Origin of the sequence: Kitasatospora sp. NPDC087271, from assembly GCF_044744605.1 — a bacterium.
Lineage (GTDB): Bacteria > Actinomycetota > Actinomycetes > Streptomycetales > Streptomycetaceae > Kitasatospora.
In genome coordinates this window covers 14,396-72,066 of sequence record NZ_JBIUYQ010000003.1, presented here as the reverse complement: position 1 = coordinate 72,066, position 57,671 = coordinate 14,396, and the positions used below count along the sequence as shown (strand labels likewise).

Here is a 57,671-nt window from a genome sequence, read left to right as displayed (position 1 = left end):
CAGCCGGGCCGCCGGGCCGCCGGTCGGCCGGGCGGCCGGGGCCGGTCGGCCCTCCCGTGGCCGTGGCCGGGCGTGGAGGCTGGAGGAGACCGATCGGCGAGGGCCGAGGAGACGCGCCATGCCCACCGTTCATCCGCCGCGCAGCACCGCCGAGGCGCTGCTGGCCGACGGCACCACCGTCGGGATCCGCCCACTCGGCCCGCGGGACCACCAGGCGGTGCTCGACCTGCACACCACCGGGATGTCCGAGGAGAGCCGTCGGATGCGGTTCTTCGGGGTCAGCCGCAACGCGCCGGGGCAGGCCGCCGACCGGCTGTGCGGGCCGCCGCGCCCCGGCCTGCTGGCGCTGGGGGCCTGGATGGGGGAGGAACTGCTCGGCGAGGCCGACTGCGAACCGCTGGACGACCCGCCGGAGACGGCGGAACTGGCGCTCGCGGTGGCCGACCACTGGCACGGCCGAGGCGTCGCCACCCTGCTCCTGGAGCACCTCGTGCACGCCGCCCGGGCGGCCGGCATCCGTGCTTTCGAAGCCGACACCCTGTTCGGCAACCGCGCGGTGCACAAGGTCTTCGCCGACCTCGGCCTGCCCGTCCAGCGTTGCTTCGCGCACGGCGAGGTCAGGCTCCGGGTCCCGCTGGAGGAGACGGACGAGCGCTACCGCGCCGCGGTCGACGAACGCGGGCGCCGGGCCGACCTGGCGAGCCTGGCGGCGCTGCTGCGCCCGGCCTCGGTCGCGGTGGTCGGGGCGTCCCGCCGGGAGGGGTCGGTCGGGCGGACCGTCCTCGGGAAGATCCGGCAGGGCGGCTTCACCGGGCCGGTCTGGGCGGTCAACCCGCACGCGGACGAGGTCGGCGGCGAGCGCGCGTACCCGTCCGTCGGCGCGCTGCCCGCCGTGCCGGACCTCGCCGTGCTGGCCGTGCCCGCCGCCGCGGTCCCAGGGGTGGCCGAGGAGTGCGGCGCCGTCGGGGTCCGGGCGCTGGTGGTGCTCACCTCCGGGCTCGGGCCGCAGGAGGCCCGGCGGCTGATGCGCGCCTGCCGCCGCCACAGCATCCGCCTGGTCGGGCCGAACAGCCTGGGCATGGCCCAGACCGAACCCGCGATCCGGCTGGACGCCGAGTTCGGCGGCGCCTTCCCCCGGCCGGGCAGCGCCGGGGTGGCCGTCCAGAGCGGTGGGGTGGGGATCGCGCTGCTCTCGCGGCTGGCCTGGCTGGGCATCGGGGTGTCGAGCTTCGTCTCGCTCGGCGACAAGTACGACGTCAGCGGCAACGACCTGCTCCAGTGGTGGGAGGCGGACGGCCGGACCGATCTGGCGCTGCTCCACCTGGAGTCCTTCGGCAGCCCGCGCGCCTTCGCCCGTACCGCCCGCCGCGTGACCCGGACCATCCCGGTGCTCACCGTCGACGCCGGCCGCTCGACGGCCGGCCGCCGGGGCGCCGCCTCGCACACCGCGGCCGCCGCCACCCCCACCGTGACCCGGGAGGCGCTGTTCCGGCAGGCGGGCATCACGGCCACCCGGAGCATCGAGGAACTCGTCGAGGCCGCCGCCCTGTTGCACGCCCAGCCGCTGCCCGCTCCGCGCAGCGCGGTCGCCGTGGTGTCCAACGCCGGCGGCATCGGCATCCTGGCCGCCGACGCCTGCGTCGAGGCGGGCCTGGAACTGCCGGAACTCCCTGTGGAACTGGGGGATCTGCTTCCGCCCGGCGCCTCCGTCCGTAACCCGGTGGACACCACGGCGGCGGTGCGTCCGACCGAACTCGCCCTCTTCCTGCGCGCGTTGGAGCGCGAGGAGGCCGTCGACGCGATCCTGGTGTGCCTGGCCCCGACGGCGCTGTGCGCCACCCCCGCGCAGGAACCGGTGCGCGCCCTGCTGGAGGCCCCGGCCCGGCGACGCGTCCCGATCGCCGCCGTGCTGCTCGACCAGCAGGTGCCCGTGCGCTACCGCGGCTGCGCCGACGGCGGCATGCTGCCGGCCTACTCCGACACCCTCGCCGCCGCCCGTGCCCTCGCGCACGCCCGGGACCGCGCCCGGTGGCTCGCCGAAGCCCCCTCCGTGCCCGCCGAAGCCCCGGACTGCGACCGGCGCACCGCCCGCAGCCTGGTCGACGGCTACCTCACCACCCACCCCGAGGGCGGCTGGCTCGACCCGCTGACCACCGCCGATCTGCTGGAGGCCTACGGGCTGCCGCTGACCACCACGGTCTGGGCCCGCGACGAACACGCGGCCTCCGTCGCCGCCACCGGTCTGCGCCGGCTCGGGCACGAGGGGAAGGCGGTCATGAAGGCGTACTGGCCCGGCCAGGTACACAAGAGCGCGCTGGGCGCCGTCCGCACCGGCCTGGCCACCGATGCCGAAGTGCGCTGTGCCTACCGCGAGTTCACCCAGAAGTTCGGTCCTCAGCTGGCCGGGGCGGTGGTCCAGCCGATGGCGGCGCCCGGGGTGGAACTGCTCGCCGGCGTGGTCCAGGACCGGGTCTTCGGCCCGCTCGTCGTCCTCGGGGCGGGCGGCACCGCCGCCGACGTCCTGGCCGACCGGGTGGCCCGGCTCGCCCCGCTCAGCGAACGCGACCTGACCACCATGGTCACCGAACTCCACAGCGCACCGCTGCTGTCGGGCGGCGCCGGCGCGCCCCCGGTGGACCTCGCCGCCGTGCGGTCCGTGCTCGCCCGGCTGTCCCGGCTGGCCGACGACCTCCCGGAACTCGTCGAGGCCGACCTCAACCCCGTCATCGCCCGGCCCGACGGCGCGCTCTGCGTGGACGCCCGGGTCCGCCTCGAACCGAGGCCGTCCTTCGACCCCTACCTGCGGCGGCTGCGTCGGCCGGCGGCCACCGAGGGGGAGTGGGCACCGTGAAGCACAGCATCCTCGACGGCACGTCGGCCGACACCTTCCCGGCCTCAGGTTCCGCACGACCGCCCGGCAGGACCCGGGTCGGCGACTGCATGAGCCGCCCCGGCGTCGCCGTCACCCCGGGCACCGACTTCGCCACCGTCGCCGCCGTGCTGAGCGCCTCGCGGCGCGGCATCGTGCCCGTGGTGACGCCGGACGGCACCGTCACCGGCGTGGTCGCCGTGTCCGACCTCCTCGCCGCCTACGCCGAGGAGGACCGCGAGGGCGAACTGCTCGCCCGCGACCTGATGGCCTCTCCCGGCGTCACCGTCACGGACGACACCGGCATCGTCGAGGCGGTGGCCCTGCTGGCCGGGCGCTCGCTGCACCACCTGCCCGTCGTGGACGGCGACGGCCGGCTGGTCGGGCTGCTGTCCTCGCACGACCTGCTGGACGCCCTGCGTCGCGTCGACGAGGAGATCAGGGCCGAGGCCCTCGAACTCGCCCTCACCCCCGGCAGCGGCGTCGCCCCGAGTTCGCTGCACGTCCGCTGCGAACGCGGCCGGGTCGCGGTGACCGGCCGCACCCGCACCCGCAGCGACGCGGCGGCGCTCTGCCTCCAGATCGCCCGCATCGAGGGACTCACCGGCCTCGCCGACCACCTCGCCTGGGACCTCGACGACGGCGTTCCGCCGGTCGGTTGACCGCACCCCGGCTCACGACGGAAGGCTCGCAAGGGAAGGCTCACAACGGAACGACCGCCACCGGGCACTGGGCGTGCTGGATCACCGCCTGGCTGGTGGAGCCGAGCCGGCCGAGCGGACCGTTCGGCCGGCCGTGGCGGCCCACCACGACCAGCCGCTGGTCGGCCGACGCCGCGACCAGCTCCTTCGCGGCCCCCGACCGCACGACCGACGTGGTGACGGCGACGTCCGGGAACCGCTCGCGCCAGCCCGCCAGCACCTCGGCGAGCAGCCGCTCGTGCTCCGCCGCGATGTGCCCCTCCTCGTAGACCGGTGGGACCTCGTGGCCCGGGCCGAGCAGCGGGGGGTAGCTCCAGGCATGGAGCACGGCCAGGGGGAGGGACTGCCGTAGGGCGGCCTCGAAGGCGTAGGCGAGCACCGGGCCCTCCGCTTCCCTGCCCTCGACCCCGACCGCCACGCCGCCCTCGGTCACCGGCTCGTGGTGCACCACCACGACCGGGCACGGCGCGTGGGCGGCCGCGTACAGGCTGGTCGAGCCCACGAGCAGTTCGGGGAAGCCTCCCGAGCCCCGGTCGCCGACCACGAGCAGCTCCGCGCCCGCCGCGGCCCCGACCAGGGTCTCGCGCGGCGGACCGTCGACGAGCTCGGCCGCGACGGTGAGCCCCGGGTGGCGGGCGGCGACCCGGGCCCACTCCGCGTCGAGGCGCTGGGCCTCGGCCGGCCCGGTGCCGCCGTACCTGGCGTGGACCAGCCGCAGGTCCGCCCGTCGGCGGAAGGCCTCGTCGACCGCCCAGTCGACCGCGGCCCGGCTCCGGGTCGACGGGTCCACGCCCACCACGACGAATCGGTTCATCGACGGCACCTCCGCACCGTGTCGATCGGCCCCGTCCCTCAGGCTATGTCGCTCACCGGATCAGCACCCGTTCGCCCGAGCGCGGCACCACGGCGGTCCAGCCGAGCTCGCGGTCGATCCGGTCGCGCAGCGCCTCCGAGCCCTCCGGCTCGCCGTGGACGAGGTAGACCGTGCTGGGCGGCGGCGCGGGACGCAGCCACTCGATGATCTCGGCGGCGTCGGCGTGCGCGGAGAAGGCGGGGACGTTGACGACCTCCGCGCGCACCGGGACGTAGGTGCCGTACATCTTCAGCGCTCGGGCGCCGTCCACCAGGTCCCGGGCCCGGGTGCCCTCGGCGGCGTAGCCGACCACCACGACGGTGTTGCGGGCGTCGGGCAGCAGCCGGCTCAGGTGGTGCACGACCCGGCCGCCGGTGGCCATGCCGGAGGCGGAGACGATGACCGCGGGGCCGTGCGCGCGGTCCAGGGCGAGCGATTCCTGGAGCGAGCGGACCAGGGTGAAGGGCTCCGGGTCCAGGGCGGCCGGGCCCTCGGCGAGGACGTCGGGGCGCAGCTGGTCGGAGCCGGCCGCGAAGGCGTCCCGGTAGATCTGCAGGGTGGCGAGGGCCATCGGGCTGTCCACGTAGACCGGCACGGCAGTCGGCAGCCGGCGGACCCGGCGCAGTTCGGCGAGCTGGTGCAGCACGACCTCGGTGCGGTCGACCGCGAAGGACGGGATGACGACGGTGCCGCCCCGGGCCAGGGTGCGCTCCAAGGCCTGGGCGAACCACTCGCGGGCGGCCGTCTCGTCGTGCTGCCGGTGGCCGTACGTGGACTCCATCAGCAGGACGTCGGCGCCGGTGAACGGCTCGGGCGGGCGCAGCAGCGGGTGGACGGGGCGGCCGAGGTCGCCGCTGGCGGCGATGGTGTGGCCGTCCTCCAGGGTGAGGTGGGCCCAGGAGGAGCCGAGGATGTGCCCGGCTCGGTGCAGCCGCAGCACGATGCCGGCGGTGATCTCGACGTCGGTGTCCAGCGGGACGGGGTCGAACATCCGCAGCGCGTTCTCGACGTCCTCGTCGTCGTAGAGCGGCTGGGCCGGGCGGTGCTTGGACCAGCCGTGCTCGTTGGCGTGGTCGGCCTCCTCGCGCAGCAGGTGGGCGCTGTCGCGCAGGATCAGCTCGGCGATCCGGGCGGTGTCGGGGGTGGTCAGCACCGGCCCGCGGAAGCCGTCGCGGACGAGCCGGGGCAGGTAGCCGCAGTGGTCCAGGTGGGCGTGGGTGAGCACCACGGCCCGCACGTCGGCCGCGTCCAGGGGCAGCGGGCGCCGGTTGCGGCGGCGCAGTTCGGCCAGGCCCTGGAAGAGGCCGCAGTCGATCATCAGGCGGGCGTGGTCGGTCTCGACCAGGAACTTGCTGCCGGTGACGGTGCCCACGCCGCCGAGGAAGGTCAGCAGGCCCGGTCGGGGCCGCGGTCGGGGTCCGCCGCTCTCCGTCGTCATGGCCGCCTCCAGCGGGACTCGGGGTCTCCATCGTCGCGCCGTCCGGCCGTGCTGTCCCGGGCCGGATCGGCCCAGGTGACAGGGACCGTCCGGCCCTGTCCGGCGGCGTGGGGCGGGCGGACAGTGAAGGCGGGACCACCGGAGGAGGAGTGAGGATGATGCAGCACCGCAGCGTCAACGAGGTGATGACCCATGAGGTCGTCACCGCCCGGCCCGACACACCGTTCAAGGAGGTCGCGGCGCTGTTCCACCGCAACGACATCACCGCGATACCGGTGATCGACGACCAGAGGCGGCCGCTCGGCATGGTGTCCGAGGCGGACCTGATCCGCAAGGAGGCCGTGCTGCCGGATCCGGAGGGCCGCTTCCCGGGCCGCTGGCTGGACGCCAAGGACCGAGCCCGTGCCGAGGCGGAGACCGCCGGTGGGCTGATGACCAGCCCTGCGGTCACGGCCCGCCCCGGCTGGTCGGTGCCCGAGGCCGCCCGTGCCATGGACAGGCACAGGGTCAAGCGCCTGGCGGTCGTCGACGAGATCGGCCGCCTGGTCGGCATCGTCAGTCGCCGGGACCTGCTGGAGGTGTTCCTGCGCCACGACGCGGCCATCCTGGAGGAGATCCACCACGACGTGCTCGGACGGACCCTGTGGCTCGCTCCCGGTGAGGTCCAGGTGGCGGTGCACGACGGCGTGGTCACGCTGAAGGGCCGGCTGCCCCGTCGCAGCCTGGTCCCGATCACCGAGCAGCTGTGCCGCGCCGTGGACGGCGTGGTCGCCGTCCACGCCACGCTCGACTGGACCGAGGACGACACCGGTCAGCAGTTCGAACACCCTCGCGCCTACCGCGCAGCACCGTAGGAGGCTGTCGTGACCCGCACACCGAGCACCGTCGCCGACGTGATGACCCACGGGGTGGTCGCCGTCGGCCGCGACGCGGACTTCCGTGAGGTGGCCGAGACGCTGCAGCGCTGGCAGGTCAGTGCGGTTCCCGTGCTGGCCGGGGACGGCCGGGTGGTCGGGGTGGTCTCCGAGGCCGACCTGCTCACCGCCCGGGACCGTGACGGCGAGCGCGCCGACGCGCTGACGGCGGGGCGGATGATGTCCGTCCCGGCGGTCACCGTGCACCCCGGCAGCCCGCTCAACGAGGCCGGCCGGGCGATGGCCCGCGGCCACCTCAAGCGGCTGCCGGTGGTCGACGAGGAGGACTACCTGGTCGGCATCGTCAGCCGGGGCGACCTGCTGAAGGTCTACCTCGACGATGACCGCGAACTCGCCGACCGGGTCCGCTTCGAACTGGTCGCCACCCTCGGGCCGGCCGCCGCGGTGGACACCGACGTCCGCTCCGAGAACGGCCGGGTCACCCTGACCGGCGGCCTGCCCGCCCCCGTCACCGCCCCCGTCCTGGAACGGCTGGTGCGCTCCGTACCCGGCGTGGTCGGCGTCGAACTCAGGCTCGCCACGCCCGCCTGAACGGGGGTACGGCGGTGGCCCCGGTTCCCTCCGCCCCCCCACGGGCCGCCGCCGCGCGGGGTGGTGATCGGCCCCGGTGCGCGGAGTGGACCGGCGGCGCAGAATCGGTGGTGTCACCCTCCGCGCACCCAGGGAGCAGGCCATGGACACGCCCCAGCCCGTACGGGTGTTCCTGCTGGACGACCACGAGGTCGTCCGGCGCGGTGTCCGCGACCTCCTGGAAGCCGAGCCCGACATCGAGGTCGTCGGCGAGGCGGGCACCTGCGCGCAGGCTCTCGCCCGGGTGCCGGCGCTTCGCCCGGACGTCGCCGTCCTCGACGTCCGCCTGCCGGACGGCGACGGCGTCACCGTCTGCCGAGAGCTCCGCGACCGGATGCCCGACCTGGTCTGCCTGATGCTGACCTCCTTCGACGACGACGACGCCCTGCTCGACGCGATCATGGCCGGAGCGGCCGGCTACGTCCTGAAGCAGGTCAAGGGCGCCGACCTGGTCGGCGCGGTGCGTACGGTCGCCTCGGGGCAGTCCATGCTCGACCCCGCCACCACCCACAAGCTGATGGAGAGCCTGCGCCACCACGAGGAGAGCGGGACCGACGCCGCCCTCGCCGGGCTCACGCCCCGCGAACGGGAGATCCTCACCCTCGTCGGCGAGGGCAAGACCAACCGCCAGATCGGCCAGGAACTCTATCTGGCCGAGAAGACCGTGAAGAACCACGTCTCGCGCCTGCTCGCCAAACTGGGCGTCGAGCGCCGCCTCCAGGCCGCCGTCCTCGCCGCCCACGCAGAGCCCGAGCAACACCACCAGCGCCCGCACTGAGCCCCGGTGCCCGGGTGGGCCCGCGGATTGAGCCGAACGGCCCAAGCGCCGCCCCGGGGCCCGGCCGCACGGTGGAGGTGACCCGGCAGCCGTGCCCGACGAAGCACACCTGGAGGCGGCCATGCCCACCCTCGCCCTCGATGCCACGACACTGGAGAAGCTCGTCTCCGCGGCGGTCGCGGCGCCGTCGATCCACAACAGTCAGCCCTGGCGCTTCCGGCTCGAACCGGCGACGTCGACGCTGGAAGTCCGGGCCGCCCGTGAGCGGGCCGTCCCGGCCGCCGATCCGCAGGGCCGGGCGTTGCACATCTCCGTCGGCGCAGCCGTGCTCAACCTGCGCGTGGCCGCCCGCCACCTCGGCTGGGCGCCCGACGTCCGGCTGCTGCCGGATCCGGCCGAGCCGGACCTGTTCGCCGCCGTCCGGCTCGACACCCCGGCCACGGCGCCGGTCCCGGGCACGGAGCAGCTGTACGAGGCGATCTGGCACCGGCACTCCATCCGCACGCCGTTCACCGGCGAGCCGGTCCCGTCGGCCGTCCTCGACGAACTGGCCACGGCCGCCCGGGCCGAGGAGGCGACGCTCCACCTGCCCGACCACGCGGAGACCTCCCGGCTGCTGCAACTGACCGCCGAGGCAGAGCGCCGCAACACCACCGACCGGGCCCAACGCACCGAGAGCCGCGACTGGATCCGCACCGGCGACACCCCGCCCTACGGCATCCCGGTGGCCGCGCTCGGCCCGCAGGACCTGGACGGCCGCCTGCCGATGCGGGACTTCGCCGCCCTCCGGGCCGCAGAGCACCAGGCCCCCGCCGCCTTCGAGCACGAGCCGCGGATCGCCGTGCTCACCACCGAGCACGACACCCCGACGGACTGGCTGCGCGCCGGGACCGCCCTGGAACACGTGCTGCTCACCGCCACCGTGCACGGCGTCCGGGCCTCCCTGCTGCACCAGGCGATGGAATGGCCCTACCTGCGGTGGGAGACCCGCGACCCGCGCCAGCGCCCCGGATTCGTCCAGATGCTGATCCGGCTCGGCTACGGCCCCGAGGGCGCCCCCACCCCTCGCCTGGCGGCCGGCCACGTGCTGGACTAGTCCGTCGGCAGCGGGACCTGCCAGACCAGTTCGGTGCCGCCCTCGGGCCGGCTGCGGGCGGTGAAGGTGCCGCCCAGGGCGGTGGCCCGGTCGGCCAGGTTGACCAGCCCGCTGCGCCGGCCGCCGTCGGGCAGACCCACCCCGTCGTCCCGGACGACGAGCGTCAGCTCGGGCCCGGCGGTGATCGACACGTCGACCGCGCCCGCCTTCGCGTGGCGGGCGGCATTGGACAGGGCCTCCTCCAGGACGGCGACGGCCGCGTCCGAGACCTCGGCCGGCACCGCGGTGTCGAGCAGGCCGGTCGTCCGCAGGGCCGGGGAGAACCCGAGTGCCCGGGTGGCGTGCTCGACCACCTGCGCCACCCGGGAGCGCAGCCCGGCCGAAGCCGGGCCGGACTCGCGCAGCCGCAGGCCGAAGATGGTGGCGCGGATCGTCCTCGCCGTCTCGTCCAGGTCGTCGATCGCCCGCAGGACGCGTTCGGTCGCCTCGGGATGGTCGATGAAACGGGTGGCGCCCTGGAGCGTCATCCCGGTGGCGAAGAGCCGCTGGATCGCCAGGTCGTGCAGGTCGCGGGCGATCCGGTCACGATCCTGCAGCAGCGCGATCTGCTCGGAGTCGCGGCGCCGCTCGGCGAGTTCCATCGCCACCGCCGCCTGGGCCGCGAAGCCCAGCAGCGGACCGGACTCGTTCTCCTCGAACAACGGGGCGCCGGCCACCCGGGCCAGCATCAGGACCCCGCGCACGCCCTGCGCGGTGGTGCCGATCGGCACCGCGACGGCCGGGCCGAGTCCCTCCCAGCGCGGTGGGCCGGCGGTGACCCTCGGGTCCTTGCGGACGTCCGGGCTCACCACGAGGCCGCCGGTGCGGACGGCCGCGCCGACGAACGAGCCCTCCACGGGCAGCACCAGGCCGCGGTGCTGCTGCTCGCCGAGACCGACGGCGGTCCGCACCTCCAGGTCGCCGGTGCCCGGCAGCGGCAGCGCGACGACGGCGAGGTCGGCGCCGACGATCTCGGTGGCCCGGGCGAGCAGGAGGTCCAGCACCTCCTGCTCCGCGCTGCCCGACAGGAGGCTGCTGGTGATCTCGGCGCTCGCCTCCAGCCAGCGCTCCCGCCGCCGGGCCCGGGCGTACAGCCGGGCGTTGTCGATCGACACTCCGGCGGCGACGGCGAGGGTGGAGAGCACGGACTCGTCCTCGGCGTCGAAGTCGCCGCCGCCCCGCTTCTCGGTCAGGTAGAGGTTGCCGAACACCTTGCCCCGGATCCGGATCGGCACGCCCAGGAAGGTCCCCATCGGCGGATGGCCGACCGGGAAGCCGTAGGAGGCCGGATGGTCGGAGATCCGGGCCAGGCGCAGCGGTTCGGGGTGGCGGATCAGCTCGCCCAGCACCCCGTGCCCGGACGGCAGGGCGCCGATCCGCCTGACCTGTTCGCCGGTCACCCCGACCGGGATGAACTGCGACAGCCGCTGGTCCTCGCCGATCACGCCGAGCGCGCCGTACTCGGCGTCCACCAGGGTGACCGCCGCCTCCACGATGTGCCGTAGGGCCTGGGCCAGCTCCAGGTCGCGGCCGACCGCCAGCACGGCCTCCAGCAGGCTGTGCACCCGGTCGCGGGTGCCCCGGGCCGCGTCCAGCCGGGCCTGGAGTTCGTCCAGCAACTCGTCCAGGCGCAGCTTCGGCACGGGGGCGGGACTCTCCGGTGCGCTGCCCAACGAAATCCTCCACGGCTCGCCCGACGCCACTGACCAGCCTAGGCCCGCCCGGCCGGCCGTGCCGGACACGCAGGGGCCGATCGGCCCAGTCACAGGACCGACCGGGCCCCTGGCGGCGACCGCGGCCGCGCGGAAACCTGGAAGGTGCGGGCGGACCCGGCCCGGCTCCGCCGCCCGAGAGGAGTGGTCAGGGCATGAAGGCACTCAGCTACCACGGAACCGGCCGCCGTACCTGGGGCGACGTCCCCGACCCCGTCGTCCGTGATCCCGAGGACGCCGTCGTCCGGGTGGACGCGGTCACCATCTGCGGTACGGACCTGCACATCCTCAAGGGCGACGTCCCCGAGGTCACCGGGGGCCGCGTCCTGGGCCACGAGGCCGTCGGCACCGTCACCGGGACCGGGCCGGGCGTCCGCACCGTCACGGCCGGAGACCGCGTCCTGATCTCCTGCATCTCCGCCTGCGGCCGCTGCGCCTACTGCCGGACCGCCGGCTACGGCCAGTGCACGGGCGGTGGCGGCTGGATCCTCGGCCACCTGATCGACGGCTGCCAGGCCGAGTACGTCCGCACCCCCTTCGCGGACACCTCCCTGCACCCGCTGCCCGACGGCGTCACCGACGAGGACGCCCTGCTGCTGGCCGACATCCTGCCCACCTCCTACGAGGTCGGCGTCCGCAACGGCCGGGTCGGCCCGGGCGACACCGTCGCGATCGTCGGAGCCGGGCCCATCGGACTCGCCGCGATCCTCACCGCCCGGCTCTACAGCCCGGCCCGCATCATCGCCGTCGACCTCTCCCGGAGCCGCCTCGACGCGGCCGGGCGCTTCGGCGCGGACACCGTCCTCACCACCGCGGAGGCCACCCCGGACGCCGTCCGGGAGCTGAGCCGGGACGGCCTCGGCGTCGACGTCGCGATCGAGGCGGTCGGCGTCCCCGAGACCTTCGAACTGTGCACCCGCCTGGTGCGCCCCGGCGGCCGGGTCGCCAACGTGGGCGTGCACGGCCGGCCGGCGGTGCTCCACCTGGAGGACCTCTGGATCCGCGACGTCACCATCACCACCGGCCTGGTCGACACGTACAGCACCCCGATGCTGCTCGGCATGCTGGCCGTCGGACGCCTGGATGTCGCGGGGCTGGTCACCCACCGTTTCGGCCTCGACGAGATGCAGGACGCCTACGACGTCTTCGCCGACGCGGCCGACACCGGGGCCCTCAAGGTCGCGCTCTTCCGGACGTGACCCCTGCCCTACGGAGGCGCCGCCACCATGACCGACCGTCCTGACACCACCGACACCACCGACATCGCCCGCCGGATCGTCGAGCGCCGCGACCAACTCGGCTTGAGCGAGCAGATGCTGGCCCACGAAGCGGCCATGGCACCGACCTATCTGCGGTACCTGCTGAAGGCCGGCCCGGAGTTCGACCCGCCCGGGTTCGTCCGGATCGCCGCCGCGCTCGGGCTGACCTGGCCGGAGCTGCTGGAGGGCCATCGCGCGGACGCCCCGCCGGGGTGGTCGAGGCCCGCCGCGCGCCCGCTGCCGCTGCACCTCACCGAACCGCAGTGCTGGGAGCTCGTCGGCACCCACGGTATCGGCCGGATCGGACTGCCCGGCCCGTCCGCACCGGCCGTTTTCCCGGTCAACTTCGCGGTGGACGCCGCAACGATCGTCTACCGTACGGCTCCCGGTGGCGCCGCCGCCCCGCCCGACGGTTCACCGGTCTCCTTCCAGGTGGACCACATCGACGACCGCCGGAGCCGGGGCTGGAGCGTCCTCGTCCTCGGCGAGGCCCGGCACGTCCACGAACCGGACGAGGAGCGACGGCTCTCGGCCCTGCCCGGCGCCACCCCGTGGGCCGGCGGTTCCCGGCCACTGTGGGTACGCGTCCGCCCGGACAAGATCACCGGCCGCCGGATCGGCAGCTGGTGAGCATTGACGCCAGATGGCCTGGAGGAGCTTCATGCGCCGGCCGTCAGCGGCCGGGGCGCTCGACCGCCCTCGCCTTCGAAATCAGGCCGTCAACGCTACCGGCATCCGGGCAGCAGCAGTGAGGTGGCCGTCGGGGTCTGCTTGACGGGCTTTCAGGTCCGTTCGTTCGGCTGTCTCCTGCTCGGCGTGGTGCTCGTCCCCGAAGTGCTGCTCGTCCCCGAACTCGACGGGGCCGAGGAGGTCGAGGCGTTCGTGGCTGCGCCGGGTGTTCCGGACCGCGCCGACGCCCTCCTCGGGGTGGCCGGGAGGATCGTGGCCAGGGTGAGGGCGGCAGCCAGCCAGGTGGTGGAGTGGAAGGCGTCGGTGAAGGCCCGGGCGGTTTCCGGGGAGGCGCCCGCGTCCAGCGGGGACGATGACGTGCCCGGGGGGAGGAGCAGTCGGTAGGCCACCGTGGTGACCGTGCCGAAGACGGCGATCCCCAGGCCTGCGCCGGCCTCGTAGGCGACGGACTCGATGCCCGCCGCCGCGCCTGCCAGGGAGGACGGCGCGGTGGTCATGATCAGGTTCGAGGCGACCATCTGGACCAGCCCGTGGCCGAACCCGATCAGGGCCAGTCCGAGCGGGGCCACCGTGCCGGAGGCGACCAGGACGTATCCGGTCGCCGCGAGCAGCAGGCCGGCGGGCACGCCCGCGCGCGGTTGTCCCAGGCGGGAGAGGAGCAGTCCGCCCACCGGCCCCGCCACCGTCGCGGCCAACGGCATCGGGATCAGGTACAGCGCGGCGGCCTCCGCCGACAGTCCCTCGGCGATCTGCAGGTACTGCACCAGTTGGAGTTCGAAGCCGACCATCACCAGCACCGGCAGTACCGAGGCCACCACTCCGGCGCGCAGCCCGGGCAGCCGGAACAGGGACAGGTCCAGCATCGGGTGCGGCATCCGCTGCTGCCGTCGCACGAACAGCACCAGCGCGGTCAGGCCCGCCGCCGCCGGCAGCACCACCTCCGGGATGCCGACGCCGTCGTGGGTGAAGGCGATGATGGCGTAGGCGCAGCCCAGGAACCCCACCATCGAGAGCAGGGGCGAGGTGGCCTCCCACGGTTGCCGCTCGGACTCGACCTCGTTGCGCAGCAGCAGTGCCACGGCGGGCACGGCCAGTGCCACGATCGGCAGGTTGACCAGGAAGATCGAGCCCCACCAGAAGTGCTGGAGCAGGAAGCCGCCGGCCACCGGTCCCAGCGCCGAGGCGCCGGCGGCGACCGCGCTCCACGCCCCGATGGCCACCGCGTGGTCGCGGCCGTCGCCGAAGGTCTGCCGGATCAGCGCCAGCGTGGCCGGGATGATCATCGACGCGCCGATCGCCAGCAGTGCCCGGGCGCCGATCAGGGCCGGCGGGTTCGGTGCCGCCGCGCACAGCGCCGAGGCCGCGCTGAAGACGGCCAGTCCGGCCAGCAGCAGCCGTTTGTGCCCGATCCGGTCGCCCAACGGCCCGCTGACCAGCACCAGTCCGACCATCAGGAGCGAGTACACGTCGACCGCCCACAGGAGTTCGGTCGGGGACGCCCGCAGTTCGTGGGCGAGGGTCGGGACGGTGATGGTGAGGATGGTGACGTCCACGGCGGCGGGCAGGAAGCACAGCAGCACCACGGTCAGCACCAGCCAGCGCCGGGCCGTCCCGACCACGGGCAGCGGGCTGCTCACCGGCCGAGGTCCAGAGCCGTCCTGGCTCGGTCGATCAGGTCGTGCAGCTCGGCGAGGCTGGGGGCGTAGAACATGCAGCTCAGTCTGCCAGTTTGAAGGTCCGTCAGCTCGGTCGGGACCACACCCCGGTCGGCGTGTCGGGGCGAGGCCACGAGCGGTCCGAGCAGGCGCAGCACTTCCGGCAGGTACAGCCCGGTCGGAAGGCCGTAGAAGTCGTAGTTGCCGACCGCGTGGGTGTCGAGGTAGCCGGGGCCGATGAGGTGCTCGCCGAATTCGTGCACGTGGCTCGACCCGGTGCGGCGGGCGTTGAGGTCGTGCAGGTAGACGACGCCGTCGCGGGCGATCGCGTCGATGCCGAAGCGCCCGCGGTAGCCGCGCCGTTGCATCTCCTCGGCCAGCCGGAGCCCGCCCTCGGTCAGCGGGCGGTACCACCATGCGCGGCGCAGCTCGCGCGCGGTGACGTTGCCGCGCAGGTGCGTGGCGCCCTCGAACAGCATGTCGGTCGTGTAGCAGAGGTGGGGCGGGGCGTCCGCGGGCACCATGTACTCCACGGACGGGAAGGTGATGTCGCCGTCGAGGAACTCCTCGACGACCACCGGGTCCTCGTCGTAGAAGGTGCTCCCGGCCAGGCGTTCGGCGATGTCGTCGTCGCCGGGCCGGAAGATCAGCAGGCCGAGGCTCGCCTCGCCGCGGTCCGCCTTGACGATGCACGGTGTGCCGGTCGCGAGCATGTCCCGGACCGCGGCCGGCACGTCCTGTTTCCCGGCGCAGTGCGTACCGGGCGGGATGCGGCAGGGTCCGTCGGTCATGCCGAGGTCGGCGGCCAGGTCGCGCAGGCCGGTCTTGGTGTCCAGCAGGTCCCGGAGGGCCTGCTGCGGCGGGCTCTCCGGCAGTTCGGTCAGCACGTCGTACCGGGTGCGCAGGGCCTCGGTGAACCGCCACAGGTCGGCGGTGGTGGTGTGCGGGATCAGCCGGAGTCTGCGGCCCGGTCCGGCGTGGGCGGCCACGGCGGCCATCAGCTCGGGATCGGCGAGCATGTCGGCGAACAGCGAGCCGGTGCGGCCCGCCGGGCTGAGGTTCACCACACCGTCGATCTCCAGGAACTTCCGCTGCCAATCCAGGTCTCCGATCGGCTCGTAGGTGATGAGCATCTTGTCCAGCGGCCCCCAGAACAGCGCCTGGTCCTGCTGGGCGTAGCACTCCGAGAGCAGCTCGTCGACGTCGTCGGCGCGGACGGCGAAGTCGCGCAGGGTGTCGACGGCGTTGCTCACGCAGAGGGTGGGTACGGTCAAGGCTTCTCCTCGTGCAGATCGTGCAGAAGTCCGTCGCCCCGGGACACCAGGTCGACCGCGGCCGCGACCACGTGCCAGAAGAGTTCCTTGCCCAGGGCGACGGTGGCGCCCGAAGTGCTGGACAGGACGCCTTGGTTGGTCGTGCGGTTCACGTCGGCGGGGTGCAGGTAGATCCCCGGGCGGGGTGGGTCGGCGTGGTCGGGCCGGGCGGCCGAGACCAGGTCCGGGCGGAGGTAGAGCATCAGGCTGGTCTCGGTGATTCCCGCGTGCTCGGCGTGCCACCCCGGAAAGAGCGGCACCCGCCCGGCCAGCCAGTCCTGGTCGACCAGGCTCCACCAGCTCAGCGCGATGAACTCCTTGCCCGCGGCCGCCGGCCGTCGGCCCACCTCGTCGAGGGCCTCGAAGAGGAACGGCTCGTTCTCGAAGTGGCCGTTGACGACCAGCAGTCGGCGCCAGGGCAGGGCGCACAACGACTCCAGCACGTCCTCCAGGAAGGCCAGCAGGGACCGACCGCGCACGTAGACGGTGCCGGGGAAGGCCAGGCCGCCGCCGCTCTGCGGCAGCGACCGCGCCGCGATGGACTGCGCCGGCAGGGTCAGGGCGTTCAGCTCGTAGGCGATCTGCCGGGCGAACGCGTCGGCGAGCACGGTGTCCACGGACAGCGGCAGGTGCGGACCGTGCTGTTCGGTGGCCCCCACCGGCCACACCACGGTCCGCCCGGCGGTGGCCGCCAGGACGTCGGCGCTGCTCAGGTCGCACAGCTGCGGCCCGGAGCTGCGGGGGGTCACGGCTGCACCTGCTCGGACCGGTCCGCTCCGGTGACGGGTGCGAGGCCGTGGCCGGTGTTCCCCGTTCCGGTGTTCCCCGTCCCGGTGGTCTCGGTCACGATCCGGGCGAGCGTGTGGTACATGTCGGTGTGCAGCGCGGTGTACACCTGGGCCGCCACCGCGCCGACCGCCAGGTAGTCGTGCACGTCCCGGCCCGACTGCACGCCGCCGGAGGCCAGCACGGGAAGGGTGAACCCGGCTCGGCGCAGCTTCCACAGGGAGGCCAGTACGAGCGGCTTGATGCCCGGTCCGGAGTAGCCGAAGACGCCGCCGAGTTGGAGGTCGCCGGTCTCCGGGTGCACGGCGGCGGCGGGCAGGGTGTCGCTGATGGTCACCGCGTCGGCGCCGGCGCGGGCGGCGGCGAACGCCCGGGCGTGCAGGCCTTCGCCGCTGGCCAGCTTGACCGAGAAGGGCACCCGCGTCGCGGCGCGGGTGGCCGCGGTGTAGGCGTGCACCCGCTCGGGAGTGTCGTCGAGGCCGTCCTCCTCGTTGAGGCAGGAGATGCCCAGTTCCAGCGCCGGGCAGCCCGTCGCCTCCACCCGGGCCGCCAACTCGGCGAGTTCCGCCGGGCTGTCGGCGTGCAGCGACGCGATGACCGGCAGCCCGTCCCGGGTCAGGTCGCGCAGGATGCGCACCCAGTGATCGACGGACCGTTTGGAGTAGGTGGTGCTGTTGATCATTCCGGTGGGCAGTCTGACGAGGCGTTCGTCCAGGCCGATCGGCGGGTTGGGGTGGATGGTCTTGGTGACCACCGCGCCCGCGCCGGCGTCCAGCAGCCTGCGGATGTTGCGCTCCTGGTCGGTGAGCAGGCCGGAGCCGACCACGACCGGGTTGGCCAGGTGCATTCCCAGCAGGTGGGTCGGGGCCGCCATGTCAGGCCGCCGCCCTGGTCCGGCCCAGCGCCGCGAGCACGCCGTCGACCAGCAGCGCCGGGTCCTTGGCGATCTCCTTGGCGGACAGGAACGTCGCGGACGCGACCTGGGCGAGCCCCTTGAGCAGGTGGCTGGCCGACTCGGCGAAGGGCTGGTCGGTGATGCCCACGATGGGGCGGCCCAGCGCGCTGGCCCACCCCAGTTCGATGTGCGTGCCGTCCGTGCGCAGCAAGGTGCCGTCGAGCACCGGCAGTACCGGCACGAACACATCGCATTCGCGCATCCACGCGTAGTCGCGCACGGACACCTCCTCGGGGGTGAACGAAGCGGTGTCGGCACCGAATCGTTCGGCCACGTGCGCGGACAGCACGGTGGCGCCGGCCTGCTGCGACTGGTCGATGGTCAGTCTCAGGAAATCGTGGATCGGCGCCGCCATCCCGCCGGGCACCAAGGCGTGCTGGATCGGGCCGCCAACGAACACGGTGACGCCGCGCAGGGCGTCCGGGGTGACACTCATGACTTTCGAAGCTCCTTCGAAGGAGTCTGCCGACGGCCGTGCAAGGGGGTGGACTTCGGTCGGCAGGAAGCAGAAGTAGTCAGCGTCATCAGATGGTGCGCTTGCAGTGAACTGGGAGGGAGCCGGGTGCGAGGCCTGACGCCGCCGCCGGGGGCCCGATGGCGTACCCGTTCCCGCGCTGTGCGTCCATCCAGACAAATGGACGACCTCAGGCTAGTTCGGGACGATTCACCAGGACAAGAAGCATATGCGCCAGGCGGAGATGTGTCTCAAATAGTGTAAAAGGTGCATAACTGTCGCCTGCCCATCGATCCCGGCCCGCCCAGGAGGCGCGCTGCGGGCTGGTTTTCGCAGGTAAAGGGACCGTGTGTTCGTGAATGGCCGAATCGCCGTCGAACTAACGTGCAAAAGAATCGTCGATTCCGGCGCTCCAAGCCGCATGGCAGGTAAATCGGGGACCATTGACAGGCGATAAAGCCTCGGCTAGCTTCGATAAAGCGTGAATGGCTGACACCGCCTTAATTTCGATCAGCGTCGGCCCACTTTCGGCCCGACCGTTTCCGCGATCTCGCTCGCCTTTCCGCACGCCGGACGTCCGGTCGCAGCCTGTTCGAATGAACCCACCCAGAGGGGAAGTTCTGGTGAATCCTTTGCAGACCATCAAGCGAATTCTGCACTCCGAGGTGTTGGTGGAGGTGCCGATCGACCGGATGCGACTCGACGACAGGCTGCGCGAGAATTACGGCATGGACTCGCTCGGTTTCGTGGAACTGCGCGTGCAGTGTGAAGAGGCGTTCGACATCAGCATCCCCGACGAGGCCATCGCGGCGGGGGAGTTGTCCACCCTCGGTGATGTGCTGACGCTGGTCGAGCGGCTGTCGGGGGCCGACCGCCCCTCGGCCACCGCGTGAGCACGGCCCCGGTCGGCGCCGACGACCACGCCGGGGACCGGACCGGTGTGCTGTCGCGCGGCACGGACCTGCACCTCAACCACTACGGGGCGGCCCGGCTCCCGTTCGCCTGCGTGGGCGGCAGCGGTCTGCACCTCGACGTGGTCGATCTGAGCCCGGAACACCGGGGCAGGCGGCTGCGGTTGCTGGACGCCAGCGGCGGCTACGCCAGCGCCACCCTGGGCGGCGACCACCCCGTCGTACGAGCGGCGCTGGCGCGCGGCACCGGAGTCGGCAACGTCACCGACGAACTGGGCTCGCTGGAACGGGCGGAGCTCCTCGACCGGCTCCTCGGCCCCGGCGGGTTGTGGACCGACCACTTCCCCACGGGGCGGTACCACGTCAGCGGACGCAACTCCGGCTCGGAGGGCAACGAGTTGGCGCTGCGACTCGTGCTGGAATCCCGCTTCGACGGCCGGCGGCTGCGCCACCGCCCGGGCAAGGAACGGCGCGACACCATCCTCGCCTTCCACGGCGCCTGGCACGGCTGGACCGGCGGCCTGGTGCAGCTGCTCAACCGCAGGTACTACCGGGCCGGGCTGCCCGGCACGGACACCGTCGGCCCGTACGGAGTCCGGGTCCACCACATCCCGTTCGGCGACCTCGACGCCCTGACGGAGTACTTCACCGAGTCCGCCGACCGGCTGCTGGCCGTCGTCGTCGAACCGATCCAGGGCGACGCGGGCATCCTCCCGCCTCCGCCCGGATACCTGCGCGAACTCGCGCGGCGGTGCGCGGCCGACGACGTGCTGCTGGTGGCCGACGAGGTGCTGACGTTCGCCAAGACCGGCGGCTGGTTCGCCATGCGCGACGCGGACGGACCGGTGCCCACCGACATCACCGTCATCGGCAAGTTCCTGGGCATGGGCGCGGTGTCCACCTCGATGGTGATCGCCCGCAAGGAGCTCGCCGTCCGCTCCTCCGGCGCCGTGACCACCTCCGACCTGCGACCACCGAACTGCGCGGTGATCCGCGACGGCATCGAGCACATCGAGACCGAAGGGCTGCTGCGAGGCTCGGCCGACGTCGGCGTGAACCTGGCCAAGCATCTCGACGACGCCCTGGTGGGCCGCCACCCGGACGTGTTCACCGAGGTCCGCGGGAGCGGGGTCATGTTCGGCGTGGAACTGACCGCGGCGGCGGCCGACCGGATCGGCGCGCTGCGCCGGGAGTTGATCGAAGCGGGCGTGTACGCGGAGTTCATGGCGGGCGCGGGCAAACGCCCCGGCGGCCGGCGCTACGTCCACCCCACCCTGCGGATCGTGCTGCCGCTGATCACCACCGGGACGCAGGCCGACGAGATCGTGGACCGGGTGGCGGCGGGCGCCCGGGCCCTGTGGTGAGCGAGGGGTTCCGCACCCGGGTCGAGCACGTCGACACCGACGCGACCGGGATCGTGCACTTCTCCCGCTACACCTCGTTGATGGAGACCGCGGGCACCGAACACCTCGAAGCGCACGACGCGGGTCTGACCGCCTTCAGCGCGGCGAACGTCGACCTGGTGGTCGCCGACCTGCGGGTGGCCTACCTCAACAGCGCCGTGTACCGCGACGTGATCATCGGGGACACCCGGGTCGACCACGTCGGCGCGGCCTGGTTCGCCCTCGCGGTACGTCTGCTGCGGGAGGAGGAGGACGGCACCCGCACCCCGCTGGTGACCGGCGACCTCGTCTTCGCCGCCGTCGCCCCCGACACCCGGCGCGCGGTGCCCCTGCCGGCACCGCTGCGACAGGCCCTGAGAGGAATCGTCCCGGATGCGACACCCGAACGAATCGGCACCCCCTCCCGTCACGGTCCGCGAGGCACGTCCGCTGGGCACCTCGGCCATCGCGGCCCTGGTGCGCGGACGCCACCCCCGCCTGTTCATCGACCGGGTTCTGGACCATGAGCCCGGCGTGTTCCTGCGCAGCATGTTCGCCGTCTCGGCGGAGATGGGCGCGCTGTCCGGGCACCTGCCCGAGCGCGGCCTGACCCCGGGGCTGATCCTGCCCGGCAGCCACACCATGCAGGCCTTCGCCCAGTCCGGCGTCCTGCTCTACCAGTTGAGCAGCGATCCGCTCGCCGACGACGAGGTCACCCTGGTCGGCACGGTCAAGTCCCGGTTCCTCGCCCCGGTCGTGCCCGGCGACCAGGTCGTGCTCGACGTCCGCGCGGACCGGCTGTCCGGCCCCACCTTCGCCTTCTCCGCCGTGGTGACCGTGGAGGGCCGGTCGGTCGCCGGGTTCCGCGGCGCGATGAGCCGGACGAAGGTCGATCCCGCGGCGGCCCGGCCGTGGTGACCCCGGTGATCACCGGACTGGCCTGGGACACTCCGCTGGGCCGGGACCAGGAGGCGGTGTGGGAACGGCTGTGCGCGGGCGATTCGGCGCTGGCGCCCGTCCACTCGCCGCACTCCTTGCGCAACACCGCCGCCGCCGTCATCGCGTCGGTGCCGTACGGGACCCCGGCGGGCGAGCGCCAGCGCGCGCTCGCCGGGCGGACGCTGTCCGCCGCGTTCGCGGACGCGCGGCTGTCCACCACCGACCCCGAGGTCGGCCTCGTCCTGGGCACCAGCTTCGGCGCCTGCCTGGACGAGGCGGAGCCGACGCTGCACGCCTGGGCCGACGACGCGGCGGCGGGCATCGGGCACCCGGGTACGCCGGTCTGCGTCATGACCGCCTGTTCCGCGGGGTCGGACGCGATCGCCGTCGCGCACGCCCTGGTGCGCTCGGGCGAGCGGCGGGTCTGCGTGGCGGGCGGGGTGGACGTGGTCACCGAGGCCAAGCGGCTCGGGCACTCCGCGCTGGGCACGATGAGCCCCACCGGACTGCGGGCCTTCGACCGGACGCGCGACGGGATGCTGCTCGGCGAGGGCGCGGCCTTCGTGGTGGTCGAACACCCCGACTCCGCCCGGGAACGCGGCGCCCGGGTGCACGCCCGGCTGCGCGGGGCCGGCGCGGCCAACGACGCCGCCGGGCTCACCGCACCGGACCCGTCCGGACGCGCCGTGCTGCGCGCCGTCGAACGCTGCCTGGCCTCCGCGGGCCTGGCACCCGCGGACATCGCGGTGGTCAACGCCCACGGCACCGGCACACCGTTCAACGACGAGGTCGAGGCGCGCAGCCTGCTGGAACTGTTCGGAGCCGACGGCCCGTTGGTGTTCGCCACCAAGGGGGCGCTCGGGCACAGCCTGGGCGCGACCGGGGCCATCGAGGCCGTGGCGACGGTCCTGGCACTGCGCCACCGACAGGCTCCACCGGTCCTCGGGCTGCGCGATCCGGCGGCCCCGCTGCGGCTGGCCGCGGAATCGGCGCAACCCGTCGGCCCCGGCGCCGGACTGAGCCTGACGCTGGGGTTCGGCGGGTTCAACACGTGCCTGCTGTTCGAAGGGGTGAGGGCGTGACACACGTGCCGACGGGCACCCGGATGCTGGGTTCGGCGACGGTCGTCGCCGACGACCCGGACGAGTACGCGGTGAACAAACCGTCCTTCTATGCCGACCCGGCGGCCTGGCTGGTCGCCGAGACCGTGGACCGGGCACTGGCGGACTGCGCCGAACCCGTGCTCGACGACGCCGCCGACACCGGGATCCTGGTCATGAGCGCGACCGGGAGCGAGCGGACGATGCGCCGCATCGCCGACTCGGTGCCGAGGTCCCGGGTGTCGCCACTGCGCTTCGCCGGAGCGAACCCGGGCGTCCTGGCCGGGCTGCCCGCCCTGCGCCACGGGTTGCGCGGGCCGTCCCTGCTGCTGGCGGCGCACCCCGACCGGGCCACCCCCGTCGCGTTCACGGTGCTCGGCGGCTGGCTCGCGGACGGCCACGCCCGGCACGTGCTCCTGGTCGGCCTGCAACCCGCCGCGGGAGAAGGGCAGTTGTGTCGCTGCCTGGTCCTGACCAGCGCCCGGGACGACCGGTGAACAGCCTCACCCGGTCCGAGGTGGCCGACTTCCTGACCCGGGTCGAGGCAACCCCGGCCAGTACGGGCGGCGGCGCCCCGGCCGGGGTGGACGACGTGCTGGCGGACCTGGCCGGGCTGGGCCTGGCACCGGGCGACGCGGTCGTGCTCTGCCTCACCAACGGAGTCGAACTGCTGCGCGTGCTGCTCTCGTCGCTGCTGCTGGGCCTGGTGCCGCTGGCCGTGCCGCCGAGCACGCCGTGGCAGCGAGTGCGCGCGCTGGCCGGGCACGTCGGGGCCGGCGTCGTGGTGACCACCCGGCTGGCCGGCGCGGGGCCGCAGCTGCCGGTGGGCGGCGCGTTGGCCGTGCCGACCGGGCACCCCACCACCCCGTACCGGCCGGGCGAGATCCTGCTGTCCACCTCCGGCACCTCCGGGATGTTCAGCGCGTGCGTGCACCGGGTGGCCTCGCTCCTGCACAACGCCCGCCTGCACGCCGGGGCCACGGGCATCACCCCGGCCGACACCCTGCTGGTGAACCTGCCGCTGTACTACTCCTACGCCCTCGTGGCGCAGGCGTTCGCCGCGTACGTGACCAAGGCGCGGCTGGTGCTCGACGGGCCGCCGTTCTCGCCGGCCGCGTACCGCGACGCGGTCACCGCGCGCGGGGTCACCCACTCGGCGGTGACCCCGACGATCGCCCGCCAACTCCTGGCCGACCCCGGGTTCGTGCCACGGGGCCTGCGGGCACTGGCGGTCGGCGGGGACCGGCTCGCACCCGCGGAGGTGGCCCGCCTGCTGGCCGCGCGGCCCTCCGCGGAGCTGTACCTGACCTACGGGCTCACCGAGGCCGGACCACGCGTGTCGACCCTGGCCGCGCACGCCGAGCCCGCGCACCGCTACGGCTCGGTCGGCCGCCCGCTGCCGGGAGTGCGCGCGTCACTGCGCGGGGTGCAGGACGACGTCGGCGAACTGCTGGTCGAATCCGGCACCGTCCTGCTGCGACGGGTCGGGCAGCACAGCGGCAGAGTCCTGCTGGGGCCGCGGACCATCGCCACCGGGGACGCCTTCTCGATCGACGACGGCTATCTGACCTTCCACGGACGGCTGTCGGACTTCGTGGTGCTGCGCGGCGAGAAGGTCTCACTGAACACCGTCCGGCAGGCCGCGCACGCCATCCCGGGGGTCGTGCACTGCGTGCCCGAGGTGGTGAACGAGGACGGCACGCAGGTCCTCCACGTCCACCTGTCGGTCACCGGCACCCTCCCCGGCGGCGAGAAAGCGCTACGCCACCTCCTCAACTCCCAGCTGCTGCCCGCCGAACGCCCGCGCGCGGTGTTCGTCTCCACCGCCGACCCGGAGGCCTTCCGCAAATGACCCTCCGCCTCGGCTGGACCGTCCCGACGACCCTCTCACCCACCGGACTCCGGGCGTTCGCGGCGACCGCGGAGAGCCTCGGGTACGACCACCTGTCCGTCCCCGAACACCTGGTGTCCGGCGTGCCCGCCTACGAGAGCCTGACGCTGGTGGCGTTCCTGGCAGCCGTCACCACCCGGATCGAGCTGGCCACCGCGATGACGATCCTGCCGCACCGCCCGGTGGTGCTCGCCGCCAAGCAGGCCGCGCAGCTGGCCCACCTCAGCGGCGACCGGCTGCGGCTGGGCGTCGCCATCGGATCCGACCCCGCCGAGTCCGCCGCCCTCGGCGTCGCCCCGGGCACCCGTGCGGCACTGTTCGAGGAACAGGTCCAGGCGCTGCGCCTGCTGTGGACGCGGCCGGACGCGGACTTCGCCGGCGAGCACGTCGCGTTCTCCGGGGTCACCCTCACCCCCCGGCCGGGTGCCGTACCCCTCTGGATGGGCGGCGGCACCCTGCGCACCGGAGGAAGACCGGGCTCACTGCGCCGGATCGCCACCCTCGCCGACGGCTTCACCATGTCCGGCCTGCTCGCCAACCGGGTCGACCGCGGTGCCGCACTCATCGCCGAACTGCGGACGGCGGTGACCGAAGCCGGCCGCGACTGGAGCGCCTTCGGCGTCGAGGCCCGCCTGCGCCCCGCCCCCGGCCGGCCGGACACCTGGCGCTCCCTCGCCGACGCCTGGCGGTCCGCCGGCGCCACCCACCTCACCGTCACCACCGACGACCTCTCCCTGCTGGGCCCCCTGCACGCGGCGCTGACCGGGTAGCACACCGGCTCAGGACACGGAACCGCCGATCAGGCCATCGCGCGACCTCCAGAGGCCCGCGTACGGCCCGGCGGCCGTTGCCGGCGGGGACATGCGCTCAGTCGCCGAGGATCCGCTCCGCCGGGCCCTCCGGGGTGAAGAACCGCTCGTGCGGTGCTTCACCCGGGTTCGGGGGATGTCCCGGCCTTCAGCCCGGGGAGGAATCCGGTTTTCCGCGTGGCGGGTCAGGGGCGGCCGTTCTGCCGCCAGGTGGACCGGTGTCCACCAACTCGATCGCGAACACTTTTCGTCAGACCGTCAGGCTATGGTGCCGGGCATGGCGATCACAGCGCAGAACACCGGCCCGGTATCCGGCCGGCGTACCGCGACCGACAGCCGCCTGCCGTACTCTGCGCAGTGATCGACAAGTACTCACACGCGAGATCTAGGGGCGAGAACATGTCACGGACCGAACTCCACCGACGACGTGTCGTCATCGGGCTCATAACCGGTGCGACGCTGATATCCCTCGCCGGATGCGGATCGTCGAGCACGGCGAAGAGCGCCACCGCACCTGGGGCCGAGGTCTCGACGTCCGCGGGTGCGGCGACGGCTGACGCGGCGGCGCCCCCGGCGGCGGGCGCCCCCACCGGCGCGCCGGGGAAGGCCGGCAAGGGCAGCGCCGACGTGACCTTCAGCGGCGTGGAGTCGGGCTCCATCAAGGCCGCCGACAGCACCTGCACCGTCATCAAGGGCGAGCTGGAGTCCTTCCAGGCCCCGTCGGACCAGAACGCCGGCGGCCCGAGCGTCGCCGGCGTCCAGTCGGGCACCGGCTGGATGATGCCGGTCAGCACCGCCGCCCACGTCGGCGGCTACGTGAAGAACAACGCGACCGGCATCAAGGCGACGAAGACCGGCGACAGTTGGACGGTCACGCTGACGAACACGGAGGTGGCCGCCACCTACGACCTCGGTCAAACGGTCACGCTCAACGGAACGATCGTCTGCGGCCAGGTCGTCAGCGCCGGCTGACCGGCCGGAGAACGGGGCCTTGTGCCGACGCCGGTGGGAGCCACCAGACCAGAGGCTCCCCCGGCCACAACTCACCGGGCGCGCGGGCGCATCCCCGGATGCGACCGCCGGACGACCCCTCGCGTACCTCTCTGGTGTCCTAAGGTGTCGATTTCGTAAGCCTGTTGAAGGATGGACGGGTCCTCATCCGGAGTGATGCTCCCTCGGTGGCGGCGCTGACAGGCTGACTCGTGGCGAACTCCTGTTCGCCCGAGTGAAGGGAAGCCCCATGTCTCGTCGTCTGACCAGTGCCCTGATCGCAGCCTTCTGTCTGGCGGTGTCCGCGTCACCCGCCTCCGCCGCTGTGGCGGGAGCCGAGGACTCCGCAGCTTCGTCGGCCCGCCTGCGTGGCGGTCCGCTGCAACTCGCCCTCAACGGGCTGACCGACGCCAAGGCGGTGTCCGCGATCGCCGAGGTGCGTGACGGTGACCAGCGGTGGCGCGGCACCACGGGGGTGACCGACCTGGTCGGTCAGGCGCCCGTCCGTGGCGACGGCCGGTTCCGGATCGGCAGCGTCACCAAGACGTTCGTCGCCACCACGGTGCTGCAACTGGTCGGCGAGCACCGGCTCGGCCTGGAGGACTCGGTGTCGAGCCACCTGCCGGGGCTGGTCCCCAACGGGCAGAACATCACCGTCCGCCAGCTGCTCAACCAGCGTACGGGCCTGTTCGACGCCACCAACGACGGCACCGACGTCTTTCCCGACCTCAACGACCCGGCCGTCTTCCGGACATGGCTGGCCCAGGGCGGTTTGAACCGTACGTTCACCGCGCGCCAGTTGGTGACCTCATCCGTCTCCCACGCGCCGTACTTCGCGCCCGGCACCCAATGGGGCTACTCCAACACCAACTTCGACGTCCTCGGCCTGATCATCGAGCAGGTCACCGGGCACCCCTACGGACAGGAGGTCGCTCAGCGCATCCTGCGCCCGCTCGGGATGACGAAGACCACGGTCCCCGGCCGCTCCACCACGATCCCCGGCCCGCACGCCCACAGTTACTGGACCACCGTGGACGGCGCCGGCACCGGAAACGTCAAGAAGACCGACATCGACGTCACCGACCAGAACCCCTCCTGGGCGGGCGCCGCCGGAGAGATCATCTCCACCACCGACGACCTGACCCGGTTCCAGCAGGCCCTGTTGAACGGGAAGTTGCTGCGTCCGGCGGAGCAGCGCGAGATGACCACGATGCTCGAGACCGTGCCGGGCTCGCACGAGATCGACTACGGGATGGGGCTGGCGCGGGCGAAGCTCTCCTGCACCACCGTGCTGGGCCACAACGGCGGCACCTTCGGCTTCTCCACTCAGCTGTGGGGCACCGCCGACCGCCAGGTCGCGGTCTCCTACACCCCGCGGGGCGATGACGCCGAGCAGACGGCGCAGAACGAGGCGGGCATCAAGTTCCTCGACGCCGTCTTCTGCGGCGCCCGCTGAACGTCCGCCGGGGGCGGGCTGGGCGTGTCGACGATCAGTGTTGCTGATTCTACGTCAATTGTCGTTACAGTAAGCATATTTGGATTCCGTGGGCGCCGGTAGCATGCGCTGACGGATGGTCGTGGTGAACGGAGGAAGAGATGGACTGGTCGGCGGACGAACGGCTGGGGCGTCGCCACCTGCTCGCTCGGGCCGGTGCGGTGGCGGTCGGCGGTGCGGTCGCCGGCCTGGCCGTCGGGCCCGCCGAGGCGGCGGGCCGCCAAGGCCCGGGGCCGGCGGGAGCGGGAGGTGGTCCGGCGGGAGGTGGGGGCGGGCCGGAGGGTCGGCCGTTCGGGCCGGTCACGGTCCGCCCCGATGACTCCCGCTACGACAGCCTGCTGCGGGGCGACAACTACCGTTTCGTCGGCCGGCCGGAGGAGATCCGCCTGGCCGGCTCCACCGAGCAGGTGGTGCGGGCCGTCGCCGACGCCGTCCGCTCCGGGCGCCGGATCGCCGTGCGCAGCGGCGGCCACTGTTTCGAGAACTTCACCGGCGACCCGGCGGTGCAGCTCCTGCTGGACCTCTCTCCCATGGACGCCGTCGGCTTCGACCCCGCGATGGGTGCCTTCGCGGTGCAGCCGGGAGCGACCCTCGGGCGCGTGTACCGGGTCTTGTTCAAGGGCTGGGGCGTGACGATCCCGGCCGGCGGCTGCCCCGAGGTGGGCGTGGGCGGGCATCTGGCCGGCGGCGGGTACGGTCCGCTGTCCCGCGCCTACGGCTCGGTCGTGGACTACCTGCACGCCGTGGAGGTGGTGGTGGCCGACCGGGACGGGACCGTCCGGGCGGTGGTCGCCACCCGGGACCCGGACGATCCGAACCATGACCTGTGGTGGGCCCACACCGGTGGCGGTGGTGGCAACTTCGGCGTCGTGACCCGCTACTGGCTCCGCTCCCACGACACCCCCGGCCCCGACGTCCCCGCCCCCGGCCCCGACGCCTCCGGCACCCGCTCCCACGGCGACCCCGCTGCACTCCTGCCGCGCGCCCCGGGCGAGCTGCGGAGGTGCCTGGTCGCCTGGACCTGGGACGAGAAGATGACGGAACGGGCGTTCACCACCCTGCTGCGCAACTACGGCGCCTGGCACGAGCGCAACAGCGAACCGGGCACCCCCGCGGCGAACCTGTACGCGGTCCTCATCGCCGGACACCGCAAGTCCGGCACCCTTGAGCTGGTCGTGCAGATCGACGCGGGCGTTCCGGGTTCCGACGCGGTGCTCACCGACTTCGTGCGCGCGGTGACCGCCGACGTCGGTGCCACCGAACCCGCCACCCTCCGGGGCGCCATGCCCTGGCTGCCCACCAGCACCTGGCCGGGGACCGGCGAGGCCGGCAACTCGATCACCCGGCGCTACAAGGACAAGGCCGGCTACCTGCGCCGCTCCCTCACCGACACCCAACTCGCCACCGCCTACCGGCACCTGACGGACGGTACGGGCGGTGCGGAGTGCGGCCTGCTCCTCGTCGGCTACGGCGGCCAGGTCAACGCGGTGCCCCCGTACGCGACCGCCGTCGCCCAGCGCGACTCGGTCATGAAGGCCGTCTACTACACCGTCTGGGCCGACGAGTCGGACGACGCCGCCCACCTGGCCTGGGTCCGCGACTTCTACCGCGATGTGTACCGCAACACCGGAGGCGTCCCCGTCCCCGGCGAGGTCAGTGACGGCTCCTACATCAACTACGCGGACACCGACCTCGCCGACCCGGAGTGGAACACCTCCGGCACCCCGTGGCACGCCCTGTACTACAAGGACAACTACCCCCGCCTGCAACAGGTCAAGGCCCGCTGGGACCCGCGCAACATCTTCCGGCACGCCCTCGCCATCGAACCGCCCGACCGGAGGCCGTAGAAAAGCCCCGGGGGAGGCGCGCCGGAGGTTCACTCGCACGAGTGATTGTTGCACTGTGTGCATTACTGGACACTCTAAGTATCGGGGGGCTCGTGGGGGCTCTCCCGGCGCGAGGGGAGCCGTCATGGCCGCAGCCGAATCTTCCTCCATCGAGGTGCCGCGGATCGCGAGCAGTTCGCAGCCCGCCGACCGGGACCAGGGCCTCGCGGCGATCGGCGGCAACGTCGGCGCCGTGTGGCGGGGGTGGTGGACGTGGACCCCGGGGAACGGGACGTTCAACCTCCAGATCGCCTGGAACGTCATCGGGATCGACTCGACGGTCGTCATCACGGCCTCCGAGATCGACGGCAACGGGAACCGGTTCGTCGGCGCGGCGCCCTTCCAGGTGTCGAGCATCGCCCCCGGCAGCGGACTGGTGACGTTCAAGATCAACATCGGCTGGGGCAGCGCGCTGCCGATGCGCACCGACGTCCTGGTCTTCAACTGAGCACGCCTCTCCTGAGCACACCTCTCCGGCCGCCCGGGTCGCCCCGGGCGCGTAGGCCGGGGACCGTGCCGGTCCGGTGACGACCGGCACGGCCCGCCCCGTGGCGGTTCCGGGTTCGCCCGGACCGCCGCGGGGCGCCCGTTTTCCCGGGAGGGGCCTGTTCCATCGCAGCCGCACCGGGTTTCGACGTCCCCGCCGGTAGCGCAGGCGCTGTGCACTGTGCGCTGTGCACTGTGAATCACCGTGAACTCATATGAACGGTGGGATAATTCGCCACCCGCCGCGTTGACGGCCCCCATGTCGCGGATAGCACACTGAGCACATAGGTGATTCCGCACATAGGGGGCTCGATGCAGTTCGAGTACGTCCTGCTCGCCCTGCTGGCCGGCCGGCCGTTCAGTGGGTACGACCTGCGCAAGTGGGTCGAGACGGAGGGCCAGTTCCTCCGTTCGCGGGCCCACCACAGCCAGATCTACCGCCTGTTGGGGCGGATGGTGGCGGACGGCTGGGTGGCGTTCGAGGTCGATCCGCGCGAGGGGCGTCCCGACGCGAAGGTGTACCGGCTCACGCCGGTGGGGCGGGAGGCGCTGATGGAGTGGGTGCGCTCCCCGTACGAGCCGCCCAGCCGGTTCCAGGACGCGGACTTCCTCTCCCGCTTCGCCTTCGCCGCGGTCCTGGACCGCGAGGCGGCGATCCGGCTGATCCGCACCGAACTGGACCACCGGCGCGAGCAGATCGCCCGCAACCGGCCCCGCGACCGCACGGTCCGCTTCGAGGACCCGCTGCCCGAGCTGGACCAGGAACTGGCACGCGAGGTCTACGAGGAACTGCACCAGTACGGCGCCGGCGCGATGGACGCGTGGGTGGCCTGGCTGGAGCGCATGCTCCGGCGTCTCGAACAGTGGCAGCCGGGGCGCAAGACGCCGCCGGCCGGAGAGGGGAGCGCCGCATGAAGGCGATCATGGTGATGTTCGACAGCCTCAACCGGCACATGCTGCCGCCCTACGGCGGGGACTGGACGCACGCGCCGAACTTCGCGCGGCTGGCCGAGCGGTCGGTCACCTTCGACAGCGCCTACGCGGGGTCGATGCCGTGCATGCCGGCCCGCCGCGAGATCCACACCGGCCGGTACAACTTCCTGCACCGCAGCTGGGGCCCGCTGGAGCCGTTCGACGACTCCATGCCCGAACTGCTCAAGCAGAACGGGGTGTACACCCACCTGGTCAGCGACCACCCGCACTACTGGGAGGACGGTGGCGCCACCTACCACGGCCGGTACAACACCTGGGAGTTCTTCCGCGGCCAGGAGGGCGACCCGTGGAAGGGCCAGGTGGCCGACCCGGAGATCCCCGAGGACCTGAAGAAGCTCCGGTTCGAGTCCTACCGGCAGGACTGGGTGAACCGCCCGCACCTGGCGACCGAGGACCGCCACCCGCAGACGCTGACCTTCGACGCGGGCCTGGAGTTCGTCCGCACCAACCGGGAGGCGGACAGGTGGTTCGTGCAGATCGAGACCTTCGACCCGCACGAGCCGTTCTTCAGCCACCAGCGGTTCAAGGACCTCTACCCGCACGACTACGAAGGCCCGCACTTCGACTGGCCCGACTACAAGCGCGTGGTGGAGACCCCCGGCCAGGTCGAGCACGCCCGCCTGGAGTACGCGGCGCTGCTGTCGATGTGCGACCACTCCCTCGGGCGGGTGCTGGACCTGATGGACGAGCAGAACCTCTGGGACGACACCCTGCTGATCGTCAACACCGACCACGGCCTGCTGCTGGGAGAGAAGGGCTGGTGGGGCAAGACCGTCCAGCCCTGGTACAACGAACTGGTCCACCTGCCGCTGTTCGTGTGGGACCCGCGGGCCGGCAAGGCCGGGGAACGGCGCCGGGCCCTGGTGCAGACGATCGACCTCGCACCGACGCTGCTGGAGTACTTCGGCATCGAGCGCCCCGCGGACGTGCAAGGCCGCCCGCTGCCGGTGGCCGAGGACACCCCGGTGCGGGAGGCGGCCCTGTTCGGAATCCACGGCGGCCACGTCAACGTCACCGACGGCCGGTACGTCTACATGCGCGCCCCCGCCACGGCGCAGAACGCGCCGCTGCTGGAACACACGCTGATGCCCACCCACATGCGCGGGCGGTTCTCCCCGGCCGAGCTGGCGAACCTCCAACTGGCGGAGCCGTTCACCTTCACCAAGGGCGTGCGCACCCTGCGCGTCCCCGGCCGCACCTTCATCAACCCCTACCAGCACGGCACCCTGCTGTTCGACCTGGAGGGCGACCCCGACCAGCGCACCCCCCTCGTCGACGACGCGGCCGAGCTGCGGATGGCGACCCTGCTGGTGGAGCTGATGCGCGCGGGCGACGCACCGCCGAGCCAGTACGAGCGCCTCGGCCTGCCGGCCGAGGGCCCGGTCGGCGCGGAGCACCTGCTGGTCCGGGCCCAGCGCGAGCAGGCCGACCGGGCCGCCGAGCCGCTGCCCCACCCGGAGGACTACCCCCCAGGACGCTTCTCGCTGCGGACCCCCGTGTTCGCCCTGATCTCCGACCCGGTCGCCGTGGAGGTGATGCGCAGGCACCTGCCCGGCATCGTCGACTCCGAATTCCTGCAGTTCCTCGGCCCGACGCCGCTGATCGACGTCGCCGCCCTGGCCGGCGGCCTCACCGACGTGTCGGCCCTGCGCCGGGTGGCCGAGGAACTCGCCGCTCTCTGACCAGCCGGCGCACGACGTACCGGTGACGGGGTTGCAGCCCCGTCACCGGCGAGCACGCCGCCTTTCCCCCGCACTGCCCCTGTGACGAACGATGCGAAGAGCGGAGTCGCGCATGTCCGACCTTATCGAGGGCACTCCCGGGCCCGCCACGAGGACCGGCCCGCCCCCGGTCAAAGGCCGATGGGCCCAGCTCTCGGTCCTCGGCGGCGCCATGCTGGTCGACGGCACCGAGGCCGGCCTGGTCACCGGCCTGTTCCCGGTCATCAGGAACGCCCTCGGACTGACCCTCGGCTCGCTCGGCGTCCTGACCGCTGCCGGCAAGCTGATCGGCGTGCTCGCGGCCCCCCTGTGGGTGTGGGCGGCACGCCGCTGGTCGCGCAAGAGCGTCCTGGTCCTGTCCACCGGCCTGTGGGGGGTGTGGGGCGTGGCCGCCGGCTTCTCCAGGGACTTCACCGAGCTGCTGGTCTTCGTCACGGTCCTCGCGGCCGGCTACGCGGCCGCCCAGCCGCTGGTCTCCGAGATCATCGGCGACCTGTTCGACCCGGCGTCGCGCGGTCGCGCCGTCGGCGCCCTCTACGGTGCGCTGTCGCTGGTCGGCTCGGTGCTCGGCCCGCTCATCGGGCAACTGGCGGGAGTCCACGACGGCTGGCGCTGGGGCTTGTGGGGCGTCGGCGTCCTGAACATCCTCTTCGGCGGGGTGCTGCTGCTCTGCTTCCGCGACCCCGGCCGCGGCGCGGCCGAGCGGCAACTCGCGGACCTCGACCGGGCCGCCCGCGAGCCCCGGACGAAGATCGACCTGTCCGCCGTCGTCTCGCTGTTCAAGATCCCCAGCTTCGCGATCCTCCTGGTGTCGCGGCTGCTCTCGGGACACCTGCTGCTCTCCTCGTTCGCCGTCGTCTACCTGGTGGACGTGTTCGGCTTCACCACCCAGCGAGCCGCCGTCGTCCTGATGCCGCTGGGCATCGGATACCTGCTGGGCACCCTGCTGGGCGGCTTCCTCGCCGACTGGGCGACCCGCCGCAGCCCCCGCCACGGGCTTCCCGGCGCGCTCCAGGGCGCCCAGGTCGCCTTCGCCGTCCTCGCCTTCCTGGGCACCCAGGTCCACTACCGCGGCATCGGCGCCTACGCCCTGCTCTTCTGCCTGATGGGTGTCGCCCAGGGCGTCAATCCCAGCCTCAACCGCCCGATGGTCATGGCGGTCACCCCGCCCGAGCTGCGGGCCACCGCCTTCACGATCTACGTCTCGGTCTTCGAAGCCCTCGCGTGGGCCGCCTTCGGCCTGGGCGCCGGCTTCCTCGGCCAGGCGGTCGGACTCCGCCCGGTGTTCCTGGCGGTCCTGGTGGTCCTCATGCTCGTCAACGGCGCCTTCCTGACGCTGCTCCACCTGCCCTACGCGAAGGACGTTCAGCGGGTGCAGCGGGAGCTCGACCTCAGGCGCCAGGCAGCCCTGGCCTGACCCGGCCCGCCTTGCACGGCCCGCCTTGCGCGGCCGGCCTCACACGGCCGGCTGAACCCACTCCCGGAGGAACCCGTGAACCTGCCCTCGGCGCCCTGCTGCACGCCCTCGCGAGGCCCCGGCGCGCTCCGCCCGCTCCACCTCGCGGCCCCGCGTCCCGCCCGCCCGACGGACGGCATGGTCCTCCTGCCCGGCGGCGGGTTCCTGATGGGCACCGACGGCTCCGAAGGCTTCCCCGACGACGGCGAAGGCCCCGTGCGGCAGGTCCGGCTGGACCCGTTCCTCATCGACGCCCGCGCGGTCACCAACGAGCAGTTCACCGCGTTCGCCGCCGACACCGGCTACCGCACCGACGCCGAGCGCCTGGGCTGGTCCTACGTCTTCGCCGGCTTCCTCCCGGCCGCCGTGCGGCGCACCGCCGTGCGGGTGGAGCGAACCCCCTGGTGGTGCGCGGTCACCGGAGCCGCCTGGGACCGTCCCGAGGGCGCGGGCAGCACGGTCGCCGACCGCGGCGACCACCCCGTCGTCCACGTCTCCTGGAACGACGCGCACGCCTACGCCTCCTGGGCCGGCAAGCGCCTGCCCACCGAAGCGGAGTGGGAGTACGCGGCCCGCGGCGGACTCGAACAGGCCCGGTACCCGTGGGGCGACGAACTCGATCCCGACGGCACCCACCGCTGCAACATCTGGCGCGGCACCTTCCCGGCGAAGAACACGGCCGCGGACGGCCACCGCGCCACCGCCCCCGCCGGCTCCTTCGCACCGAACGGCTTCGGCCTGTACAACATGTCCGGCAACGTGTGGGAGTGGTGCGCCGACTGGTGGACCACCGACCACCCCGCATCCCCCACCCCGGCCAACCCCACCGGCCCCGCCACCGGAACCGCCAAGGTCATCCGCGGCGGCTCCCACCTGTGCCACGAGTCCTACTGCAACCGCTACCGCGTCGCCGCCCGCAGCTCCAACACCCCCGACAGCTCCAGCGGCCACGCCGGCTTCCGCTGCGCCCGCAACGCCGAACAGCCCGACTGACGCGCCGACCCGTCCGCGACGGGCCACGCCGTTCAGCCGGGCTCGCAGATCACCGACCCGCTGTCCTGACCTCGTCCCGACCTCCGGGCGGGCCGTCAGCCCTCCGGTGCGGGTGGCAGGTGGAAGCCGACCTCGGCGCCGCCGGAGGGGGCGGCGGTGGCGAAGACGGTGCCGTGGTCGGCGGCGACGAGGTCGTGGACGATGGCCAGGCCCAGCCCCGAGCCCGGGGTCGACTGGGTGCCGGCGGCGCGGTAGAAGCGCTCGAAGACGGCCTGCCGGTCGCCGGGGGCGATGCCGGGCCCGTGGTCGCGCACGGCCAGCCGGGTGCCGGTGACGTGGACCTCCACCGGGGTGCCGTCCGGGCTGAACTTGACGGCGTTGCCGACCAGGTTGTCCACGCAGCGCTGCAGCGCGCGCGGGCGGGCCCGTACCGGCACGGGCCGTTCGGCGGTGACGGTGATCTCGCGGCCGGTGCGGCGCCGGAAGCGCCGGGCGCTGTCCTCGGCGGCGGCCGTCAGGTCCACCGGCTCCGGGTCCTCCACGGTCTGCTGGTCGGTGGCCAACTCGACCAGTTCGCGCACGAGTTCGTCGAGGGCGACGGTTTCGGTGACCAGGGTGGCGAGGATCTGCTCCTCGTCCGCGGGGGCGAGCCGGCCGCGGGCGCGCTGGAGGAGCTCGGCGCAGCCGCGTACCGAGGTCAGCGGGGTGCGCAGCTCGTGGCTGGCGTCCTGGACCAGGCGTTGCTGCTGGTCGCGGGAGTGGCGCAGGGCGCCGACCATCGCCTCGAAGGCGCGGGTGAGGCGGCCGACTTCGTCGCGTCCGGCGGCGGGCAGCGGGGTGGCCAGGTCGCGGGTGGTGGTGATGTGTTCGGCGGCGCGGGCCAGGCGTCGCACCGGGCGCAGGATCCGGCCGAGGACGAGCCAGCTGAGCAGCGCGGAGGCGGCCGCGGCCGCGGCGCTGGTCCAGGTGATGCGGCGCAGGAACGCGTCGTCGACGGTCTGCGCCCCGGCGTAGGTCTGGCCGACCATCACCGCGCCCTGCCCGTCGGGGCGGGCCTTGGTGAGGATGCCGTAGGGGGTGCCGTCGACGGTGGCGTCCTCCTGGTGGGCGCCCTGTGCGGTACGGGCCACCTCCCGGGCCCGGGCCGAGACGGGCAGCGCCGGGCCGCCCGGGGCCCCCAGCGGCCGGGTGGTGCCGTCGGGGAGCAGCAGCTGTTCGACGGTGTCGGGCCGTGCGGGCGGGGAGCGGTCGAGGTCCAGGGCGGCGAGCACGGTGTGGGCCCGGTCCTCCAGGCTCCGGTCGAGCTGGTCGGCGACCAGGGTGCTGACGCCGCGGTAGGCGGCGGTGACGGGCACGGCGATGGCCAGCAGGACGGAGGCGAGGACCACGAGGCCGATCCTGGTGCGCAGCATCAGGCGGTCCTGGCGGTGTAGCCGACGTTGCGCACGGTGTGGATCAGCCGGGGCTCGCCGCCGTCTTCGGTCTTGCGGCGCAGGTAGCCGACGTAGACGTCGAGCGAGCGCGAGTCGGTGTCGAAGTCGTAGCCCCAGATGCGTTCGTAGATCTGGTGGCGGGTCAGGACGGTGCCCTGGTTGCGCAGGAGCAGTTCCAGCAGGTCGAACTCGGTCTTGGTCAGGTCGAGCCGGCGCCCGCCGCGGTGGGCCTGGCGGGCGCCGGGGTCCAGGGCGAGGTCGTCGAGGCCGAGTTCGGCGCTCTCGCCGCCGAGCGGCTCGGTGCGGCGCAGCAGGGCGCGTATGCGGGCCAGGAGTTCCTCGGTGGCGAAGGGCTTGGCCAGGTAGTCGTCGGCGCCGGCGTCGAGCCCGGCGACCCGGTCGCCGAGCTGGTGGCGGGCGGTGAGGACCAGGACGGGCAGGCGGTCGCCGCGCCGGCGCAGCATCCGGCACAGCGCGAGGCCGTCGAGGCGGGGCATGACCACGTCCACCACGGCGAGGTCGGGGCGCCGGTGCTCCAGGAGCTCCAGGGCCTCCTGTCCGTCGGCGGTGGTGAGCACCCGGTAGCCCTCGAAGCGCAGCAGGTGGTCGAGGGTGTTGCGGACGCCGGGGTCGTCCTCGACGACCAGGACGGTGCGCCGGGCGGCGGTGGGATCTGTCATGGTGTCATCTTCGCTGGTGGCGGGCGTGGTCATGCCGGTCGGGGGGTGGTCGAGGGCGGCCGGTCAGAGGGTCAGCGGGGGACCGGGACGACGGGGACCGGGGGGATGTGCGCGAGGCAGGAGGTGTCGCCGACCGCGCCGGTGCGGATGAAGTGGGTGGAGATGTCCACCGCGCAGCCGGTGGACTCCATCTCCGGGACGTGCCCGCTGTTGGGCACGGAGACGAAGGCGCTGCGGCGGAACTGGGCGGCGGAGAGGCGGGAGTTGGCCTCGGGGGTGTTGGTGTCGAGGTCCCCGGAGAGCACCAGGACGGGCACGTCGGGCACGTTCTTCAGGTCGGTCGGCTGCGGGTCGGCGGTGCCGCGGCGCGGCCAGGACAGGCAGTTGTCGCCGCCGTCGGTCTGCCCCTCGGTCCAGCCCTTGACGCTGAACGCCCCGAAGTCGGCCGGGTCGGCGGCGGCCAGCGCGGCCCGGTACTGGCGGCGGCGCTCGGCGGGCGGGGCGGCCGGGTCCCAGGCGCGGGCGTAGTCGTTGCAGGTGACGGCCAGGAAGGAGGCCTGGTCCTCGGTGCCGGTGTGCTCGACCTCGGCGCGCACCAGGGCGGCCAGCGGCCCCTCGTCGCCCGCGGCGAGGGCGTGCAGGGCGGCCGGCAGCGCGCCGAGCAGGCCGGGCTCCTCGGGGTGCAGGCCGATGCCTCGGGTGGCGGGCTCGTACATCAGGTCGGCGAGCTTGTCCTCGCTGAAGACCACGGTGCGCGGCCTGCCGCCGAGGGAGGCGGTCAGCACCAGCGGGCGGGTGCGCAGCCGCTCGGTGGTGGCGGCGAGGTCGCGGACGGCGCTTTCCGGGTCGCAGGCCCCGCTGCGCTCGCAGATCCGGCGCAGCGTCAGGGAGACCTGCTGGGCGCCCGGCCGGGCCAGGGAGTCGAAGGCGAGCGGGTAGGCGCCGGACAGCACCATCGACTCGACCCGCTGGGGGTGGCGGTCGGCGTAGACCGGCATCAGGTAGGTGCCGTACGACAGGCCGTACAGGACCAGCTTCGGGGCGCCCAGGCGCGCGCGGGCGGCATCGAGGTCGTCGGCGGTGGCGGCGCTGGTGTAGCCGCGGGCGCGCGGGCCGAGTTCCTCGGCGCAGTCGGCGACGAGCTCGCGCTGGGCGGGGCGCGGGGCGAAGCGGTAGTCGGCCTCGGTGACGTCGCAGGGGAGCCGGCCGGAGCGGCCGGTGCCGCGCGGGTCCAGCAGGAGCAGGTCGTAGTCGTCCAGCACCCCCTGCAGTGCCCCGGCCACCTGGTCGGCGCGGTCGATGAGGGTCTCGCCGGGGCCGCCGGGGTTGAACGCGATGGTGCCCCGGGCCGGGCCGGGGCGGCTGTGGCGCACCACCGCGTAGCTCACGCCGATGCCGCCCAGACGCGGCTCGTCCGCCACCAGCGGGCGGCGCATGGTCGTGCAGTCGACCTGGTGCCCGGGGACGGTCGGGCACCACGCGGGCCGGCCCGCCGCCCCGGTGGGGGCGGCCTGCGCGGGCGAGGCGGTGGTGACCGGCAGCACTGCGGCCAGCACCGCCAGCGCGGCGGCGGCCAGCCCGCCCCGGCGGGCCGGCTCCTTCGCCCGGCTCGCGGTCGCGTCCGTCGCCGTGCCGGTCGTCCCTGCCGCCGTGTTCGTCGCCGTGTTCGTCGTCATCGTGGTGCCCTCCGTACGTCCTGCGGTCGGTGTGGGCACGACCCTGCCGGGTGCCGGTCAGCGGTTCGGCAGAGCGACGGCAAAGGCGTGTAAGAACTCCGGCCGGTCCCGGTGCGAGAACCACGCGCGTCCTCAAGATCCTTTCCTTGATGGAAACTTGACGAACACGAGTCGTCCCCAAGGCTTCTCTCTGTTCGAAAAATCGGTCTAACTGGTAGCACCGGACGGGGCAGGGCCAGCACGCGGCAAGCGGCTGAAGCCCACGGACGCCGGTGCCTTCCCGCCGTCGGGAAAGCCGCTCACCTTGCCCGGCCACGGCACCGCCATGCCCGCGTCGGCGAACCGTCAGGTCGCGCAAGGAAAGAACTCGTGGTGTTCACGTGGGGGAGAGGGGCAAGTCAAGGATGACGAAGTCCGCAGGAGCGCGCAGATTCGCGCAGGTGGTGGCGCTGGTCACGGTCGTGGCAACCGCCGCGGCCTGCAGTGGCGGCGGTGGGGGCGGCGGCAGCGGCAACCCGGGGCCGGCCGGAGCGGCGGTGCAGGGGGGTGTGGTGCGGGTCGCCGAGGCGCCCTCCACCTTCCCGGACGCCATCTGGCCGTTCGACTCCCCGGCCCAGGTCACCACGGTGAACACCAGCCAGTTCCAGGAGCTGTTCTACCGCCCCCTGTACTACTGGGGCCTGAACGACAAGGTCGCCCTCGACCCGGAGGTGTCCCTCGGCGAGGCGCCCACCTGGAGCGCGGACGGCAGGACCGTCACCGTCCAGGTCAAGCCGTGGAAGTGGTCCAACGGTGAGGACGTCAACGCCCAGGACGTGCTGTTCTGGATCAACATGGCCAAGGCCGAGTCCTCCAACAGCGGCTACTACACCCCGCCGAACCCGGCGATCGGCGCCAAGTACTTCCCGGACAACGTGGCTTCGGCGACCGCCTCGGGACAGACCCTGACGCTGACCCTCAACACCCCGGTCAACCAGACCTGGTTCACCGACGACGAGCTCAGCCAGATCACCCCGATGCCGCTCGCCTGGGACCTCACCGGCCAGGGGCAGAAGGGCAGTTGCGCGAGCGACGCGTTCGGTTCGGACGCCGCCGCGAAGGACTGCGCGGCCGACTACGCCTACCTCAGCGCGCAGTCGACCAAGGGCGGCGACTTCGCGGGCAGCCCGCTGTGGTCGGTGGTCGACGGCCCGTGGAAGCTCAAGAACTACAACGGCACCTCCGGTGCGTACGGGATCGTGCCGAACCCCGCCTACTCGGGCCCGCAGAAAGCGCACCTCGACGAGGTGGACTTCGTCCCGTACACCTCGGCCACCACGGAGTACGCGGACCTGAAGGCCGGCAGCGGCGGCGCCAACGCCATCGACGTCGGCTACCTGCCGGCCGAGAACTCCCCGACCTTCAACGCCAAGAACCCGGACGCGGGCAACCCGTTGAGCAGCGCGGGCTACTACATCCCGGCCCCGACCTACCTGGACGAGATCTCGTACTACCAGATCAACTTCGCCAACCCGGCCGTAGGGCCGCTGTTCAAGCAGCCCTACTTCACCAAGGCCGTCCAGGACACCGTGGACCAGCAGGGCATCATCAACGGCATCTGGAAGGGCTGGGGCTACCCGAGCACCGGCGCCGTGCCCAGCCTCCCGGCTGGCAACCCGCTCTCCCCCAAGAGCCAGTCCGAGCGCGCCACCTACGACCCGGCGGCCGCCAAACAGCTGCTGAGCAGCCACGGCTGGAACACCGACAGCGTCCCGGCCACCTGCACCGACCCGGGCACCGGCCCGAACCAGTGCGGCGCCGGTATCGCGGCGGGCACCAAGGCCGCGTTCACGCTCGACTACCCCTCCGGCCAGGCCGCGCTGGACACCATGGCGGCGGACATGCGCTCGGACGCGGCCAAGGCGGGCATCGGCATCACCATGGTCAGCCAGACCCAGAACACCATCGGCAACGAGGGTGTGGCCTGCAGCGCCGCCCAGCCGGCCGGCTGCCAGTGGCAGGGCCTGCTCTACGGCGGCTGGGTCTACGCCCCCGACTACTACCCGACCGGCGACGCGCTGTTCGCCACGGGAGCCGGGCCGAACGTCTGGAGCTTCTCCGACCCGAAGCTGGACCAGCTGATCGTCAAGACCACCACCGGCAGCGACGTCAACGACCTGTACGCCTACGAGGACTACATCGCGGGCGACCAGCCGGTCATCTACACCCCCAACACGCTCGCGATCAGCGAGGTCACCAAGAAGCTGCACCTAGACGCCGGTGACCCCTTCCAGGGCTACGAGCCGGAGTACTGGTACTACACGAAATGACGGCCATCCACAACGGCGTCGCCGCTGCCCCCCTCGGGGGGCGGCGGTGACGGCCTACCTGATCCGACGGCTGTTCCAGGCCCTCCTGACGGTGCTGATGGTCACCGTCATCTCCTTCGGCCTGATGCAGCTCATGCCGGGCGGCCCGGTCCGGGCGATCCTCGGCTCCCACGCCACCCCGGCCAACATCGCCCACCTGACCCAGCAGATGGGTCTGGACCGCCCCGTCTACGTGCAGTACTGGACCTGGCTGGACGGCCTGCTGCACGGCAACCTGGGCTTCGACTACATCCAGCAGCGCCCGATCTCCGACCTGCTGTTCAACGCCCTCGGCGCCTCCGCCTACATCGTCGGCGCCTCGCTGCTGCTCGCGCTGCTGATCGCGGTGCCGGCGGGCCTGCTCCAGGCCACCCGCCGCAACAGCGTGCTGGACCACGCCTTCACGGTGTTCTCCTTCGTCGCCTACGGCGTGCCGACGTTCTTCATCGGCTTCCTGATCCAGCAGTGGTTCGAGGACGACCTGCACTGGGTCTCGGTGCAGGACCAGGTGGCCACCTTCGGCGACGCGCTCACCCACCCCGGGGCCGTCTGCCTGCCCGTCCTGACCCTGACCGTCACCACCGTGGCCGGCTACAGCCGCTACATGCGCTCCGGGGTGCTGGACCAGATCACCCAGGACTACGTGCGGTCCGCCCAGGCCAAGGGCGCCTCCCGGCGCCGCACCCTGTACGGCCACGTGCTGCGCAACGCCTTGATCCCGATGGTCACGCTGGTCGGTCTCTCGCTGCCCGCGCTGGTCGGCGGCGCGCTGATCGTCGAGTACGTCTTCAACATCCAGGGCATCGGCCTGCTGACCACCCGTGCCGCGCTGCAGAACGACTACGGCATCACCCTGGCGGCCACCCTGCTCACCGCGGTGACCACCGTGGTCGGCTCGCTGCTGGCCGACCTCGGCTACGCCGTGCTGGACCCACGAGTGAGGCTCACCTGATGGCCCTGACACCCGGTACCACGGAAGGTCGGCCCGCCTCCGCCCCGGGCGGGGAGCCGGCCGGGCGGCCCCGCTCGATGCTCCGGCGCGGCGCGGAGGTCTTCGCCGAGAACAGGCTGGCCCTGGTCGCCGTCGCCGTCCTGGTCTCGATCATCGCCTTCTGCTTCCTCGGCCCGCTGTTCTACCACGCCGACACCTCGGTGGTGAACCTCTCCGCCGTCACCCTGCCGCCGGGCGCCGGGCACCCGCTCGGCACGGACAACGACGGCATCGACGAGCTCGGCAAGGTGATGGTCGGCGGGCAGACCAGCCTGGAGATCGGCCTCGCCGCCGGTCTGATCGCCGCCGTCCTCGGCGCGCTGTACGGCGCGGTCGCGGGCTATCTCGGCGGCTGGATCGACGCGTTGATGATGCGGGTGATCGACTCCTTCATGTCCTTCCCGCTGATCTTCCTGCTGATCTACCTCAGCAGCGTCTACGGGAAGAGCAAGGCCATGCTGATCCTGGAGGTCGGCCTGACCTCCTGGTTCGGCATCACCCGCCTGGTCCGCGGCGAGGCCCTGGCCATCAAGGTCCGCGAGTACGTGTCCGCGTCCCGGATGATGGGCGCGGGCGGCCGGCGGATCGTGCTGAAGCACATCCTGCCCAACACCATCGGGACGACGATCGTCAACACCACGTTCTCGATCGCCGACGCGGTCTTCGCCCTGTCCACGCTCAGCTACATCGGGCTGGGCCTCCAGGCCCCCAACAACGACCTGGGCGGCATGCTCGACGTCGGCACCACCTTCGCCGGCCAGGGCTGCTGGTGGATGATCTATCCGCCCGCCGCCGTGATCATCCTGATCATCCTGTGCTTCAACGTGATCGGCGACGCCCTGCGCGACGCCTTCGAAACCCGGCTGCAGAAGCGGTGAACCCGACGGAGGATCAGCAGTGGCGCTCCTCGAAGTGACCGGCCTGCGCACCGAGATCCGGCTGAAGCGCTCGGTGGTGCACGCCCTGGACGGCGTCGACCTCGCGGTGGACGTCGGCGAGACCCTCGGCATCGTCGGGGAGTCGGGCTGCGGCAAGACCATGACCGCCATGTCGATCATGCAGCTGCTGCCGAACGGCGGCAGCGTCGTCGACGGCCGGGTCCTGCTCGACGGCCGCGACCTGCTCGCGCTCGGCCCCGAGAAGATGGACCGGGTGCGCGGCAACGACATCGGGATGATCTTCCAGGACCCGACCACCTCGCTCAACCCGACGATGACCATCGGCCGGCAGATCTCCGAGTCCGTGCGCATCCACCGCCGGGCCTCCCGGAAGGAGGCGCACGAGCGCGCCGTCGAGGTGCTGTCCCTGGTGGGGATGCCCAGTCCGGCCCAGCGGGCCCTGGTCTACCCGCACGAACTGTCCGGCGGGATGCGCCAACGGGCCATGATCGCCATGGCCCTGGCCAACGAGCCCAAGCTGCTCATCGCCGACGAGCCGACCACCGCCCTCGACGTCACCGTCCAGAAGCAGATCCTCGAACTCATCGACCACCTCAAGCAGCAGCTCGGCATGGCCGTCATCCTGGTCACCCACGACCTCGGCGTCATCGCCGGACGGGCCGACCGGATCGCCGTCATGTACGCCGGGAAGGTCGTCGAGACCACCGGCACCGAGGAGCTCTACACCAACCCCCGCCACCCGTACACCGAGGCACTGTTCGAATCGCTGCCGGAACGTTTCGCCGAGTCCGGCGGCCGGCTCTACTCGATCCCCGGCCTGCCGCCGGACCTGACCACCCCGCCGCCCGGCTGCCGGTTCGCCGCACGCTGCCGCTACGCCACCGAGCGGTGCCACGCGCAGGAGCCGCCGCTGTCCGGGGAGGCCCCGGAACACCGCTACGCCTGCTACTTCCCGGTCGGCGAGGCCGAGCCGGGCGGCCGCCCCGCCGCCGTGGCACCGCCCCCGGCGACGGCCGTACGGGCCCTGGCGGTCCAGGCCCCCGCGGTGCCCGACGACGCGCCGGCCGAACCGCTGCTGCGCATCGACAACCTGGTCAAGCAGTACGCGGTGACCAGCGGCCTGATCCTGCGCCGGGCCGTCGGCGCGGTCAGCGCCGTGGCCGACATCTCCCTGACGGTCCGCCGGGGAGAGACGCTCGGCCTGGTCGGCGAGTCCGGCTGCGGCAAGACCACCGTCGGCAAGCTCATCGTCGGCCTGGAGCGGCCCACCAGCGGCAGCCTGGTGTTCGAGGGCCGGGACCTGGCCCTGGTGCCACGGGCCGAGCGGCGCCGACTGCGCCGGGACGTCCAGCTCATGTTCCAGGACTCCTACGCGGCGATGAACCCCCGGATGCCCGTCCAATCGATCATGCGCGAGCCGCTGGACATCCACCGGGTCGACGGCCAGGCCGAGCGCGACCGGCGGATCAGGCAGATCTTCGACCTGGTCGGCCTGCCGCTCACCGCCCTGGACCGCTACCCGCACGAGTTCTCCGGCGGCCAGCGCCAACGCATCGGACTGGCCCGCGCGCTGGCCCTGCGCCCCAAGCTCATCGTCGCGGACGAGCCCGTCTCGGCCCTGGACGTGTCGATCCAGTCGCAGGTGCTCAACCTGATGAGCGACCTTCAGGGCGAACTCGGACTGTCGTACCTGTTCATCTCGCACGACCTGTCCGTGGTCCGGTACCTGTCCGACCGGATCGGCGTGATGTACCTGGGCAAACTGGTGGAGATCGGCCCCGCGCCGTCGGTGTACGCCCGGCCGGTGCACCACTACACCCGCGGCCTGCTGGACACCATCCCGGTGGCCGACCCGGTGGTGGAGAAGGCCAAGAGCAGCCGGGGCGTCGCCGGGGAACTCCCGTCCGCGATCGACCCGCCGTCCGGCTGCCGCTTCCGCACCCGCTGCGCGGCGGCGCAGCAGATCTGCGCGGAGGTCGAGCCACCGCTGACCGCCTTCGGCCCCGACGACCACCTGGCCGCCTGCCACTTCCCCCTGCGGGCCGCCCCGATCCGCTGAACCGCGCCTCCGGCCACGCCCCCTCCGGGAGCGGGCCGGCGAGGCCGTCGGCGATGGGCACGCGGCGGTGGGCACGTGGTGGTGGGCACACGGCGATGGGCACACGGCGGTGGCCTCCACCCCGAGAGCGGGGTGGAGGCCACCGGGCCGGCTTCCGAGAGGCCGGCGCGTCCGGACACACCCGGCGGGTGCCGGGCGCCCGCGGGCCGCCCGCGGGAGGAAGGTCAGGTGCAGGGGATGACCCGGCCTCCTGTCACGACGCACTTGGGCGGCACCAGGCGCGGGTGTCCGGTGTTCGTCTGCCACTGCACCTTCGGGACGCCCTTGATGATCGCCTGCAGCGCGTAGATGAAGGCCTCCAGGAAGTCGCCCTTTCCTGCGGCGGCCACCGCGCGGGCCCCGTCGATGGCGGCGCCGGTGGCGTCGCCGGCCTGCAGGATCTGGACGTCGCCCAGGGGGCTGACCATCAGCCAGGCGCCATTGCGGCCATTGGTTCCCGAGGCCCAGCAGACCCGCCCGTCGGCGGCGGTGACGACGAGGTTCCCGTCGTCCTGCATGACGGCCTTGGCCCCGCAGCCCACGGTCTTCGACTCCCATACGGGCCAGGTGTGGTCGCCGATGGCGTCGCCCTGCGTGTAGTAGGCGACGAGGTTGCCGTCCTGCTGCATGACGAGCCGGGTGGATTGCTCCGCCGCCGAGGACTTCAGGCTCTGCCCTGGGCACAGGGTGTCCCCGTGCCACATCCACGAGTCGGAGGACTGCCGCCCGTTGCAGACCGGGGGGAGCTGGATGCTGTCCGGGAAGCGCGGGTCCCTTCCTCCGCCGCCGGTGTTCCCGCCGCCGCCTCCGCCGGTACCACCGCCGCCGCCGGTGTTCCCACCGCCGGGGTTCCCCCCGCCACCTCCGGTGACCGCTGAGTCGTCGAGCTTCCACCACTGGGCGGTGGAGGAGGTGCAGGCCCAGACGGCGAGGTCCTCGTTGCTGTTGACGGCGGTGAGGCAGCCGTTGTCGGCCGCGGAGATGATCCGGTACCAGCCGGGCAAGTTCTGGCTCTCCTGGAAGCGCCAGAGCTGGTTGGCGTTGCCCTCCTGGGCGCTGGTGAGGTGGGTGCGGTGGGTGCTGGGGTTGTGGTCCATCACCATCGCCCCGGCGAACTTCGTCTCGATCAGCCACTGGTTGTCGGGCTTCTGCCACAGCATCCACTGCTGTGCGGCGCTGCCGTTGCCGCCCAGGGCCTTGATCCGGGTACCGCCGGCGGTGTTGGCGCCGTCGAGGTCCGCGACCAGGCCGCTGTTGCCGGAGCGCAGGACGGTGGTGACGCCGTGGCGCACCCCGCTGCCCCCGGGCGCCTGCGGGGTTCCCCCGCTGCCGGCGTTCCCGCCGCCGGTCGAACCTCCGCCCGTCGAGCCGCCGTTGTTCCCGCCGGTGTTCCCACCGCCGCCGCCGGACGAGCCGCCGGTGTTCCCACCGCCACCGCCGCCGCCTCCGCCGGAGCCGCCGCCAGGGGTGGGCCCGTTCTGGATGTTGTCGAGCCGCCAGCGCTGGCGGTCCGAGCCGTCGCAGGCCCAGATGCCCAGCTGCTCACCGGCGTTGTTGGCGGTCAGGCAGCCGCTGTCGGTGTCGCTGGTGATCCAGAACCAGCCGCCTCCGGCGTCGTGGAAGGCCCAGTGCTGGTTGGCGTTGCCGTCCATCGTCCGGATCAGGTGGGCGCGGTGGGTGCCCGGGTCGTGGTCCATGACCATGCCCTGGCCGGCGGCGGCCTTGCCGTCGGTCAGCAGCGTCTCGATGATCCAGCGCCCGTTCGCGGTGGGCCAGAACGCCCAGCGCTGCGCGTCGTTGCCGTTCGAGCCGAGCGCCTTGATCAAGGTGCCGGAGGCGGTGTTCGCGCCGTCGAGGTCCGCGACCATGGTGTTGTTCGCCGAGCGCAGGGTGGCGACCTGCGACGAACCGACGCCGGGGCTCACCACCGGGGTGGTGCCGGGCTGCTGCGCGGGCCGCTGCGGGGCGCGCGGCGGGACGGTGCCCAGGCCCCAGCGCTGCGCGTCGCTGGCGTTGCAGTCCCAGATCTGCAGTGCGGTGCCGTTCGCGGAGTTGCCCGCCACGACGTCCAGGCACTTGCCCGAGTTCGGGTTGACCAGGGAGGAGTCCGCGCCCTGGCGCCAGTTCTGCGCCGCGCTGGCGTTGCAGTCGTACAGGCCCACCCGGGTGCCGCCGGCGGTGTTGCCGGCGGCGACGTCCAGGCACTTGCCGAACGCCTTCAGGACGAGCCCGCCGCTGGTCGCGGTCGGGGTCCACTGCTGGGAGCCGGTGTTGTTGCAGTCGTAGAGGTCGATCGGGGTGTTGTTCGCGGTGTTGCCGGCGGTGACGTCCAGGCACTTGGACGGCAGCGCCGAGTAGACCGGCACCGCGGCCGCGCCGCCGGAGTTCCCACCACCGCCACCGCCACCGCCACCGCCACCGCCGCCGCTGTTGCCGCCGGTGCCACCGCCGGTCGACGGGTTGTCGACGGCCTCGGTCAGGCGCCACTTCTGGGCGTTGGTGCCGTCACAGCCGAGGATCGCCAGCTCCGCACCGTCGGCCGCCGCCGTGAGGCAGCCGTTGCCGGCGGCGCTGACGACCGTGAACCAGCCGCCCCCGGCGTCGGCGAACCGCCACAGCTGGTTGGCGTTGCCCTCCTGCGCACCGATGAGATGGGTGCGGTGGGTGGTGGGGTTGTGGTCCATCACCATGCCGCCGCCGAGCTTCGTCTCGATCAGCCACCGGCTGTCCGGCTTCTGCCACAGCGTCCACTTCTGCGCGTCGTTGCCGTTGCGGCCCTGCGCCTTGATGCGGGTCCCGGCGGCGGTGTTGGCACCGTCGAGGTCCGCGAGCAGGCCGCCGTTGCCCGACTGCAGCACCACCGTCCGGTTGTGCGCGGGCTGCGCACCACCGGCGCCCAGCGGCGGCTGGCCGCCAGTGTTGCCACCGCCAGTGCCGCCACCGCCCGTGCTGCCGCCGCTGCCGCCGTTGCCGCCCCCGGTCGTCGGCACGGTGCCGGAGAGCTTCCACTTCTGCTGCGCGCTGCCGTCGCAGTCGCGGACGGCCAGTACCTCGTGCGCGCCGCGCTGGGTCAGGCAGCCGCCGGCCGCGCTGACGACGTTCGTCCAGCCGCCCCCGGCGTCCTTGAACCGCCACAGCTGGCCGGGCTGCCCGTCCGCGGCGGCCGGTGCGAGCACGCTCTCGTGCCGGCCGGTGTCGTGGGCCAGCAGCATGCGCTCGGCGGCGGAGGCGCGGTTGTAGGTGAGCCGGGTCTCGATCGCCCAGTTCCCGCTGCCGCGGTCCCAGAACACCCACTTCTGCGCGTCCGTGCCGTTCGGCTCGTAGGCCTGGACGGCGTTGCCCGCCACGGTGCTGGAGCCGCGGACGTCGGGCACGAGGGTGTCCCCGGTGCCCGGCTGGAGGTATGCGCCGGTCCCGGCGTCGTTGCCAGTGCCGCCGTCGGGGCCAGTGCCGCCGTCGGGGCCACTGGGAGTCGACGGGCCGCCGAAGATCGGCGGAAACATGGGCAGTACGGGGAACCCGGGCAGCGAGATCCCCGGAGGCGCGGGCACCGGCGGACGGCCGCCGGTGGAACCGTTGTCACCGCCAGGAGTGTTGCCGTCCGGCTGGTCCTTCCGCTTGCACTTGGGAGGCTCCTCCGGCGACTTGGGCGGGTTCGACCAGGCGGCGGGGTCGTTCGGGAAGCCGGTGGTCGCGGGCCACGGGACGTCCGGCAGCCCCGGCAGGGAGGGCCACGGGACGGTGGGGAACCCGGGGACGGACGGCCAGCGCCAGAGCGGGATGCTCGGGAGCGTCGGCCAGGTGACGTCCGGAAGCGAGGGCCCGTCCGTCCCCGGCGCGTCCGGCAGGTCGGGGTGTCCCGGCCACGGCACGTTCGGGGAGCCGGGCACCGAGGGCCACTTCACCTGCGGGAATCCCGGCACGGTGGGCCAGGCCAGGTCCGGGTGCCCCGGGATCGCCGGGTCGGCGGCGCTCGGCAGCCCGGGGATCAGGGCCTTGCCGTCGTCGTTGCCGTTGCCGGGCAGCGGCAGCACCGGCCACGGGACGCCGGGGTGGCCCGGCATGGCGGGCCACGGGACGGTCGGGGAGCCGGGGACGGCCGGCCAGGTCGCCTCGGGGTGGCCGGAGACGGCGGGCCACGCCGTGGTGGGCAGAGTGGGGAAGCCGGGCCAGCGCAGCTCGGGCAGGTCGGGGTGGCCGGGCATCGGGACGCCCGGGAAGCCCGGGACGGACGGCCACGGGATCGCCGGGTGCCCTGGCAGCGACGGCCAGGTCACCTCGGGGCGGTCCGCGACGGTCGGCCACGGCAGGTCGGGGAAGCCGGGGACGGTGTGGCCGGCGCCGGAGCACGGCACGGACAGGTGCCAGGCCTGCCGGTCGGAGCCGTCGCACGGCGCCACCGTCAGCGCGGTGCCGTCCAGGGTGAGGCAACGGCCGTCGGTGGCCGTGGTGATGCGGTAGCCGCCCGCGCCGTCGGCGACGAAGCGCCAGCGCTGGCCGGGGCTGCCGTCGGGCTTGCCGTTCGTCGCGTCGTTCTCGATCGGCCGCACGGCCAGCCGGTCACCGTACGCGGGGACGCTGAGCACGCTGCCCTGTCCGGCCGGGGTGGTGCCGTTGGTCCGGCCGGTCTCGATCACCCAGGTGTCGTCCGCCTTCTGCCAGGTCGCCCAGCTCTGCCCGGCGGAGCAGTCGGGGGCGGCGGCCCGTACCGGGCTGCCCGGAGCGGGCGAGGCGTCCGGCACGTCGGCGACCAGGCCGGCGGCTCCGGAGGTCAGGACGGAGACCTTCCCGTGCTGCGGCTCCCGGGCTGTGGCGGCGGAAGCGGAGGCCGTCTGCGGCGCGCTGTCGGCCGGGACGTCAGCGGGGACGCCGGCCGCCGCGAGGGAGATCATGGACGCGGCCGCTGCTCGGGGCGGGGACGGGACGTTCGGCCGACAGGTCTCGTCCTTGCGACGCAGCGGGTCCTTGCTGAACATCACCGGGAAGTGGTCCGATTCCTCCACGTAGCCGAGGCGACGTGCCGTGTACTGGTGGTCGGCCGGCAGCCCCCGGGCGATCATGTAGTCGTATTCGGAGGTCGGGCGGTTCCTGGAGTAGGTCATCATGCCGGAGCTGACGAGCCGACGGCCGTCGCCGAACACCTGCGCCATCGACAGCGACCCGGGCTCGCGGTTGAAGTCGCCCATCAGGGCCCAGTTCGCGTCGCCCGTCGCCGTGACCGCCTGGATGGCGGCCGGCACGTTGTTCCGCTCATGGAAGCCTGCTGCCCTGTTGGTGGCGTGCATGGAGTAGTACCACGTGCCGTCCGCGAGCTTGACGCCCAGGATGGGCTTGGCATCGTTAGCCACCTGGCCGTTGTTCTCCGGCTGAGGCGGGATGACCCTCACCACGGGCGCCGCAGCGTTGTCGATGCTCCGGGGCACCACGAGGGCCAGCGAGCGTTCTTCACGGGTGGCTGTCCTGACCCGGTAGATGGTGCGAGTGCCGCCTGTCCAGGCGGGAAACACCTCCCATCGGTACCTCTGGACCTCGAAACCGTTCGTGTTGATCGACGCTTCGGGCACGATGTCCGGATCGTCCGGTTCCGCGTCCCGGATTTCCTGCAGCGCGAGAATGTCAACACGTTGGGCGAGATCGAAGATCTCCCCCCGCCATCTGGTGCCGTACCGATTGTTGTAGGTCGCGGCCGAGTGTTCCTGAACGGTCGCCGGTACGGCCTGCGGCGGAGCGACGGGGCCCACCGCGTGCGCGGGTATCGGGAACGCGCCGATGAGCCCCGCCAGCAGGGCGAACAGCGGTACGACCGCCGTGTACGCCCATTGTGGTCGCCACGGTATTCGCCGTTCGGTCGGTGAGGCGGCCGTGCCCGGGTGTGCCATTGAGAAACTCCTTGAAACTTCACAGCTGTACCGGGGCACGTTGACAGTGGGTGGTAGACAAACGATGAACGGATGGCCCTGGCGCGTATATCTCGCTGCGGTACCAGCTGTGAACCCGCGACGGGTCCGATGCCCCGCCAGTGGCCGAGGTCGACCAGCAGCCCCAGATGATCCTGATCCCCGTGCGGGACCTGTAGACGGGCCGCACCGGCGGCAAGCCCCCCGGCAGGCCCCCGGCTCGATGCCCTCGCCCAGGTCCGCCGCTCACCGCTTCCTGCTGCCGCGTCAGCGTTCCGCAGCCGGCCCGGGCTGCTCATCCGTTCGGGTGAGGCGAGGTTGGAGGGGGGCCGGGGGTGGCAGAACGGCGGGCATGACGACTTCCTCCACCAGGCGCCGCCGGGGCCGCCCTGGCAAGCCGGCCTTCGCGCCCGTGCCCGTCCGCCAGGCCGTCGGTTCCGCGGTGCCGTCCGGGCCGCGTCGACCTGCCGCCGGGTGCTGCCGGACCTGGAACAGCGAGCACAGGCTGCCCGGCGGCCAGGTGGTCCGGACGACCTGGCACCAGCCCGCCTGCTCGGCCTGGGCCGTCCGGTGACCACGCACCAGATGCCGGACGGACACTGCGCGCGCCGGCTGCCGTGCCCTCCGGCGCCCGGTCCCCCGGTGGCTTCGGTGAGGACGGCGGCGCCGCTGACGACGGTGATCGTGGCGTTGGCGGTGCCGTCCGGCAGGGGGCGGGTGTCCTCCCGCGGGCCGGGTAGGGCGTTTGTCCTGGCCCCGTCCGGTTTCGGACGGGCGGATGCCCCGGGGCGGGTGCTCCCGGGGCATCCGTGGCGCGGGTGCGGGTGGGGTCAGCCCTGCCCGCCGGTGCTGATGCCGGTCTCGGTGGCGCTGCCCGCGACGCCGCCAGGGCCGACCACGACGGCGCCGGTGAGGAAGGAGGAGCCACAGGGGCCGAACTGCGCGTCGGTGACCTGAAGGGCGCTGCCGTTCGGGCCGACGGCGAACGCGCCGCTGTCGAAGTTGACGGTGGGGATGTTGTCGGTCTCGGCGGCGGAGGCGGTGGTCGCCGCGCCGATGACGAGCGGGAGGCTGAGGACGGAGACGGCCAGGATGCGGTGCGCGGTACGCATGGGTGGAACCCTTCGAGGTGCGAATGGTGAGGGTGGATCGGACGGCCGTGGTGTGGCGGCCCGTCACCATCCACACACGGCCGTGTGCGCATCGCTACCGGGGGGAGGCTGTTCGTACCATCGGTGCACTCGGCCCTCGGCCCGGCTCCGCTCGCCGGGCCCGGCCTGCCGGCCGTTGACCCACCGGCGCCCGTCCCGCCCGCAGGGCCTGACTCCGTCAGGCGAGGTTCTGTTCCAGGGCCGCGAGGTAGCGCTTCATCGCGTGGTCGCGCACACCGGCCGTGGCCGGAGCGAACGCGTCGGCGGTCAGGCCCTTGGCGCGGTCGGCGAGCCCGGCGACCAGGCCCATGGAGTCGTGGAGCCGGCCCGAGGAGTCGATGTACTTCAGCGCCTCGACGTGGGTGTAGGCCGGCTCCGGCGGCAGCTGGGGCACGATGTCGTTGTTGTTGACGAACCGGTACAGGCGCCCCTTGAAGCCCTCGTTGCAGGCGGCGGCGAGCAGCCGGTCACAGGTGCGGGGCTGCCCGAACGTGATGATGCCGTCGGCCTGGAGGCGCGGGTCCTCCAGGTACGACCGGGCGCCGGCCAGCATCGCCAGGGCTCCGCCGAGGCTGTGGCCGGTGAACCACACGGTCTGGCCGTTGGTGCGCAGCTGGGCGTGGGCGTCCAGGACGTCCGGGAAGACCGACTCCAGCGCTTCGGCGAAGCCGTAGTGGACGTAGCCGGTGCGGGCGGGGCCGGGCCAGGGCGGCGTGGAGGAGTCGGAGAGCCAGTCGCGGATCTCGGCCGGTTGGGTGCCGCGGAACGCCGTGACGACCATGTGGTCGCTGGCCATGGTGTAGCCCTGGGTGTCCTCCAGCGGGAAGGGCGGAGTGAACCGGGTCCGGTGGTGACGCACCCGGTCGAAGCCCCAGTCGCGGGCCTGCTGTTCGATGGTGGCCTCGTCCTGGTAGGCGAGTTCGGACGCCTTCGCCAGCCAGTAGGCGTGCGGGACGCTGTAGTTCTTCGCCTGGTGGTCGAAGGTGGTGGGCACGGGCACGGCGATCTCTCCTCCGGGACGGCCGGCGGACGGGGTACGCACCGCCGGCGCGGACATCAGCCCCGTCGTACCAGAGCGCGGACCGCCGCTCCGGGTGGGCCGCGCCCGGATGTCACCCCGACGGCCGAGCAGGCGCACGGGGGCGGCTACGGGTGGTGGAGGGCGCGGGCGTACGCCAGGTCGGCGGGCCCGTTCCGGCCGATGTGGAGGAAGTGGTTCACCTGCCAGGCCTGCGTGCTGCGCGCTTGCCGGTTGGTCGTGGTCACCCATGGCGGGTAGACGCGGAACGCTCGTTTCCCGCCGGAGCCGTTTCGGGAGACGATGTCGCGCTCGCTCAGAACCTCGGACGGGAAGACGAACTGCCCGAAGCCGTTGTCGTCGCGGCAGCTGATGACGAAGAGGTCCACCCCGTCGTCGGTGTCGAAGGGCCGGATCGGTCCCTCTTCGGATCGCAACCACACGGTGACGAACTGGCCCGCCTTCGTCGGGGTGGTTCTGGCCGCGCGGAACCGGACCGAGCGGCCGTCGATCGTGAACCGGCAAGCCGCGTATTCGGTGCTCTCCGGTTCGGCCACGGGGGGCGAACAGGCCAAACCGCTCGGGTCGTACACCAAGGCCTTCGCCGCCAGCAGGTCAGCATGAAGCCCTGCCCACGGCTGATTCGTCACCATTCCGTCATTCTGCCATCGAGGCTGCCACCCCTTGAGGCGCTCTACCAGGGGCTCCTGCCATCGGACCCGATCACGGACAGGCGGGTGGAAGCAGGCGCCGTCGCCGTCCGGTCGGCAGCCGTTCCCGGCCGCGCCGCTCCTGGTCGGGTGGTCGAGCGCGTCGTTCCACGCGGAGCCGTGTCGACCTGCCGGTGGCCGATCCGATGCCGCAGACCGCGGCTTTCGCCTCCGCTCCAAACCAGCTCCCGCAGGCGGAAAGCGGGCCCTGCCCCGGTAGATTGCCATCCTTGATCGAGCGCGGTGCGCACTCCCGCCTCGACGATGGACGGCACGACGGGGAACGCTGACGTGGCTGCCAGAAGCGCCGGGCCCATCTGGTCGACCCGCTGGACCGCGAAACCGGACCGGCCTCATGCGCACGCGATGCAGCAGCGGACACCACCGTGTACCCGCCACCGGTACACCACCTCGTCGATGGTGATCAGGCGCGACCCTTTCTTCCTCAGCGTCAACTATGCCTCCTCGTAAGGAACATCGGTGATGGGTCGACCACTCGACTCGACCTCGCCACGCCGAGCGTGCCAGAGTCCGAGGACGAAAGGCACCCGACTTCCGGCGAGTCGCGTGGCCCCTCGGGGGCTCGCGTCGGCCGGGCCTGGCACGGATCCGACGGTCAGTGCGCGGCATGTCACCGCGTGACAGCGCCGCTGTCGCTGTCGGGCGACACCGGCGGCGGGCGACCCGCCGGCCGGCGGTCGAGAGCGCGGGCATCCGCGAGTGAGGAGCCACCTCCTGGCGGAAGGCCTGGACCTTCGGGTGAACACCACCGGGTCGACGCCCTGTCAACGCACTCGTTGACGGGAGCGTTGACGCCGCGTCTACCGGGGCCCGGTGGCATGACCGCAGGCCGGTTCCAGGGGGGAACCGCCCGAGAGGAGAGCCCCGAGATGATCACCCGTCGTACGGCCGCCGCCGCCGTCGTTCTGTCCGCCGCGACCGTCGTGTCCGGGATGGCCTTCGGTGCCGGGACCGCCAGTGCGGCCGAGTCGCTCCCGTCCAGCGGCGCCGACTACCGCATCTCCAGCTACGCGGGCGGCGCCCTCCAGTGGGACAGTCGCAACAACGCCTCCAACGTGGTGGTCCGCGACTGGAACGAGTCCTCCGCCCAGCAGGTCTGGACGGTCAGGGACGAGGGCAACGGCACCTGGTCGGTCAAGGTGCCCGGCACCAACAACGCCGTCGACCGGGACCGGGGCAAGAACACCGTCGGAGCCTGGAACTACGTCGGCGCGGACAACCAGAGGTGGTGGCTGGAGAACACCTCGATGGGCAACGGCCGGGCCTGGCTGCTGCACAGCGTCTCGGACAGCAACCTCTGCCTGGCCCGTGGCGCGGACCTGAACGCCAAGGTGGCCGCCTGCAACGCGGGGGACCCGGCGCAGTCCTGGAACCTCGACCGCAACGGCGCCACCACCCCGCCGACCGGCGGCCGCCCGACCATCGACCTCGACTACTCGCAGGCCCCGGGCCTCGGGCCGTGGCTGGAGCAGCAGAAGAGGACCGTCGCGGACTACTACCCGACGATCTCCAACCTGATCACCAAGGGAGCCTTCGCCGCCCCCAGCTACTTCAAGATCATCTTTGACCCGAAGCTGACCGACTACCCCGCGTTCACCACGGTGAACCCCAGCAGCGGCGTCAAGGAGGTCCACGTCAACATCGGCTACACCCGCGGCAACCAGGGTGACACCGGCTTCCTGGTGCACGAGGCCGTGCACGTCGCGGTCTGGGACAGCCCGTTCTCCGGCAAGTGGTGGCTGGGCGAGGGCCTGGCGGACTGGGTGCGCGACTACAACTTCCAGCCGGGCACCGGCGCCCAGCACTTCGGCCCGGACTCCAACTACGACAGCGGCTACCAGGCCACCGCCCGGTTCATCGACTACGTCTCGAAGGCCTACAACAAGCCCGACCTGGCACACCTGCTGAACACCACGAACTACAACGAGCAGATCTGGGTCCAGCTCACCGGCAAGAGCGCCCAGCAGCTCTGGAACGAGATGCCCAAGTAACCCGCGCCCCACACCCCACCCGACGGCCCGGCACCCACGAGGTGCCGGGCCGTCGGGTCGATGTCAGGAGCGCCGCCAAGGGGCGGGTGTGCGCGGTGCGAGACGGCCCGGCGCGCCTGGAAACACCGGAAGGTCACCTTTTCGAGTGAAGATCGAGATTGGGCCCCGAGTTCTGATTACTCGTCACCGATGATGCGTTCGAGAGCTTGCGGAGAGTGCCGGGCAGGAGCGGTCTGTCGGGAGGCGACATCGCCGCGTCCTCGTGGCGGCCTCGGCGGCCGCGCCCGGCGCGGCCGCGTTCCCGAGTGACAGCACACCCGATGAGGAGATGAAGTGCAGGAGAAGCGGCTCAAGTCCTGGGGCAACAACCGCGCGGGTCAGCTCGGCGACGGCACCTGGACGGACATCCGTACGACGGCCACCACCGTGCTGGGGCTGACGAGCGCCGAGGTGGTGAAGATCGCCGCCGGGGGAAGCGGCCCCACCGCAGGTTTCGGGCTGGCCCTGCTGACCGACCGCACGGTGCAGACGTGGGGCGCCAACGGGTCCGGGCAACTCGGCGACGGCTCGGTGTTCAGCCACAACGCGCCCGGCCAGGTCGTCAACCTTTCCGATGCCACCGACGTCGCCGCGGGCGGAATGCACAGCCTGGCACTGCTCGCCGACCGGACCGTGGTCGCCTGGGGGCGCAACAACTACGGCCAGCTCGGCAACGGCACCAACGCCGACAGCAGCGTCCCGGTCCGGGTCGAGGGACTCAACAAGGTGATCGCGATCGCCGCCGGACTCAACCACAGCCTGGCGCTGCGCGAGGACGGCACCGTGTGGGCCTGGGGCTACAACATCAACGGCCAGCTCGGCGACGGAACTTCGGCGAGTCGCAACGTACCGTCGCCGGTGAACAACCTGACCGGTGTGACCCGGATCGCCGCCGGCGCCGACCACAACCTGGCCCTGGTCGGCCCGCCGAGCAGTTCCACCAGGCCCACCAGCGGCAACGCGGTGAAGGCGTGGGGCTACAACGCCACCGGCCAGCTCGGCGACAACACCACCATCAGCCGCTTCACCCCGGTTGACACCCAGGGCAGCTGGCTCGGAGGGGTCTCCGGGATCGCGGCCGGAGCCCACCACAGCCTGGCCGTCACCGACAGCGACAACAAGCTCAAGGCCTGGGGCCGGAACACCTCCGGCCAGATCGGCGACGGCACCACCGACTACCGGATCACCCCCGTCCAGGTCCCCGGCCTCACCGGCATCCAACTGATCGCCGGCGGCCGCGAACACACCATCGCCCTGCTCGGCGACAACACCGTCCGCTCCTGGGGCAACAACGGCTCCGGCCAACTCGGCAACGGCACCACCACCGACAGCAGCACCCCCGTCACCTCGCTCACCGCGCTGACCGGCGTCGACAAGATCGCCGCACCCCTCGGCGGCGACTTCAGCCTGGCCAACTGAACCCGGCGCGGGGGGGGGGGGGGCCCCCCCCGCCCGCCCCCCCCCCCCCCCCCCCCCGGGCCCCCCGGGGGGGGGGGGGGGGCGGGGGGGGCCCCGGGGGGGCCGCGCGGGCCCCCCCCCCCGCCCCCCCCGCCCCCGGGGCGGG

The 57,671-nt window shown here is 72.9% G+C and carries 46 protein-coding genes; 31 read left to right on the top strand and 15 right to left on the bottom strand.

Annotated elements, in window-relative coordinates; all coding sequences use genetic code 11:
* The first annotated feature begins 118 nt into the window (after positions 1–118).
* Both ACIO9K_RS07170 and ACIO9K_RS07165 read left to right on the top strand, forming a co-directional pair.
* Positions 119–2,851 (top strand): GNAT family N-acetyltransferase, encoded by a 2,733-nt coding sequence (locus ACIO9K_RS07170; RefSeq protein WP_400327620.1) that lies wholly within the window; start codon positions 119–121, stop codon positions 2,849–2,851.
* Entirely contained in the window at positions 2,848–3,531 is a 684-nt protein-coding gene (locus ACIO9K_RS07165) for a CBS domain-containing protein (protein WP_363623469.1), read from the top strand. The genes ACIO9K_RS07170 and ACIO9K_RS07165 overlap by 4 nt, the downstream gene beginning before the upstream one ends.
* Positions 3,532–3,571: 40 nt before the next feature.
* Here the strand turns inward: ACIO9K_RS07165 and ACIO9K_RS07160 are convergent, their stop codons facing one another.
* Complete coding sequence (locus ACIO9K_RS07160; RefSeq protein ID WP_400327618.1) at positions 3,572–4,384, bottom strand: universal stress protein; 813 nt, start codon at positions 4,382–4,384, stop codon at positions 3,572–3,574.
* A 52-nt stretch (positions 4,385–4,436) separates the two neighbouring features.
* A complete protein-coding gene (locus tag ACIO9K_RS07155) occupies positions 4,437–5,861 on the bottom strand; it encodes an MBL fold metallo-hydrolase RNA specificity domain-containing protein (protein WP_400327616.1) in 1,425 nt (474 codons plus the stop codon).
* 158 nt (positions 5,862–6,019) lie between these two features.
* On the opposite strand from ACIO9K_RS07155, the gene ACIO9K_RS07150 reads away from it, so the two are divergent.
* From ACIO9K_RS07150 to ACIO9K_RS07135, 4 genes are all read left to right on the top strand, one after another.
* A complete protein-coding gene (locus ACIO9K_RS07150) occupies positions 6,020–6,715 on the top strand; it encodes a CBS domain-containing protein (protein ID WP_363623475.1) in 696 nt (231 codons plus the stop codon).
* A gap of 9 nt (positions 6,716–6,724) precedes the next feature.
* Positions 6,725–7,327 carry a CBS domain-containing protein gene (locus ACIO9K_RS07145; RefSeq protein ID WP_400327614.1) on the top strand — a complete coding sequence of 201 codons (603 nt, stop codon included), beginning with the start codon at positions 6,725–6,727 and terminating at the stop codon, positions 7,325–7,327.
* Between the two features lie 142 nt (positions 7,328–7,469).
* Positions 7,470–8,144 carry a response regulator transcription factor gene (locus ACIO9K_RS07140; protein WP_363623479.1) on the top strand — a complete coding sequence of 225 codons (675 nt, stop codon included), beginning with the start codon at positions 7,470–7,472 and terminating at the stop codon, positions 8,142–8,144.
* 91 nt (positions 8,145–8,235) lie between these two features.
* A complete protein-coding gene (locus ACIO9K_RS07135) occupies positions 8,236–9,240 on the top strand; it encodes an Acg family FMN-binding oxidoreductase (RefSeq protein WP_400327611.1) in 1,005 nt (334 codons plus the stop codon).
* Here ACIO9K_RS07135 and ACIO9K_RS07130 read toward each other — a convergent pair.
* A complete protein-coding gene (locus tag ACIO9K_RS07130) occupies positions 9,237–10,922 on the bottom strand; it encodes a GAF domain-containing protein (RefSeq protein WP_400327609.1) in 1,686 nt (561 codons plus the stop codon). The two genes, ACIO9K_RS07135 and ACIO9K_RS07130, sit on opposite strands and share 4 nt — an antisense overlap.
* A 224-nt stretch (positions 10,923–11,146) precedes the next feature.
* On the opposite strand from ACIO9K_RS07130, the gene ACIO9K_RS07125 reads away from it, so the two are divergent.
* Together ACIO9K_RS07125 and ACIO9K_RS07120 are read left to right on the top strand one after the other, a co-directional pair.
* Positions 11,147–12,190, top strand: a complete 1,044-nt coding sequence (locus ACIO9K_RS07125) for an alcohol dehydrogenase catalytic domain-containing protein (protein WP_400327607.1) — start codon at positions 11,147–11,149, stop codon at positions 12,188–12,190.
* Between the two features lie 27 nt (positions 12,191–12,217).
* Entirely contained in the window at positions 12,218–12,880 is a 663-nt protein-coding gene (locus ACIO9K_RS07120; protein WP_400327605.1) for a pyridoxamine 5'-phosphate oxidase family protein, read from the top strand.
* Between the two features lie 152 nt (positions 12,881–13,032).
* Here the strand turns inward: ACIO9K_RS07120 and ACIO9K_RS07115 are convergent, their stop codons facing one another.
* Genes ACIO9K_RS07115 through ACIO9K_RS07095 form a run of 5 tightly spaced genes read right to left on the bottom strand, consistent with a single transcriptional unit; the run spans position 13,033 to position 18,085 of the window.
* A complete protein-coding gene (locus ACIO9K_RS07115) occupies positions 13,033–14,577 on the bottom strand; it encodes an MFS transporter (protein ID WP_363623488.1) in 1,545 nt (514 codons plus the stop codon).
* Positions 14,574–15,869 carry a hypothetical protein gene (locus ACIO9K_RS07110; protein ID WP_400327603.1) on the bottom strand — a complete coding sequence of 432 codons (1,296 nt, stop codon included), beginning with the start codon at positions 15,867–15,869 and terminating at the stop codon, positions 14,574–14,576. The genes ACIO9K_RS07115 and ACIO9K_RS07110 overlap by 4 nt, the downstream gene beginning before the upstream one ends.
* Positions 15,866–16,657: a creatininase family protein gene (locus ACIO9K_RS07105; RefSeq protein WP_363581243.1), complete on the bottom strand. Its 792-nt coding sequence runs from the start codon at positions 16,655–16,657 to the stop codon at positions 15,866–15,868. The genes ACIO9K_RS07110 and ACIO9K_RS07105 overlap by 4 nt, the downstream gene beginning before the upstream one ends.
* Complete coding sequence (locus tag ACIO9K_RS07100) at positions 16,654–17,568, bottom strand: dihydroorotate dehydrogenase (RefSeq protein ID WP_400327601.1); 915 nt, start codon at positions 17,566–17,568, stop codon at positions 16,654–16,656. Before ACIO9K_RS07100 ends, ACIO9K_RS07105 begins: the two co-directional genes overlap by 4 nt.
* Position 17,569: 1 nt before the next feature.
* A complete protein-coding gene (locus tag ACIO9K_RS07095; protein ID WP_363581246.1) occupies positions 17,570–18,085 on the bottom strand; it encodes a hypothetical protein in 516 nt (171 codons plus the stop codon).
* A 503-nt stretch (positions 18,086–18,588) separates the two neighbouring features.
* On the opposite strand from ACIO9K_RS07095, the gene ACIO9K_RS07090 reads away from it, so the two are divergent.
* The 16 genes from ACIO9K_RS07090 to ACIO9K_RS07015 all read left to right on the top strand — a co-directional run bounded on the left by ACIO9K_RS07090 (position 18,589) and on the right by ACIO9K_RS07015 (position 35,155).
* Positions 18,589–18,996 (top strand): acyl carrier protein, encoded by a 408-nt coding sequence (locus ACIO9K_RS07090; RefSeq protein WP_363623492.1) that lies wholly within the window; start codon positions 18,589–18,591, stop codon positions 18,994–18,996.
* On the top strand, positions 18,993–20,378 hold the full coding sequence (locus tag ACIO9K_RS07085; RefSeq protein WP_400327598.1) for an aminotransferase class III-fold pyridoxal phosphate-dependent enzyme: 1,386 nt from the start codon (positions 18,993–18,995) through the stop codon (positions 20,376–20,378). The genes ACIO9K_RS07090 and ACIO9K_RS07085 overlap by 4 nt, the downstream gene beginning before the upstream one ends.
* Positions 20,375–20,923: a thioesterase family protein gene (locus ACIO9K_RS07080; RefSeq protein ID WP_363623495.1), complete on the top strand. Its 549-nt coding sequence runs from the start codon at positions 20,375–20,377 to the stop codon at positions 20,921–20,923. Before ACIO9K_RS07085 ends, ACIO9K_RS07080 begins: the two co-directional genes overlap by 4 nt.
* Positions 20,924–20,930: 7 nt before the next feature.
* On the top strand, positions 20,931–21,314 hold the full coding sequence (locus ACIO9K_RS07075) for a polyketide dehydratase (protein WP_350876226.1): 384 nt from the start codon (positions 20,931–20,933) through the stop codon (positions 21,312–21,314).
* Between the two features lie 5 nt (positions 21,315–21,319).
* A complete protein-coding gene (locus tag ACIO9K_RS07070) occupies positions 21,320–22,417 on the top strand; it encodes a beta-ketoacyl synthase N-terminal-like domain-containing protein (protein WP_400327596.1) in 1,098 nt (365 codons plus the stop codon).
* On the top strand, positions 22,414–22,932 hold the full coding sequence (locus ACIO9K_RS07065; RefSeq protein ID WP_363623497.1) for a polyketide synthase: 519 nt from the start codon (positions 22,414–22,416) through the stop codon (positions 22,930–22,932). Before ACIO9K_RS07070 ends, ACIO9K_RS07065 begins: the two co-directional genes overlap by 4 nt.
* Positions 22,929–24,287: a class I adenylate-forming enzyme family protein gene (locus ACIO9K_RS07060; protein WP_363623499.1), complete on the top strand. Its 1,359-nt coding sequence runs from the start codon at positions 22,929–22,931 to the stop codon at positions 24,285–24,287. Before ACIO9K_RS07065 ends, ACIO9K_RS07060 begins: the two co-directional genes overlap by 4 nt.
* Positions 24,284–25,096 carry a TIGR03619 family F420-dependent LLM class oxidoreductase gene (locus tag ACIO9K_RS07055; RefSeq protein ID WP_400327593.1) on the top strand — a complete coding sequence of 271 codons (813 nt, stop codon included), beginning with the start codon at positions 24,284–24,286 and terminating at the stop codon, positions 25,094–25,096. The genes ACIO9K_RS07060 and ACIO9K_RS07055 overlap by 4 nt, the downstream gene beginning before the upstream one ends.
* A gap of 396 nt (positions 25,097–25,492) precedes the next feature.
* Positions 25,493–26,107 carry a hypothetical protein gene (locus ACIO9K_RS07050; RefSeq protein ID WP_400327591.1) on the top strand — a complete coding sequence of 205 codons (615 nt, stop codon included), beginning with the start codon at positions 25,493–25,495 and terminating at the stop codon, positions 26,105–26,107.
* A gap of 268 nt (positions 26,108–26,375) precedes the next feature.
* The gene (locus tag ACIO9K_RS07045; RefSeq protein ID WP_400327588.1) at positions 26,376–27,581 is read left to right on the top strand and encodes a serine hydrolase domain-containing protein; all 1,206 of its coding nucleotides are present in this window, start codon (positions 26,376–26,378) and stop codon (positions 27,579–27,581) included.
* A 140-nt stretch (positions 27,582–27,721) separates the two neighbouring features.
* On the top strand, positions 27,722–29,467 hold the full coding sequence (locus tag ACIO9K_RS07040) for an FAD-binding oxidoreductase (RefSeq protein WP_400327586.1): 1,746 nt from the start codon (positions 27,722–27,724) through the stop codon (positions 29,465–29,467).
* A 124-nt stretch (positions 29,468–29,591) separates the two neighbouring features.
* Positions 29,592–29,954 carry a hypothetical protein gene (locus tag ACIO9K_RS07035; protein WP_400327584.1) on the top strand — a complete coding sequence of 121 codons (363 nt, stop codon included), beginning with the start codon at positions 29,592–29,594 and terminating at the stop codon, positions 29,952–29,954.
* Between the two features lie 350 nt (positions 29,955–30,304).
* Positions 30,305–30,907, top strand: a complete 603-nt coding sequence (locus ACIO9K_RS07030; RefSeq protein WP_363623505.1) for a PadR family transcriptional regulator — start codon at positions 30,305–30,307, stop codon at positions 30,905–30,907.
* The gene (locus ACIO9K_RS07025) at positions 30,904–32,667 is read left to right on the top strand and encodes a sulfatase (RefSeq protein ID WP_363581271.1); all 1,764 of its coding nucleotides are present in this window, start codon (positions 30,904–30,906) and stop codon (positions 32,665–32,667) included. The genes ACIO9K_RS07030 and ACIO9K_RS07025 overlap by 4 nt, the downstream gene beginning before the upstream one ends.
* A 112-nt stretch (positions 32,668–32,779) precedes the next feature.
* Positions 32,780–34,123, top strand: a complete 1,344-nt coding sequence (locus tag ACIO9K_RS07020; protein WP_400327581.1) for an MFS transporter — start codon at positions 32,780–32,782, stop codon at positions 34,121–34,123.
* Positions 34,124–34,198: 75 nt separating this feature from the next.
* Positions 34,199–35,155: a formylglycine-generating enzyme family protein gene (locus ACIO9K_RS07015; protein ID WP_400327579.1), complete on the top strand. Its 957-nt coding sequence runs from the start codon at positions 34,199–34,201 to the stop codon at positions 35,153–35,155.
* Positions 35,156–35,250: 95 nt separating this feature from the next.
* On the opposite strand, the gene ACIO9K_RS07010 is transcribed toward ACIO9K_RS07015, so the two are convergent.
* The 3 genes from ACIO9K_RS07010 to ACIO9K_RS07000 form a co-directional block, all read right to left on the bottom strand.
* Complete coding sequence (locus ACIO9K_RS07010) at positions 35,251–36,567, bottom strand: sensor histidine kinase (RefSeq protein WP_400327577.1); 1,317 nt, start codon at positions 36,565–36,567, stop codon at positions 35,251–35,253.
* On the bottom strand, positions 36,567–37,268 hold the full coding sequence (locus ACIO9K_RS07005; protein WP_400327575.1) for a response regulator transcription factor: 702 nt from the start codon (positions 37,266–37,268) through the stop codon (positions 36,567–36,569). Before ACIO9K_RS07005 ends, ACIO9K_RS07010 begins: the two co-directional genes overlap by 1 nt.
* A 71-nt stretch (positions 37,269–37,339) precedes the next feature.
* On the bottom strand, positions 37,340–38,944 hold the full coding sequence (locus ACIO9K_RS07000) for an alpha/beta fold hydrolase (RefSeq protein ID WP_400327573.1): 1,605 nt from the start codon (positions 38,942–38,944) through the stop codon (positions 37,340–37,342).
* Between the two features lie 404 nt (positions 38,945–39,348).
* Between ACIO9K_RS07000 and ACIO9K_RS06995 the strand changes: the two genes are divergently transcribed.
* The 4 genes from ACIO9K_RS06995 to ACIO9K_RS06980 are packed head-to-tail and all read left to right on the top strand — an operon-like array spanning position 39,349 to position 45,241.
* Positions 39,349–41,253, top strand: coding sequence for an ABC transporter substrate-binding protein (locus ACIO9K_RS06995; protein WP_400327571.1), 1,905 nt, complete (start codon positions 39,349–39,351; stop codon positions 41,251–41,253).
* Between the two features lie 46 nt (positions 41,254–41,299).
* A complete protein-coding gene (locus tag ACIO9K_RS06990) occupies positions 41,300–42,244 on the top strand; it encodes an ABC transporter permease (RefSeq protein WP_363581283.1) in 945 nt (314 codons plus the stop codon).
* Entirely contained in the window at positions 42,244–43,161 is a 918-nt protein-coding gene (locus tag ACIO9K_RS06985) for an ABC transporter permease (protein ID WP_363630758.1), read from the top strand. The genes ACIO9K_RS06990 and ACIO9K_RS06985 overlap by 1 nt, the downstream gene beginning before the upstream one ends.
* Positions 43,162–43,180: 19 nt before the next feature.
* The gene (locus tag ACIO9K_RS06980) at positions 43,181–45,241 is read left to right on the top strand and encodes an ABC transporter ATP-binding protein (RefSeq protein WP_363630756.1); all 2,061 of its coding nucleotides are present in this window, start codon (positions 43,181–43,183) and stop codon (positions 45,239–45,241) included.
* A gap of 224 nt (positions 45,242–45,465) precedes the next feature.
* Here the strand turns inward: ACIO9K_RS06980 and ACIO9K_RS06975 are convergent, their stop codons facing one another.
* Positions 45,466–50,628, bottom strand: coding sequence for an RICIN domain-containing protein (locus ACIO9K_RS06975; RefSeq protein ID WP_400327568.1), 5,163 nt, complete (start codon positions 50,626–50,628; stop codon positions 45,466–45,468).
* Between the two features lie 901 nt (positions 50,629–51,529).
* Between ACIO9K_RS06975 and ACIO9K_RS06970 the strand changes: the two genes are divergently transcribed.
* The gene (locus tag ACIO9K_RS06970; protein ID WP_400327566.1) at positions 51,530–51,751 is read left to right on the top strand and encodes a hypothetical protein; all 222 of its coding nucleotides are present in this window, start codon (positions 51,530–51,532) and stop codon (positions 51,749–51,751) included.
* 256 nt (positions 51,752–52,007) lie between these two features.
* Here ACIO9K_RS06970 and ACIO9K_RS06965 read toward each other — a convergent pair whose 3' ends face one another.
* The 3 genes from ACIO9K_RS06965 to ACIO9K_RS06955 form a co-directional block, all read right to left on the bottom strand.
* Positions 52,008–52,289: a hypothetical protein gene (locus ACIO9K_RS06965; RefSeq protein WP_363581293.1), complete on the bottom strand. Its 282-nt coding sequence runs from the start codon at positions 52,287–52,289 to the stop codon at positions 52,008–52,010.
* Positions 52,290–52,506: 217 nt separating this feature from the next.
* Complete coding sequence (locus ACIO9K_RS06960) at positions 52,507–53,328, bottom strand: lipase family protein (protein WP_400327564.1); 822 nt, start codon at positions 53,326–53,328, stop codon at positions 52,507–52,509.
* 146 nt (positions 53,329–53,474) lie between these two features.
* Positions 53,475–53,999 carry a MepB family protein gene (locus ACIO9K_RS06955; RefSeq protein ID WP_400327562.1) on the bottom strand — a complete coding sequence of 175 codons (525 nt, stop codon included), beginning with the start codon at positions 53,997–53,999 and terminating at the stop codon, positions 53,475–53,477.
* 947 nt (positions 54,000–54,946) lie between these two features.
* Here ACIO9K_RS06955 and ACIO9K_RS06950 point away from each other — a divergent pair.
* Both ACIO9K_RS06950 and ACIO9K_RS06945 read left to right on the top strand, forming a co-directional pair.
* On the top strand, positions 54,947–56,068 hold the full coding sequence (locus ACIO9K_RS06950) for a basic secretory protein-like protein (protein ID WP_400327560.1): 1,122 nt from the start codon (positions 54,947–54,949) through the stop codon (positions 56,066–56,068).
* A gap of 333 nt (positions 56,069–56,401) precedes the next feature.
* Entirely contained in the window at positions 56,402–57,526 is a 1,125-nt protein-coding gene (locus ACIO9K_RS06945) for an RCC1 domain-containing protein (RefSeq protein WP_400327558.1), read from the top strand.
* Positions 57,527–57,671 lie beyond the last annotated feature (145 nt).

Bases quoted from the DNA above. Each gene is read 5' to 3' on its own strand.
- ACIO9K_RS07170 (WP_400327620.1), top strand. From the start codon at position 119: ATGCCCACCGTTCATCCGCCGCGCAGCACCGCCGAGGCGCTGCTGGCC.
- ACIO9K_RS07160 (WP_400327618.1), bottom strand. From the start codon at position 4,384: ATGAACCGATTCGTCGTGGTGGGCGTGGACCCGTCGACCCGGAGCCGG.
- ACIO9K_RS07155 (WP_400327616.1), bottom strand. From the start codon at position 5,861: ATGACGACGGAGAGCGGCGGACCCCGACCGCGGCCCCGACCGGGCCTG.
- ACIO9K_RS07150 (WP_363623475.1), top strand. From the start codon at position 6,020: ATGCAGCACCGCAGCGTCAACGAGGTGATGACCCATGAGGTCGTCACC.
- ACIO9K_RS07140 (WP_363623479.1), top strand. From the start codon at position 7,470: ATGGACACGCCCCAGCCCGTACGGGTGTTCCTGCTGGACGACCACGAG.
- ACIO9K_RS07125 (WP_400327607.1), top strand. From the start codon at position 11,147: ATGAAGGCACTCAGCTACCACGGAACCGGCCGCCGTACCTGGGGCGAC.
- ACIO9K_RS07120 (WP_400327605.1), top strand. From the start codon at position 12,218: ATGACCGACCGTCCTGACACCACCGACACCACCGACATCGCCCGCCGG.
- ACIO9K_RS07100 (WP_400327601.1), bottom strand. From the start codon at position 17,568: ATGGCGGCCCCGACCCACCTGCTGGGAATGCACCTGGCCAACCCGGTC.
- ACIO9K_RS07095 (WP_363581246.1), bottom strand. From the start codon at position 18,085: ATGAGTGTCACCCCGGACGCCCTGCGCGGCGTCACCGTGTTCGTTGGC.
- ACIO9K_RS07090 (WP_363623492.1), top strand. From the start codon at position 18,589: ATGGCTGACACCGCCTTAATTTCGATCAGCGTCGGCCCACTTTCGGCC.
- ACIO9K_RS07055 (WP_400327593.1), top strand. From the start codon at position 24,284: ATGACCCTCCGCCTCGGCTGGACCGTCCCGACGACCCTCTCACCCACC.
- ACIO9K_RS07045 (WP_400327588.1), top strand. From the start codon at position 26,376: ATGTCTCGTCGTCTGACCAGTGCCCTGATCGCAGCCTTCTGTCTGGCG.
- ACIO9K_RS07040 (WP_400327586.1), top strand. From the start codon at position 27,722: ATGGACTGGTCGGCGGACGAACGGCTGGGGCGTCGCCACCTGCTCGCT.
- ACIO9K_RS07035 (WP_400327584.1), top strand. From the start codon at position 29,592: ATGGCCGCAGCCGAATCTTCCTCCATCGAGGTGCCGCGGATCGCGAGC.
- ACIO9K_RS07030 (WP_363623505.1), top strand. From the start codon at position 30,305: ATGCAGTTCGAGTACGTCCTGCTCGCCCTGCTGGCCGGCCGGCCGTTC.
- ACIO9K_RS07025 (WP_363581271.1), top strand. From the start codon at position 30,904: ATGAAGGCGATCATGGTGATGTTCGACAGCCTCAACCGGCACATGCTG.
- ACIO9K_RS07020 (WP_400327581.1), top strand. From the start codon at position 32,780: ATGTCCGACCTTATCGAGGGCACTCCCGGGCCCGCCACGAGGACCGGC.
- ACIO9K_RS07010 (WP_400327577.1), bottom strand. From the start codon at position 36,567: ATGCTGCGCACCAGGATCGGCCTCGTGGTCCTCGCCTCCGTCCTGCTG.
- ACIO9K_RS07005 (WP_400327575.1), bottom strand. From the start codon at position 37,268: ATGACAGATCCCACCGCCGCCCGGCGCACCGTCCTGGTCGTCGAGGAC.
- ACIO9K_RS07000 (WP_400327573.1), bottom strand. From the start codon at position 38,944: ATGACGACGAACACGGCGACGAACACGGCGGCAGGGACGACCGGCACG.
- ACIO9K_RS06995 (WP_400327571.1), top strand. From the start codon at position 39,349: ATGACGAAGTCCGCAGGAGCGCGCAGATTCGCGCAGGTGGTGGCGCTG.
- ACIO9K_RS06985 (WP_363630758.1), top strand. From the start codon at position 42,244: ATGGCCCTGACACCCGGTACCACGGAAGGTCGGCCCGCCTCCGCCCCG.
- ACIO9K_RS06970 (WP_400327566.1), top strand. From the start codon at position 51,530: ATGACGACTTCCTCCACCAGGCGCCGCCGGGGCCGCCCTGGCAAGCCG.
- ACIO9K_RS06965 (WP_363581293.1), bottom strand. From the start codon at position 52,289: ATGCGTACCGCGCACCGCATCCTGGCCGTCTCCGTCCTCAGCCTCCCG.
- ACIO9K_RS06955 (WP_400327562.1), bottom strand. From the start codon at position 53,999: ATGGTGACGAATCAGCCGTGGGCAGGGCTTCATGCTGACCTGCTGGCG.
- ACIO9K_RS06950 (WP_400327560.1), top strand. From the start codon at position 54,947: ATGATCACCCGTCGTACGGCCGCCGCCGCCGTCGTTCTGTCCGCCGCG.